Source organism: Deltaproteobacteria bacterium (assembly GCA_020845895.1).
Classification (GTDB): Bacteria; Lernaellota; Lernaellaia; order JACKCT01; family JACKCT01; genus JADLEX01.
Genome location: JADLEX010000110.1, coordinates 1 through 57,671 on the forward strand (window position 1 = coordinate 1; position 57,671 = coordinate 57,671).

Here is a 57,671-nt window from a genome sequence, read left to right on the forward strand (position 1 = left end):
GACGTCGTGGTCGTGGTGCCGGCGTCGTCGTCGAGATCGTCGTTCAGGGAATCGTCGTCGGGCGTTGCGTCGTCATCCGACTTCGCATCGCCCGCCGAATCGGACGACGAGCAGTCGCAGGCGGGGAACGCCGCGAGGGCGATCAGGACGAGGACGGCAAGGTTGGTTTTTCCACGCATGTCATTTCCCTGCTAGCCCAACGGTCATTAAATGTAATAATTAGCTGTTACGCTTGTTTGAAATTGCGGGCTGTAAGATTTATCACTGATATCTGAAAATCCCATAATTTTCACGATCCAGCCACGCGTCCGTCGTGGCGAGAGCGGAACGTCCCTGACGAATAACGGGGCGGCGTCCGGAGGCGAGTGCGATCGTTGCGCGCGTCACTCCCCCTGCGGCGTCGCGGCGGGCGCGGGCGCGATTTCTTCCTTCTTGTCGTAGACCATCGTCTTGGCGATGAGGTCGTGCAGGGCCTGCTTGTTCTGCGTGAAGAAGGCGACGACGAAGCCGATACCGAAGATGACGGTGGAAAACGCCTTGCCGCCCGCGCGGATGAACGCCGCGCCGACGGAGAGCGGCTTGCCGTCCGTGTCGCCGACGTAGAGGCCCATGACCATCTTGCCGAGCGTCGCGCGGTATTTCGACGATTCCATCAACCCCCAGTAGAGGATGTTGACGCCGAGGACGATGAGGAAGATGCGCTTGCCGAAGATCGGCACCAGGACGATCCGGCGCACCAGACCGATGATGATCCCGTCGATGAGCAGTGCCACGAATCGTTTGCCGATTCCCGCCGTCGCCGCCATGCCGCTCTCCCTCTTCGAAATGCAGTGGCGCGATGTTAGTCGGGGACGCGGGCGAATTCAAGAACGGGAAGCGCACAGGACGAAGAGCACGAAGGTCTCGCGGTTGCCGCTCGGGCCCTCGATGGGGCTGTCCGCCTCGCCCGCGAGTTCGAAGCCGAGCGTGTCGCGGCCGAACGCTCTCACCGCGTCGATCGCCTCGCGGCGCGCCGATTCGTCGCGCACCACGCCGCCCGCGCCCACGCGCTCGCGGCCGACCTCGAACTGCGGCTTGACCATCGCGAGGATGCGTCCGCCGGTTTTCACGCACGCCGCGACTGCGGGCAGGATCAGCCGCAGCGAGATGAAACTCACGTCGATCACCGCGAGATCGACCGGATCGCCGACGACTTCGGGCGTGATGGCGCGCGCGTTGGTGCGTTCGATGACCGTGACGCGCGGATCGGCGCGCAGCTTCCAATCGAGCTGCCCGTAACCGACATCGACGCCGACCACGTGCGCCGCGCCGCGCTGGAGCAGGCAGTCGGTGAACCCGCCGGTCGATTGGCCGACATCCAAACAACGCAGTCCCGCCGGATCGACGCCGAGCGCTTCGAGCGCGCCCGCGAGCTTGACGCCGCCGCGCGACACGTAGGGATGGTCCGCGCCGCGCACCTCGACGCGCGCGTCGGGCGTGATGAGCTTCCCGGGTTTGTCCTCGCGCACGCCGTTGACGTCGACGAGCCCGGCCATAACGAGCGCCTGCGCGCGTTCGCGACTGGGCGCGAGGCCGCGCTCGGCGAGGATTCTGTCGAGGCGGATTTTCGGATCAGACGGCATGGCGGCGCGGCGGTTGCGCCCTCAGCCCATCAGGCGTCGCGCGGCGTCGGCGATGCCGTGGTCGTCGATGCCGTAGCGATGATAGAGGGCTTCCTGCGTGCCGTGTTCGATGAACACGTCGGGCAGGCCGACGACGGCGGTGCGCACGTTCGTCAGACCGCGATCTGAGAGGGCTTCGAGCACGGCGGAACCGAATCCGCCGAGGCGCGTGCCCTCTTCCGCGGTGACCACGCGGCCGGTGGCGCTCGCCCATTCGGCGATGAGATCGACGTCGAGCGGTTTCGCGAACCGCGCGTTGATGACGGCCGCGTCGATCCCCGATTCGGCGAGCATCTTCGCCGCGGACATGGCCGGGTACACGCGCGAACCGTAGGCGACGATGACGAGGTCGCTCCCCGGGCGCAGCAACTCGCCCTTGCCCATCGGCAACACCTCGTAGGGCGCATCCATCGGCACGCCGAATCCGTTGCCGCGCGGATAGCGAATGGCGACGGTGACGCGGTATTGCAGGGCCGAATAGAGCATCTGTCGCAGTTCGCCCTCGTCCTTGGGCGCCATCAGGTGCATGCCGGGCAGGTGGCGCAGATAGGCGATGTCGAAGACGCCGTGGTGCGTCGGGCCGTCGGCTCCGACGAGCCCCGCGCGGTCGAGGCAAAACACCACGGGGAGCTTTTGCAGCACGACATCGTGAACGACCTGATCGTATCCGCGCTGCAAAAACGTCGAATAGATCGCCGCCACGGGTTTGAGGTTCATCTTGCACAGGCCCGCCGAGAACGTGACCGCGTGCTGCTCGGCGATGCCCACGTCGTAACAGCGATCGGGGAACGCCTTGTAAAACGGGATCAGCCCGGAGCCCGACATCATCGCCGGCGACACCGCCACGACGGAGGTGTCCATCTTCGCCATGTCGATCAGCGTCTGGCCGAAGACGTCAGAGTACGACGGCGGCGTCGGTTTCGCGTTCGGGTCCTTCACGATGCCCACGGCGGGGTCGAACTTGCCGACACCGTGATACTTGAGCGGGTCTTTCTCCGCCGGCGCGTAGCCTTTGCCCTTGACCGTCAGGCAATGAATGATGAGCGGGCCCTTGGCGTCGCGGATGTCGCGGAACGCGTCGACGAGCGCGAGCACGTCGTGCCCGTCCAGCGGGCCGACGTAGGTGAAGCCGAGCGCTTCGAACAAATACCCCGGCGTGACGACGCCCAGCGCGCTTTCCTCGACGCGCTTGAGCACGTGCAGCACGTCTTCGCCCATCGGTCCCATCGCCGTGAAGAACGTGCGCACCGCGCCGCGGATGGCCTGCGTGCGTTTGCCGACCAGCGCGCGCGACATGAAGCGCGAGAGCGCGCCGACGTTGGGGTCGATGCTCATCTCGTTGTCGTTGAGCACGATGATCGGGCTCGACTCCGACTGCCCCGCGTGGTTGAGCCCCTCGAAGGCGAGGCCCGCCGTCATGGACCCGTCGCCGATGATCGCCACCACGCGGCGCTTTTCGCCGGAAAGAGCGATCGCCTCGCTCATGCCCGTCGCGCTCGAAATGCTCGTGCCCGCGTGGCCCGTCAAGAACGGGTCGTGGATCGATTCCTCGTAATGGGGAAAACCGGACAGGCCGTCGGTCTGGCGGATCGTGTGGAGGCGATCGAGACGCCCGGTGAGGATCTTGTGCGGATACGCCTGATGGCCGACGTCCCAGAGCAGGATGTCGTTCGGCGTCTCGAAGACGTAGTGCAGCGCGACGGCGAGCTCGACCGATCCGAGGTTGCTGGCGAAGTGCCCGCCCACCCGCGGGATGGTCTGCACGATCGCGTCGCGGACCTCCTTGCAGACCTGCGTCAGATCCGCGAGGTCCAGCCGGCGCAGATCGGCCGGGGAGTGGATGTCCGGGAGGAATGGCGGTTTGGGCATTTGGGGCTCGTCAACCGATCGTCACGCGCATGTCACGCATCATGAGCATGTCATCACAATTCATCGGACTCGACGTCCGCATCGTCCGCCTCTTTGTCCTTCTCATCTCCGACCTCATCGAGACCGGGATCGAAGGGTGCAAGCGCAAACTCGCCGTTTTCCTGGCGAAGCAGCAGTTCGACCCGGCGCGACGCGGAGGTGAGCGACACGGTCAGCTCGCGCGAGAGCTTCACGCCTTCCTCGAAAGCTGTCAGCGCGTCCTCGAGATCGATTTCTTCGCTCTCCAGCCGCTCGACGATCTGCTCCAGCCGCGCGAGGCGCGCACCGAAGCTGTCCTTCGATTTGGATTTTCCGGCCAAATTCCACGCACCGCTTTCCTACAAGGCGAGTATTATCGACGCCGGACGGGCGGACGGTCAACACGCGGGCGCGCGCCCGCAAACTCGCTCACCGACTAGAGCGGCAGCGTCCAGGTGAACACCGCGCCGCCCTCGGGGCCGTTGCCGGCCCAGATCGACCCGCCGTGCGCCTCGACGATCCGTTTGCTGATGTAGAGCCCGAGGCCCAATCCATCCTTTCTGTAGCCCTCGCGCGTCACCCGACGGTACTTCTCGAAAATCGTCAGATGGTGCTTCGGATCGATCCCCGGTCCACGGTCACTGATCGTCACCCGGGCAACCGGCCGCGCCACGCGCTCGACGCTCATGTTGAAGGTGTCGGCGCGCACCGTGACGGTCGAGCCCGCCGGCGCGTATTTGAGCGCGTTGCCGATCAGGTTTTCCATCACCTGTTTCACGCGGTCGGGATCGCCCGTGCACCGGCGCAGGCGCGGATCGCGGCCCAAGAGCACGCACTCGATCTTGACGTCCAGCTCGTTCGTCAACGGCTCGAACACCATCACGCTGTCGCGCACGACGGCCTCGAGATCGAACACCCGGCGCTCGATGGCCAGCGGATCGCCGCCCGCGTCTCGCGACGCGAAACCCAGATCCCGCACCATGCGCGTAAGCCGTCGTGCTTCTTCGTGAATGATCTCGAGAAACCGGTGTTTTTGCTCCGGAGACAGCGCAAGGTCGGACAGCAACCCCTCGCTGCTCGCGCAGATCGACGCGAGCGGCGTTTTCATCTCGTGCGTGAGCATCGAGACGAGCTCGCTGAACCGGGCCGCGTCGTCGGGCGGCGCGTCGAGCGCGTGCAAATGTCGTTTGGTCGTCACGGGATAAATTCCACCTCAGAAACGGAGCGTTTCATACGTGTGGATGACGCGAATTTCAAGACCCTGCGCCTCGGCGCGCAATTTCGCGATGAACGCGTCGATGCCCTGAAACGGCAGGGACGGCGCGCGCCCGTCGGCGTCGAAAGGCTTGGTGAAGTCGTCGAAATGGAACGGAATGACAACCTTGGGCCGCAGGTTTCGGATCACGCGAGCGGCGTAATCCGGGCAGTATTTCCAGCCCGGAACGCACAGAAACACGACATCGGCCGGATGCGGAGCGAGTTCTTCGTCGATCACGTCGGCGCTGCCGATCTGCACGAAACGCACGCCGCCCACCTCCAGATGCGGCGAAAAGACCTGCCCATGCCGGTAATCCTTGGCGCGAAACGGACGCGGCGTATGGGGGTCGATCTCTCCCGGATACGGCACTCGGCCCAGGATCACCTTGCCGTGGCGCGACGGGATCATCGTCAGCACCGCACCGCCCGGCAGGTCCACGCGCTCGCGCCCGGTGCACGCGCGCACCCGTCCCGGTCGCTCGTGGATCTTCATCGCGGTTTCGAGACTCGAATTGCCGAGGATCGGGCCGTCGAAGTCACCCGCGATCGTCGGAATGTCGGCGATGTGATCGAAATGGGAGTGCCCCGCGATCACGGCCGAGAGCTCGCCCGGCAATTCGCGCAAGCGGCGCTTGATCGTGGCGACGTCCGGCGTGAGACGACCGAACAGCACATCGCCCTTGCCCGACCGCGTATAGTACGGGTCGATCAGCCAGGTGCGCCCGTCGTGCGTGAATTCAAGCCCCGCCGCGCCCGTCCAACGTACGCTGACCATCCCGTTTCCCCACCTTGGCGACGTGATTGAGATACCACTCCATATCCGCGCACATTCCGCGAAGAATCTTGATCTCGCGATGATCCGGATCGGCCTTGTGCAGCATTTTCCGAATCGCGATCACCACGTGCTGCGGATCCTTCTTCGCCAGAAACCCGCACTCGGTCATGAGCGGCAGGAATTGGTCGAAGAAGCCCTCGATCTGCCCGGAATCCGCGATCCGGCGCGGTTCCGGATTCGGGTCTCCCACCTGCGCGATACGCAGCTCGTATGCGACGACCATCACGGCCTGCGCGACATTGAGCGACTCGTACTCCGAATCCGACGGAATCGTCAGGATCATCGGCGCGAGTTCCAGCTCGTCGGTGTTCAGCCCCTTGTCTTCGCGACCGAAGACCACGACGGCGGATTGGTCCTCGCCGAGATTTCGCGCCAGATGCTCTCCGAACGTGCGGGGCGTGAAATCCATCGTTCTTCGCGCGCCGAGCCGCCGCGTCGTCGAGACGCGCACGTGAAAAGGCTCGATGGCTTCTCGCAAACTCTTGAAAACCCGCGCGTTTTCAACCAGATCCCACGCGCCGACCGACATCTTACGGCAGTCCAGATCGTTCAGATCCGGCGGATTCACGAGACGCAGCGACGATAACCCCATGTTTTTCATCGCGCGCGCGACGGAGCCGATGTTTCCGGGCTGCAACGGTTCCACCAAACAGATCGCGACGCGCTCAAGAAATTTGTGGGGGTCGGACATCACCGCTCGGAAGTCGGGAGAAAACGGACTCGGTGCGCGGATATTATCGGCTTGGGGGCGAATTGCAATTGCGGAACAGTTCGCGCAAAACCCTTGCATGTCTCCCGAGACACCGTCCGAAATCGCCACACAGCCGCGCCGAAGCCCGCCATGGAGGCGCGCCCTGGGCATCGCGCTCGCGCTGGCCTGCTTCGTCTTCGTCGGGGATCAGATTCTGAGCGGATGGCGGCAGGTGGCCCATCTCGAATGGCGGATTCGCCCCGCGTGGCTGGCCGCATCGTTCGTGCTGGTCTTCGCGAATTTCGCGGTGGCCGCGCGGAGCTGGCGTCCGGTCTTTGTGGCGCTCGATCATCGGCCGATTCGCCTCGCGCAGGCGTTCGCGATCATCTACTCGGCGCAACTTGCCAGGTACCTGCCCGGACGAGTCTGGCAGTTCGTCGGGCAGGCCGAGGCCGCGCGCCGCATGGGCTTCGCCGCGTCGACGGCTCTGACGGCGAGCGTCACGCAGATCATCGCGGGCACGGCGGCCGGGCTCGTCGTCGCGGCCGGGTGCGCGTACGCTTCGGACGAGGTCGCAATAGCCCTGGCCGCACTGGCAGGCGGATTTTCCGTCCTCGCCGGGCTGCTGCTCTCCGGACGCTTCGCCGACCGGATCGCGAAGAGGCTTCCCGCGCATTGGCGGCTCTCGCAGGTCCGTTTCGACGTGGGAATACGCGGGTTTTGCGAGGTGTTTGCCTGGGGGATTCTCGGCTGGGTGTTTCACGTCGGCGCGGTCGTCGCGCTTTGGGCCGCCGTCGCGCCCACCGACGTGGACATCGCCTGGCGGGTGGCGTCATCGTACGTCTTCTCGTACCTCTTCGCGTTCTACACGCTCGTCACCCCGGCGGGGCTCGGCGTGCGCGAGGGCGCGGTGACCGCCCTGCTCGGCCCCGCGATCGGCGCGGGTCCCGCGGGCATGCTCGCCATCGTTCAGCGCATTTGGTTCACGGTTTGCGAGTCGGTCGCGTTTGTCATCGCCGCCTGGCTCTGGCGCTCCGAAGTGCGCTCGGACAAAAAGCCGGGGTAATCGCGCTCGAGCGTTTCGAACAGCCACTCGGTTCGTTCCCGCTCGCCGAGCCGCGCGTACGCGAGACCCAAGTAATAGGGAATGTACGGATCGTCGCGGATCTGCATCGCCTGTTCGTACGCGCTCACGGCGCGGCGATCATCGCCCGCGAGCGACCAATAGTTGCCCCAGCTTTGCGCGAGGACGCCGGATTCGGTCGGAGGTAACGACGGCGCAAGCCCCAGGTAGAACGCGATGAACAAGGACGTCGCGTACGCCGTCGCGTTTCGGATCGGAACGGACGGCGAGCAACCCACGATGGTCCAGACCGCCACGCCGGAGAGAATGAGGATGGCGGACGCCCACGGGTCCGGCAGCCCAAGCGTGTTCCCGGCTCCCACGCCGTTGAACAGCAGCGGCAGAGAGAACTCCCAAAGTGGATTTCGAATCTGCTCGAAAACCTGCGTCCACGTCGCGATGCCGACGGCCAGCAGCAGCGTGGAGACCATGCCCGCCGCCAGCGCGACACCCCGAAAGCGTGCGCCAAGGCTCGGAAGCCCGAGTGCCAGACCGAGAGCGAGCGGCGCGACGAGCGGCGTCAAATGACGCGGACCGAGGCAGGCGCTACCCGACGCCTCGAAGTAGCCGGACAGCACGACGACATACGCGAGCGTCATCCCCGCGAGAAACAGCGCGGGGCCACGATGAGTTTTCACGGCACGCAGCGCGCCCGCGAATCCCAACGCGGCGACCGGGCTCCAGAACAGCAGCCCCTTGGCGGGCGAGAACACGAGCAGAAACGCCGTCGAAAAGCTCGGCATTCCGATCCCGAAGAGCCCCTGCGACATCTTTTCGCGATAGAAATCGGAGTGCTCGAGGTGATAGCCGAATGTCAGCGGATCGCCGAACAGGGCCGCGTTGAAGTTCAGGATGATTGCGGCGGGGACCAATGCTCCGAACACGGCGAAGAGGGCGATGCGCGGCAAGCGTCGCTCAAACGTCATGAGATACACGCCCGCGCACGCGCCCATTACCGCCGTGGGATACTCCACGCAGATCGCAAGGCCGTAGCAAATCCCGGACGCCACGAGCGATGCGAGGCGGTCGTCCCGGCGATAATCGAGAAAGAAGACCGTGGCCCAGAAAACGAACAGAGCGCTCGGACCGTGGCCGTAGAGCATGGTGAAGTATGGCCACGCGGTGGTGCCGATGGTGAAGACGGTCACGCACAAGCGGCGATCGAAGTCGCTCATGCCCGCGCGGGCGAGGCGGCGATTCCAAAACCACGCGGACAGCCACGTTGCGAGCGAGAGCGAAATCGTACGCGCGAGGTGAAGCCCCCACCAGAAATCGTGCGTGACAAGACGCGCAAGCGCGACGAAGGGCACGAGCATCAGGCTCAGGCCCGGCGCTTTGTCCGTGTACGCCTTGCCGTCCGCGACCGCGAGATCGGTCGTCTTCGCGGCGTAGGGGCCGAGGTCGAGCGTGCCCGCCTCGACGACGCGCAGCGCCGCGGCGTAACGCGACATGACGTTGACGCCCACGGAGCGATTCGCCGGCAAAACCAGCAGAATCGCAATGAACGCGAAGAGGAGGATGTCGGCCCGTTTCACGCCGCCCGCCGTATGAGGAGCAGGTCGGAACTTAGCACAGCCGCGCCGCTTGTTTAACGCCGCGCCCAGATGTCAATATCGCGCCGTGCCGTCACTCCTGGCTTTGGCAAAATCGCTCGCGCTCATCGCGCCGCTCGCGTGGGCCGCACACGAATTCGCGCGACGCGCGACTCGCCGGGCATCGCCCGTCGAACGCGCCACCGCCGCGATGGTCGTGTTCCACGCGCTCGCGGTGGCCGGGGCGGGAGTGCTCGGCTTCGCGGGCCTGCTCACCTACGCCGCCCTGCAAGCCACTTCGATCTCGTCGGCGTGCATCGCGCTGGCGTTGCGTCGGTTCGCCCCCACGCAGCCGACTCCGGATTCAAACGACAGTCCGACCGCAAGAGGGATCCCGATCGGCGACGCCATGCTCCTCGCGACGGGCGTGACAGCGATTGCCGGCGCGTTTTTCGCCTCGATGCCGCACCCGGCTTTCGATTACGACGCGCTGACCTATCATTTGCACTTTCCGGTGCAGTGGCTGAACGCGGGACGAATATTTCTCATCGAAACGCCGTTCGGCGACGCCGCGCCCGAATACGCACCCGCGAACGGCAGCCTATGGTTCGCGTGGCTGATGGCTCCCTGGCGCGAAGGGTCCTGGCCCGCGGCGCGGTTTGCGTTTGCGGGCTTCGACGCACTCGCGAGGTTCGGACAACTCCCCTTCGCCGCGCTTCTTGCCGCGTCGGTCGCCCTGCTGGCCGAGACGCTGACCGGAACTCGCGATCACACCGCGCGCCCCGCCGCGCTCGCGATCCTCATGCCGTGGGTCGTGTGGCAAAGCGCGACGCCGGGCGTCGACCTGATTTTCAGCGCCTGCCTCGTCGCCGCGATCGCCTTCGGTGCGCGGTACGCGCTTTTGCGATCATCCGGCTCGGCGCTGCTGTGCGGCATGTCGATCGGCCTCGTGGTCGGAACGAAGTTCGTCGGTCTCGCGTGCCTGCCGATTGTGCTGGGCGCCATCGTTGCATGGAATGGTCCCAGGAAACCGTGCGCGGCGGACATCGCGAACTTCGCCGTCGCCGCGCTGGCGCTCGGCGCTCCTTGGTACATTCGTAATTGGATCGTCGCCGGAAACCCGCTCTTTCCCGCGCACGTCGACATCGTGGGTATCGAATTTTTCGGGGGGGCTTACACCCGTGACGCGATGGCGCGCAGCATCTTTCACGTTCCCAACGTCGGCGCGGCGCTCGTCGTCGCGGCGCACACGTTCGGATATCCATTGTTCTTCCTCGCCATTGCGTGCTGGGTACGCACAATTTCGGCCGCGCGAAGTTCTCAAACGTGGCTCGTCGTTGTTCTTGCGATTCCCGCCGCGTTCATCTGGCATTTCATCGCCGTCCCTTACAGCTCGCAGAACCGTTTTCTGATCTGGGTCGCGGCGCTCGCCTTCGTGCCGACGGCGTTCTCGGCGAACACCCGCCGAGCGGTGCCATTCGGACTCCTGGTGATCGCCGCCGTGATGGCACAGTCGTTCTGGCCTGAAACCGCGACGACGATGTGGAACACGCCGGTTGTCTTCGCCGGCCATTTTCGCGTCGATTCCATCCTCGCGCTGACCGCCGCGTGGGCGTGTTTTGTCGCGGCGATTTTCGCGGCGCCGTATTCACGCATGCCGCAGGTGTCCATGATCGGCGCGCGCCTGGTCGCCCTCGCGGCCGGAATCGTTTTTATCGCGGTTGCGGGAGGCGCCGTGCGAGTCCCGATGTCCTCGCTGCGCGAGTTGCCGCTCGACGCCTACGCGCGCATTTGGGCGGAGAATCCGGAGTGCGTGGCGTATGCAGGACGCAATCGACCATTGCATCTCGCGGGACGCAACGGACGCACCCGCGTGACGTGGATTCCGGTGGATGGTCGCGACGACCTCGCGTTCCACGACGTGGTGCGCGCGATCGGGCCGAACCACGATCGAGACAAAGCCGCATGGCGCTATTCGTCGCCGGATCGCGTCGGTTGGCTTGCCGCCCTGCGGCGTTCCGGAGCGAGGTGGCTGTTCATCGAACCGCTCGGCCTTGAGGAACGCGCGTATCTCGGATACGACGAGCAGGGATTCCCCGTCGAACGAAGCTGGGCCCGCGAGCGGCCGGATGTCTTCGAACCGGTGCTCGTGAGCGAACGATACGAACTCTATCGGGTGCGTGGATCGTCTTGATGCATACGCGGCGGAAAGCGCATCCTTTCGCGAACGCGCGAACGCGCCGGGCTCTCGCGGCGGCGGCGTTTCTGGTCCCGTTCGCGCTCTACCTCGCGGGGCTTTGCCCCACCATCCACCTCGGCGACTCGGGCGAGCTCGCCACCGCCACGGCCACGCTCTCGGTTCCCCACGTTCCTGGCTATCCCGTCATGACGCAGGCGGGATTCGCGCTGTCGCGCGCGCCGATCGGATCGCTCGCGTTCCGCGCGAATCTGTATTCCGCGCTGTGCGGCGCGCTGGCGTGCTGGCTCGTGTTTCTGCTTCTGTCCGATCTCGGCGCGCGACCCGCAGGGTCGTTCGCGCTCGCGGTCGCCTTCGGCGCGGCGCACACGGTGATGGAGGAAAGCCTCAAAATTCGCGCCTATCCGCTGAACGCCGCCTTCGCCGCGTTCATGCTGTGGCGGGCGCTGCGCTGGCGGGTGACCGGCGATCGCCGCGAGCTGTTCCTCATCGCGTTCGCCGGGGCGCTGGGACTTGGAAATCATCAGATCGTGCTCGCGGCCGGAGTCGCGCCCGCGGCGATCCTTGTCGCCAATTGGCGAAGGCTACGCCCGCGGGATGCGGCAACCATGCTCGCCCTCGGCGTCGTCGGGTTGTCCGTTTACGCTTACCTGCCGCTGCGAGCGATGGCCGGGCCCGTGCTGAATTGGGGCGACCCGTATAACGCCGAGCGCTTTTTCGCCGCGCTGACGCAACAGCAGTACGCGCATAAGATGATGTCACCCGATTGGACGCCGAAGCTGCGCATGGCGGGGATGATTCTTCGCAGTCTGGTCACGGAGGTGGGCGCACCGGTCTTTGCGCTCGGCATCATCGGCGCGACCCGCCTCGCGAAATCCGACCGCGCCCTGCTCGCCGGGCTCGTCGGCGTCGTGCTCGCGACGATCGCGCTGCGCGTGAACTACATCGGCCAAGACGAATTCCATCAGGTGCTGCGCTACACAACCTGCTGTACGCTCATGGTCGTAGTCGCCGCGGCCTTCGGTTTGCGGGAGATCTTCGCCCGATCGCGACCGGTTTTCGCGCTCACTCTCGCGGCGCTCGCGGCAGTCTACCCCATCGCGGTGAATTTTCCCGCGGTGAATGCCTCCCGCCATCGTGTCGGCGAAGACTTCGCCAAAGCTTCGCTCGCCTGGCCCGAACACGGCTACGCGCTCGCCGTGGGCGGCGACAACAACGTTTTTCCCCTCTGGTTCTACCAGCGCGTCGAGCGATACCGACAGGATGTCGTCCTCCTCCCTCGCTCGGGCTTCGATACCGACTGGATTCAGGCCGAGGTCGCGCTCGCCCTGCCCTTCGGAACCGACCTTCTGCGTGCGGCCTACCGTACCGTGCCATTCCCCGTGTTCTACTCGACCGTCGAGAACCTTCGGGAAGCCGGTGTCCCCGTCTACTCGCAGTTTTCCACGACCTCCGATCCGGTCGAGGCGGACATTTGGACTGACTGGAACGCACGCGGCCTGATCGAGCCGTGCGGACTCGGTTTCCGCATCGACGGCGGTCCATGCGACGACACGATCTGGCGTCGATTGCCGATGTCGGCCTATGTCGATCCCGCGATTCCCCGCGATCACCACACGCGGTCGTTGCTGGACAATGTGGTCCATCATCAGTTGCTCCGCACGCAGTCCGCCCGCCGCGCGGGTGATCCCGACACCGCCCTGGCCGCCGCGCGAATCGCGGTCGCCGCGCTGCCCGATGACGCGCGTGCGGCACTCACCGTGTACGTGACGCTGCTCGACATGGGGCGGATCGACGAATCCAACTCACTGGCTGACGACTTGATGGAACAATTCGGCGAGGACGCGAAGGTTCAGGCCGTGCTGCGCGCCGGCGCGCACGGAGCTCAGCCGTGACCACGGACACGCGCCCGAAGAGGTCGAACCCGGCGATCGTCGGCGCGTTCGTCATCCTCTGCGTGTGCTTCGCGACGTATGCGACGACGCTGCAACGTCCGTTTTTCTTTGACGACATTCCCTTCATTGTCGGCGAAACCACCCAACGCGATCTCGCCAACATCGGGTCGTTTTTCATCGCCGACCAGCATTTGCTCTATCGCCCCGTGCGCTCCGTGGCCTACACGCTGATGCACGCGGGGTTCGGCCTCGATCCGGTCCCTTACCGCGTTGTCGCGATCGCGTTGCATGCGCTGTGCTGCATCCTGATCGCGGCGATCGCGATCGAGTCGGGCCTGGGCGCGGGCGCGGCGCTGCTCGCGGGACTCGTCTTCGCGCTGCACCCCGTCCACGCCGACCGCGTCGCGAATACGACCGCCGCTTTCGATCTCGTCGGGCTCGCGCTCGGCTACGCCGGTCTTTTCGGTCTCATCCGATACGCCCGGTACGGCTCACGCCGGGCATGGGGGTTTGGTGCTTTGGCGCTGGCGGCGGGCCTGCTCGGCAGCGAGGAATGCGTGACGATTTTCGCGCTGTTCCTGGCGTGGTGGTGGACCGTGGGACGCGATGCACCCGGAAGGCATGTGTCCCTGGCCGCTATCGTCGCGTTCGTCGTGACCGTCGGCTACCTCGTCGCGCGTACGCTCGTTCTCGGTCAGATCGCGCGCACCGGCATCGCGCCTGTTCCCGGCATTTTCGAGCGACTTTCGGCAGGCGCCATCGCTTGGTGGTACGGCGCGCTCAAGATCGCGTTTCCTTTCTCACTCCGGCCCGCATACGGATTCACGGTCGAATCCGCGCCGCACGCGCTGCTGTTTGCCGCCATTCCCGCGTGGGCGATTCTCATGCGGGCCATCTGGCGCGGTCGCGAGCGGCGTGGGTTACCGGCCTTCGCCATTCTCTGGGCCGTCGTGGCCTTCGCCCCTTTCGCGCAGATCATCCCGACCGACACGGTCATGGCCGAGCGCTATTTCTATTCGCCGCTGGCGGGCGCGGCGCTCTTGGCCGGATGGGCTTACGATCGCGGGCGGCACGATGTCGCATCGCCGGCGCGCACGCTCGCGAATATCCTCGTCGTCACCGGACTCGTCGCGATGGCACTGGCTTCGGCGCATCGCGGATACGTGTGGGCCGACGAGTCTCGCCTGTGGGCCGACGCGTACTCGAAGGACGACCGCGCGGCGATTACCGTGCTGAACCATGCCAACGCCCTGAAGGATGCCGGTCGGCCGGACGACGCCTGCGAACTGTATCCCCGCGCGATCGCCCTCGATCCCTTCCGCCACGAGCCGCTCGTCGGCTTCGGTGATTGCCTCGTTCGTCGGGGAGACGTGGAGGGCGCTATCGAGGTGTATCAAAAGGCCAATGAGATGGCCCCCGGAGCGCGAGGGCCGCTGGAGGGATTGTGTCAGGCGCTCGCGATGAGCGACCGGTTCGATCCCGCCGCCGAATGCGCCCGCCGCCTCGTCGAAATCGACCCCGATTCGCTTGTGGGGCCATATGTCCTTGGCTATAGTGCGTGGCGTCAAGGCCGCTTGGAAGACGCCCGGAACGCCCTCGAAGCTGCCGCACGTTCGCCGCGAGGGCCGAAGAAAACGGCGAACGCGGCGGTCGAACTGCTGGCACGAATCAATCTGGACCGGACCCCATGAAGCTCTCCGTCATCATGCCCGTGTTCAACGAACGCACCACGATCGAGGAGATCGTCGGGCAGGTGCTCGCCATTCCGCGCGACAAGGAACTCATCATCGTGGACGACGGCAGCACCGACGGTACGCGCGACATTCTTCGCGAACGTATCGAAGGGCTCCCCGGCGTCAAGGTCGTCTATCACGCGCGCAATCAAGGCAAGGGCGCGGCGATTCGCACGGGCCAGGCGCACATCGCGGGAGACATCACGGTCATTCAGGACGCCGACCTCGAGTATGACCCACGCGACTTCGAGACGCTGCTGGAGCCAATCATCGAGAAGCGCGCGGACGTGGTGTACGGGTCCCGGTTTCTCGGGCGTCACCGCGCGTTCCTGTTCTGGCACTACCTCGGCAATCGCTTCCTCACGTTCGTGACGAACGTCCTCTACAACACGATGCTCACGGACATGGAGACCTGCTACAAGGCGTTCCGTTCCGAGGTTTTCAAGTCGATTCACATCCGCTCGAACCGTTTCGAGTTCGAGCCCGAGATCACCGCCAAGGTCTTCAAGAGCGGCTGCCGCGTGTTCGAGGTCCCGGTCAGCTATGCCGGGCGCGACTACGTCGAGGGGAAGAAGATCACGTGGAAGGACGGCTTCGGCGCGGTGTGGACGCTCATCAAGTACCGGTTCATCGACTGATCGCCCCGCCGTATTCGGCACGCAACCGCGCGATAAAGCGGCTATTCTTACATCGGCGGCGACTCGCTTCGTGCGATAAATCCTGATATGTTTATCAACCTGGTCGCTTCGGCCCGGAGGTTTCGCACGTGCGTGTGTTGATCTTGTTCCCCTCCATGGACATCGAATGGGAACGCGTGAAGGCATACGAAGCCAACGTGCGCCGTCCCTCGCTCGGACTCGGCTACCTGATGGCTATCCTGCGCAAAGCAGGGATCGAGTTCACTTACATGGACATGGTCGCTAAGAGGCTGGCTCTGCGGGACGTGGTCGAGGAACTCAAGGCCGGCGCGTACACCACCGTCGCACTCCACGCGAACAGCTCCACGAAGGACGACGTCTGCCGCATCATCGCCGCCGTGCGCGAACACACGGGCGCAAAGACGTTGATTGGCGGTCCCGGCGGCGTTCGCGGGCGCGAATTCATGGAGGCGGGCGCGGACTGCGTGTGCGTGGGCGAGGCGGAAGCGCGATTCGTGCCGATCCTGCGGGCACTTCACGGTGACGGCGAGCTCGGCGAGATCCTCGGGATTCTCTATCACAACGCCGCAGGGGAGATCGTCGAAACGGCCGATGCGGGTTTCATCGAGGACCTCGACGCCGTCCCGTTTCCGTGGCGGCCCCGGGAATTCGTTCCGCTCTTCGGCGAGCCCGTGAACCCGGCGGTGACGGGCACCTACATCAGCCTGATCGCCTCGCGCGGCTGTCCGTACAAGTGCACGTTTTGCTACGCCCACCAAGTGTGGGAGCACAAGGTCCGCTTCCGCTCGCCCGACAACGTGCTCGACGAGATGGCGCACGAGCAGGCCAACTGGCCCGACGCCTACTTCACGTTCGTCGATGACGTTTGGGGCCTCGAAAACGAGTGGGCGATCGAGTTCTGTCGCAAGAAGATCGAACGCGGGCTCACCTTCAAATGGATGTGCATCATCCATCCGCTCAGCTTCGGCCGGCGGCGCGCCGAGATCATGGAACTCATGGCGCGCGCGGGCTGCAACTGTATCAGCTACGGTGCACAGTCGTCGGACCCCGGCATCCTCAAGGCGATCCAGAGGTCGCCCAAGGAACCCGGGGAGCTCGCCGAAGCCATCGCGCTTTGCCGCCGGCACGACATCCTGTCGATCGTGACGTGGATTTTCGGTCTCCCCGGCGAAACGCACGACACCGTGAAGACAAGCATCGCCTGGTGCCTGAAGCACCGGCCGCATCTTGCCGACTTTCATCCGCTCTACGTGATCCCGGGGACGGCGCTGGAAAAGCAATACGGCGCCGGGCCGTGCACGGTCCTGACGCCGCAGGAAGTCGAAATGGCCTGCGCCACGGGCTTCCGCAAGTTCTACACGCGGCCCTACACCGCGTGGCAACTCGCGAGCTTCATCCTGCGCAAAAATCCGCGTTACATTCTGCGCATGGGCACGCCGATCAAGCGCCTCGTCATCCACGCCATCAATCAGGAAAAGACCCTGCCGGGTCACGAGCCCGCCCAGCAGCCCGCGACGACCTGAACCGGACGCGCGCGCCTTCCACCGCGGGCGCGTGTTGTTCGGTCCATGGCGCTGTGACATAATCCGCGCGCTCCGTTCCGTCGATTCTCCTTGGAGTTTCCCATGCGTCGCATCGCCTTGGCCATCGTCGTTTGCCTTCTCGCCGCTCCAGCCGCATTCGCCCAGGACAAATCCGGAAGCCAGATCGTGGACGAGATGGTGAGCGGCATCTCGCAGGGCAACATGCAGATGCAGCTCACCATGAAAATCCTGTCCAAATCGGGCCAGACGCGCGAGCGCGTGCTGCGAAGCCGCATGAAGGAAGAAAGCGGCCTCGGCAAGTCGATCATCACCTTCGAGGCGCCCGAGGACGTGAAAGGCACGAAGTTCCTGCTGATCGAGAACAAAGGCCGGGACGATGACCAGCTTCTCTACCTGCCCGCTCTCAAAAAGGTTCGCCGCATCGCGGGATCGCAGCGCACGCAAAGCTTCATGGGAACCGACTTCACGTATTCCGATCTGGAGACGCACGACGTGAGCGAGGGCGAGCATGTCCGCCTGGCCGACGAGAAGGTGAACGGCGCGGACTGTTACGTCGTCGAGACGACGCCCAAAGCTTCGGTCAACTCCGAATACGCGAAGGTCAAATACTGGGTCCGCAAGGACAACATGGTCGTCGTCAAGGCCGAGTTCGCCGACAAAGCGGGAGCGCCGGTCAAATCGCTCGTGACGGATCAGCTCGACGAATACAAGCCCGGCAAGTGGATGCCCAAGTACCTGAAGATGAGCAACGTGCAGAAAGGCACATCCACGGAGATTCTCATCAGCAAGTATCAGTTCGACGCCAAAATCGCCGACGACTTCTTCACCGAGCGTTTCCTCCAGGACGAATCCCAGTTCTAAAGCGGGAATGAGAGATGCCGATTCGCGCTCGCCGATTCTGCCTCGCGTTGGCGACGCTCGCGTTCGCGTTCGCAATGGCGACGGCCTCCCATGCGCAGGACGAGGACGACTCCGCCGACTTCTTCGGCGACGCCCCGGCGAAGGTCGACGCATCGAAGTCCGGCGAGGACTTTTTCGGCGACGGCGTGACGCCTTCCGTCTTCACGAAAAAAGGGGAAATCGGCGGCGAAATCTGGCAGAAACTCGCGACCGACACCGTGAAGGATCGCGAAAGCGAGTACCTGCATTCGTCGCTTTCGCTGCTGGTCGCTGAAGGCAACTTCAACGTCACGCCGAAACTCTCCGCCCGCCTGTCGGGACTCGCGACTTACGAATTCGACTGGAACAGGACGCACCACTACGCGGAATACGACGCCGAGTTGTGGGAACTTTACGGGGATTATCGCGCGGGCGATCTCGTTCTGTGCGTCGGGCAGCGTGTGTGGGCGTGGGGGCAGACGGACATCATCTCGCCCGTCAACCTCATCAATCCCGTGGACTTTCGGCGTTTTCTCGACGCGGAGATGAATCTCGCGCGCATGCCCGTGCCGTCGCTCGCCGCGACGTGGTACTTCGGCGACCTGCGTTTGACGGGCATCGCCCTGCCCTTCGCGCGGGGAGCGCAATTCGACGTCGTGCGCAGCGGTCACAGCCTGTTCGGCCATGAGTTTCCCCTCGGCGAACTGCTGCGCTTTGCGAAGGACGATCGCGGCTACCGGAGCGTGAAGCGCTTTCTCGACCTGTGGAGTCCCGACTGGCAGGACGACCTGCAAGGCGCGTTCGACGATCCCGATTTTTACGCGGACCGCATCGAGCATCCCCAGGACGACTTCACGCACGCGTCGGGCGCGGCGCGATTCGGCGGGCGCGTGCGCGGTTGGGATTTCGACGTGATGGGGTACTACCTCTACGATCAAATCCCGACCATCTACCTGAACCCGCAATTTCGCGATCTGTTGCGCGCGGGTTCCGATGCCGAAAGCGATGACGGACCCATTCCCGATCCGCGAGATCTTTCCACCTCGGTCGTCACCGATCCGTTCCGCGCGACGTGGTCGCGCATCGGCGGCACGGGCGCGGACGTCGGCACGACGTTCGGCCCCGTCGCCCTGCGCGCGGAAGGAACGGCGATCTGGGGACGGCGAACCTATCGGGAAGATTTCACGTCGGTCGAAAAGCCCGTTTACAACTACGCGGCGAACATCGAGTACACGCTGCCCGGCGACATCATGGTGAGCGCCGTCTGGTATCAGTCGCACCTCGGCGATTACGAGCGCGATCTGATCGCCGAGCCGGTGAACTCCCTGCTCTTCCTCGCGTGGCGTGCGACGTTTTTGCAGGATCGCCTGAAAACCGAGGGCGTGGCCGCGTACGACTTTTCGGAGTTGTCGGACGACGAATGGCGGGATGCCGACATTTTCGGAGAGGGTGCGCAACTGTCGCCCTTCGTCGAGTGGGCGTGGACGGACACGGTGCGCACCGCCGTCGGCGCGAACCTGCTGACCGGCAACCGCTACACGCTCTTCGGTTTCTTCCGCGAGCGCTCGCGCGTCTTCACGACGCTGAAACTGGACTTCTGACGAATGACTCCGCCCCGAAATACCCTCCCGATCACGCTGGTGGGCGAGTCGCTCCGCGTGCTCGTCGTCGGCGGCGGCGCGGTGGGTACGCGCAAGACCGAAACGCTGCTCGAGGCGGGGTGCACCGTGAGCGTCATCGCGCGCGAAGCCCCGGCGCGCGTGATCGAACTGGCGAGCGCGCATCGAATCGCGCTCCACGTGCGTGAATATCGGCACGGCGACGCCGGCGGTTTCGATCTGGTCGTCTCGGCGACGGGCGATCGCGATCTCGCCACGTCGATCGCCGATGAGGTTCGCGCGCGGGGCGGTCTCTTCAACTGCGCCGACGCGCCGGAACTCGGCAACGTTCACCTGCCCGCCGTGTTCCGCGAGGGATCGGTATCGGTGGCTGTTTCCACCGGCGGCGATTCGCCCGGACTGGCCACCCGCGTGCGAGATTTTCTCCGCGCGTCAATTTCTCCCCGGCTCGTCGAGGCGGTTTGGCGAGGGGCCGACGTTTCGAGCGAAGGTCCCGGAACCGTATTTCTCGTCGGCGCGGGACCCGGCGACCCGGATCTCATCACGCTGGCCGCGATTTCCGCGCTCGCACGGGCCGACGTGATTCTCTACGACATGCTCGTCAATCCCGAACTGCTGCGTTTCGCGCGCCGCGAAGCGATCCGAGAATTCGTCGGCAAGTCCGCGGGAGGCGAATACACGCCGCAAGCCGAAATCAACGAGCGCCTTTACGCCCACGCCGTCGCGGGGCGAACGGTGGTGCGTCTCAAGGGCGGCGATCCGTTTCTTTTTGGTCGCGGCTCAGAGGAATGGCGCTATCTGGCGGAGCGCGGTGTTCCCGTGGAATGCGTCAACGGGGTGAGTTCGGCGTTCGCGGCGATCACCGCCGCCGGCTATCCCCTGACGGAACGAGAGCGCTGCGACAGCGTCTTCGTGACGACGGGTCATCGCTCCGTTTCGCCGGGTACTCGCCTCGTGCCCGACTACGACCCCGGCGTTGTGGCGATCGTTCTCATGGCGTCGAAATCGCTCGCCGAGGTGCTTGCCGCTTTTCGCGAGCATGGCTGGTCCGACGCGACGCCCGCCGTGATGATCTCGCGTGCGACGTTGCCCGACCAGCGACACGTGGCTTCGACGCTCGGCGAGGTTGCCGAGGCGAGCCGGACGGCGCAACTCGCCACACCCGCGCTGCTGGCCGTCGGCGACGCGCTCGACGCGCCGATCGTCAGCCCCCGACCGTGAGGTAGATTCCGGCGAGGCCCGTCAGAATGAGCGCGACCCGCGGCGCGAGCCGCTCACGTGTGCCCTGGTCGGGCACGGTATGGGGTCGCAGGCCGTTCAGCCCCAGAATGAGCGCGGTGGAAAAGAGCGGCGCGCTGGAGAAGATGACCATGACGAGTGTGACCGGGCCGCGGCTCACCGCGTGGACCATCGCCCACACGCCGAGCATGGCGAACCCCTCGCTGAAGTAGAGGAGAAACGTCCGCCGTCCGATGGACCGGATCGACGCGACGCACTCGTCGCGAACGCGGCGCGGTGCAAGCGCAATCATCATCGCGGGAATCGTTCCAAGGCGGTCGAAAACGAACCAGGTGGCCGCGTCGACGTGCGTCGTCCCGTACTTCGTGGCGACGTTGGCGATCGCGGCGATGAGGCTTGCGGCGACGGTCATGGCAATCGCCGAAAATCCGACATGACGATGTTCACCGCTCGGCGCGCCGACGAAACCGAGCAGTGCGGTGACGACCAGGACGAGCGCCATGCCCGCGTATCGCTCCGCGCCGAAGACCTCACCGAGCACGAGCGCACCGAGTACGGCGACGAAGACGGTGCGGATGTAGAACAGCGCGGCGGCGACGGGCGCGTCGAGGCGGCGCATCACCCAGTAGAACAGCGCGATGACGCCGTACATCGAACCGCCGCAGGCCATGGCGAGCAGCGCAAAGGGCCACGGACACGCGGACAGGCCGACGGTGGCGACGACGATCGCGGCTGCCGTCACTGACGCGGCGGTCAACGGAACGAGATACGCGGCGGTCGTCATGCGCCATTTCGACAGCACGATCTTGTCGACGATCTGAACGCTGCCCATGATGGCCGCGGCCAGCAATGCGAGAACAACCCAGCTCATCTTCTCTCCGAAAAGCCGATCAACATACGCACGAACACACGCGCGGCAATACCCCGCGCGGAGGGCTCACCACGGATTTGTGATGAATGCGCCCCTAGCGCACGAGCCACGCCAGACCGAGGCCGAGATAATTGCCGAGCGCGTACCCCATCAGTCCGGTCGTGAGGCCCGAAACGACGATGTCGCGGTTTTTCAGCGAGGCTGCGACGGGACCCACGAAGGCGGGACCGAAGATGGCGGCGGTGGAGGTGATGATGGCCGTGTCGGCATCGATGCGGGCGATGGCGGCAAGCGCGAAGTGCAGCGCGGCCGACGCGAACAGGACAACCGCGACATAGAGCAGGTACACGCCGCCGACGTCCACGATCCGGCGCAGGTCCGCAATGAGGCCGATGGACGCGCAGAACGCCAGCAGCACGAACTCCCCCGTCTGATACGATCCCGCGATGGCGCGAACGCCGGGCAGCATCGAAAGGCCGATTCCGCCGCTCGTCACGGCGAGCATGACGAGGACGGTTTCGATCTTGCCCAACACGAGGAGCGAGAGTCCGATCGATCCCCCCGCCACGAGCGCCGCCAGCAGGATCGAAATCGCCCGGTCCTTCGCGCGCACGTCTTCCGTGCCCCGGAGCATGGGATCGGCCACCGGCTCGCCTTCCGGCGAGCGAAACGCGGGCATGACGCGGAGCAACAGGCGCTGCGCGACGCTGACCAGAAACAGCAGATACACGGAACTGGCGATGACGTCCGCGCCGTTGACGAGCACGAACGTTTCGTCGGAAACGCCGAGGGCGATGCCGATCGCGGACATGTTCGGCGTGCCGCCGACGTACACACCGACGAGCATTCCCGCGATCTTCCACGCATCGGGAATCGATCCGGCGAACATGCGCGCCGCGATGCCCGACACGATCAGCACGGCGACGCACGCGAGGGCGAACGACACGAGTGTGGAACGCGCCAGTCCGAACCAGCGGCGCACATCGCACGAAAACAGCAGCATCGGAATCGCGAGACCGACCGCCGCTTCGCTGATCGATGTCGCGAGCGCCGCGTCGATCGCGCCCATCGCGAAATTTGCCGTGACGATCCCCGCCCCGTAACAGAGCACGACCGGGCCGAGCACGCCGAGCAGACGCACCCGCCGCGCGCCGAAGACGGCCAGCGCAGGCACGACGAAGGCAAACAGAAGCGTGAAAATCGCGCGTGCGTCCATCGGAGGTCCTTGCGGAATCGACGGATGCTAGCATAACTGGAGCGCGTTTGGGCCAAGGTGGTTTGGGAGCCGCTCTTGATCTGGGTCACGCTGGGCTGCATCGTTGCATTCGCGTTTACCGTCGAAACCATCGCGGGTTTCGGCGCGACGGTCATCAGTGTGAGTCTCGCGGCGAACCTGATGCCGCTCGACGAGCTGCTGCCCATCGTCGTTCCGCTGAACGTGGCGCTCTCGGCGTACCTCGTTGGTCGTCACGCACGACATGTCGATCGAGGCGTTCTCGTGCGCCGCTTCCTGCCGTCGTTCGGGCTCGGAATGCCGATCGGACTCGCGCTCTTCAATCTCCTGCCCGCGGTCGCGCTAAAACTCCTGCTTGGCGCGTTCCTGTGCATCTTCGCGCCGCTCGAACTTCGCCGGCTGACGCGCCCGGGCGGCGAAGACGCGAAGCCGGTTGACGGCGTGGCGCAGGCGGCGCTTCTCGGCGCGGCGGGGGTGATTCACGGCGCGCTCTCGACCGGCGGGCCGCTCGTCGTCTACTGGGCCGGGCGCGCCATCCTCGACAAGTCGGTCTTTCGTGCGACGCTCTCCGCCCTGTGGCTCGCTACCGGTCTCGTTCTCGTCGCGAACTACGCGGCGACGGGCCTGGTCACCGGCGCGACGCTTGCGCGCTCCGCCATGCTTTTCGTGTCGGTTTTCGTGGGCATCGGCGCGGGCGAGTGGCTGCACGCGCGGGTGAGTGAACGACGATTTCGCGTTCTCGCTTACGCGTTGCTGCTTCTGACGGGAATCACGCTCGTGGTCACCAACATCTAAACGCGATCGGGCGGCAAAAAGCCGCCCGACGTGATGACGCGTTCATCGCCGATCAGAAATTGAGCACGCCCTGCATGGAAAACGTGTTGTTGTCGAGCTCGGGCAACTGCATGGAAAACGTGTTGTTGTCGAGCTCGGGCATGCCTTCGAGTTCGGCGCGGTCGGTGTAGTCGAGCTGCAGCTTCAGCTTGTGGTGCGTCGCCGCGTGGAAGTTGATGCCGTAGGTCGACGCCGCGAGCCGCCGCGTGTCCATCACATCCGTCAGCAGATCGAGTTCGTACGTCTCATACCGGGCCGCGAGTTCAACGTGGCGCGGAATGACGAACAGTCCGCCCTGCACGTACCAACCCTTTGTCTCCCAATCCTCGGCGAAACGGTCCGCCACGACATCTTCCTCGAATTCTGGCTCGAATCGCGTGACGATGTACTCGCCCTGCACCGACAGGCCCGACCACTTGAACTCGGCGTCCGCGCCGACCGCCTTGACGACGCGGTCGATGTCGTTGTTCTGCATCATCGATGCGCCGAGCGACAACGAAGGACGCACCGCCTCCGGCGATTTCGCGACACCCTTCGCCGGCCACCAGCGGGGCATCGTGTCACCTTCGCCGCCGCGCAGCGGCGAAAAGAGATCGACCTGCGCGCGGGCCGCGTAGAGCATGTTGTCGTTGTTGTCGCTCGTGTAAACGTGGTCGCCCTGCCCGTTGTACGCACCGCCGTCGATCGACAACCGGCACCACTGTCGGTTGTCCGCACCCGCGAGCACTTTGTAGTCCTGATGCACGGTCGCGCCGAGGTCGTAGCGGATCGGCAATTCGGAAACGACCATCGAGCGGTTGATGAACTGCAACTCGGTGGTGGACTTCAGGCTCTGGCGCGAGAACGGAACCTTCTGCGCGCCCAGCGTCATGCCCCACGAACCGACGAAGGGACCTTTCTCCAGCGCCTCGGGCGTGTAGAGCCCGCGCATGTAAGCCTGATCGACGCGAAGGCCCATCTTGCCGTCGGCACGCGAATCGCCCTCGACGCTCATCTTCGCCGTGAGCCACGGGAAGATCACGCGGCCGTGCAGGCCGAGCTCGGCTTTGTTCACCCAGAAGTTGCGTTCCTCGTCGGGCGAGCCGGGGTACTCGATCACCTCGTCGTACTTCATCTGATTGTACGGCGTGAATCCGACCGCGAGGGCGCCTTCCGGCCCGAGCGAGTAGAAGCGCGACTTCGCCATGCGGGCCGCGGCCCGATTGTACGCCTCGTCGTCGAGGACGCCCCGCGATCGGAGAAGATCCAGCAGCTCCAGATCCGCGTCCACGGAATCCTTCTCGACCTTCGACTCATCGACCGGCCACAGGTCCGGAATCACCTGTTGCGCGTTCGCCGACACGACCAGACCGAGCACCATCACGATCGCCGAAAATGCGGCCACGGCTCGCGGCATGAATTTCCCCCTCACTTGCCCGCCGGCACGAAACGAATGCGTTTCACGGTCACGGGAATGATTTCGTCCAAGGTGTAAAGCAGCGGGACGTACTCGCCCGCCATGTATTCATCGTGCAGATTGTCCATGTAGACCGACGCGGGACGTTCGACCTGCCCGCCCGGCAGCGCCGCCAGCGCGGGATAACGATCGCCATCCATCTCCATCACCATGCGCGCGGCGGGCGCGTGACCGTTGTGGAAGTCGTCCACGAGGCCGTACGGATTCGCGACGTTGATCGTGAACCAGCCGCCGTCGGACGGCGACTCGGGCAACGCCGGGGCGATGAGCGACGGAATGCTGATGCCCTCGAACGCCAGCGCGAACTCGGCGGTGTGGAGCCGCCCCCACTGCCACTCGGCCATTTCCGGCCCGATGCCGTCCTCCGACGCGAGCCACGCAATCGCATCGCCGAGCGCGTCGAGCAGGATGTCTTCCTTCGACTCGATCACCGGAGTCGTGATGTCGTCCCACCACAGCTCGCCGTGATTCGTCTTCTCCGGGCTTTCGAGAAGGTTCAGCAACGCGCGGGCTTCCCATTGCGGACCCGACTCCGACTCATCGCCCGGCAGTTCCACGTCGGCCTCGGCGAACTCGTCGCCGAATGCGTTGACGATGACGCGGCCAAGCCAGACGTGGAAGAGCGTCGCGGAGACCGACTGAAACGCCTTCTCCGAGTCGGTGTACTCCGGCCGGTACCGGTCGGCGACCGCGGCGGGCGTCGAGAAATCCCACGTCGCAAGTTGGTCGATGGCGCGCTTCATGTCGGGCGCCACCAGATCGGGGCGGACGTTGTACGCCTTGAACAGGAACGGCAGCATCCGCCGGCCGAAGTCGCTCGTCGTGTCGGACTGGATGCGCGCCATGTCGTCCAGCGTCGCACCTTTATCGGTCGCGGAACGAAGCAGACGCGTGATGCGCCCCGCGCGGTAGCCGATGTCCATGTCGTAGTAATAGTAGTAGTCGTCGTTCGTCGGATTGTTGTCTTTCAGCGTGCCGTAGATGTCGTTGTTCGCCGTCGCGAGATATCCCGACACTGGATTTTTCACGCGCGCCTGCGCGTCATCGGGAATGTAGCCGTCCCACTCCGAACCGCCCGTGCCCGGAAGCGGGAGGTAAGGCGGCTGCGTGCGCCAGTTTTCCCGAATCGGCAGGTTGCCCGTGGCGACATAGCCGATATCGCCGTTCACGTCTCCGAGAATCCAGCTATACATGCCGCGGCGATACTCGGAGAACGCATCGAGCCCTTCGTCGAGGTTCTCGGCGAACAGCACGTCGACGAACGCGTCGAGTTCGTTGCCCGGCGACATGCCCGTCCACGCAAGGCTCACACACGAGGTGCCCTGACACGAACCCGGAACGATCGGCCCGTGATGCGGAACGAACTGCGTGGCGAGGCTGATCGTGCGCGCCTCGGCGGGATCCGACGAGGTCCAATAGTTCCGGCCGAACTTGCGGATGGGCACGAGTTGGTTCTCGAAGACCACGTGCTCGTCGTCCTTCTTCGGCCGAGTTTCGATATAGACGTCGTACGCGTCGATCGCCGCGTTGGTGCCGCTCCACGCCACGTAGTCGTTGTGACCGATCTGCGCGCCGGGTGCGCCCGGAAACGCGAGGCCCGCGAAGGAGACGTCGCCGTCGCCGAAGTGCGTGCTGTTGACGTGCACGAGGTAGAAGAACGACGGAAAAAGCAGTGACAGGTGTGGGTCGTTCGCCACGAGAGCGTTGCCCGTGGCGCTGTGCGCACCGTCCACGGCCCAGTTGTTGGAATGCTGCCCCTGCGCGAAGAACGTCTGGCGCGCCGCTTCGATCGTCTCACGCGCGGCCTGCATGGCGGGCAACGCGTCGCGGAGCCGGTCGGCGATCTCGTCCCATGCGGCGAGGTCGAGTCCGGCCATCGAGTGTTCGGGCTCGCCGCTCTTTGCCGCGGAATCGAGGATTGCCGTGGGGTCGGACGGTTTGGCGCGATAGATGTCGAAGAATTTCTCCGGTCCGAGCTTCGCCAGCGCCTCGCCGAGCGCGATTTCCTCGGAAGCCGAATTCGATCCGGCCCACAGGTTCACGACCATGATGCCGAGGATGTCGCGGATCGTCATCGGTTCGATCGACGCGAGGTCGTACGACAGAATGCCCTGGTACATCGAGGGCGGTTCGGCTTCGGCGCGTCCGGCGACCATGTCGGCCAAATAGGCGTTAACTCCGTCCACGAACGCCTGCAGCGCGAAAATCGTCTTTTCGTCGAGGCGCCCCTCGATCCAGTCGGCGATGTGCCGACCGTCGGGAGCGGTGAAGAGCGTTCGGAAGTAGTGGTCGACCTCCCAGATCACGACGTCGGCCAACAGCGGCCCGACGAGCGACACGTGAGCGATGACCTCGCCGAGCCGGCCGTCGGCGATCTTGCGCGCGAGGTCGATTTCGCCGAAACGATCGCGCGCCTGCATATACCCTTGCAGATAGAACGCATCTCGATCCGTCCGCGCGTAGATGTGCGGAATGCCCCATTCGTCCACGAGCACATCCGCCTCGTCCTCGAGGTCTGCGTGCTCGATGAGAAGATCGACCGGCAGGCCGAGCTCGTCCGCCGTGCCCGACTCGTCCTCGGCCTTGTCGCCGTGCTCGCAGCCGACCGCGAAGGCGATCAGGACCATCGCCGCGAAGGCAAACGCACGAAACTCAGTCCACCGCGATGTCATATTCCATGTCCGTGTAGTCCGGGTGCGTGACCGTGAGGGTCAGATCGTCGCCCGGCGTGATCGTGATATGCGCCTTGCCGCTCGCATCGGTCGTCGCATCGAAACCGGTGACGCCGCTCGTCGCCGTCACCGTCGCCCCCTCGATCGCCGTGCCCAGGTCGTCGTCCTGCACGGTGATCTCGAAGGTCGTCGCCTCGCCGGACTCGGCCGCGAGCGGCGCCCAGAACACGCGCGGGTTCTTGAAATACACACCGAGGTACGTGTCGGCGGAGCGCTTGATGCCCGCGGCATCGAGCGAGTCGATCGGCCAGCCGCCGCGCGTCGGATCACCGAGCTGCATGCCGTGATCGGAGGTGATGAACACCGCGGTGTCGTCCGCCATGCCGGCGATTTCGAGCCAGTCGAAGATCAGACCGAGGTTTTTTTCCAGGTGATCGAGCACCATCGACATTTGATCGCCATGCGGGCCGTTCTTGTGGCCGGAGTCGTCGGTCGTCATGAAGTTCATGATGACGTAGGTCGGCCGGGGGATCGCGCCGTTGAAGAACAGATGCCAGAGCTCGATCATCGCGATTTCCTCGACGAACTGCGCGAGGAACGTCGAGGTGTGCGGCAGGTTGGGATTCGGGTTGGGAATCCCCGGCGGCCAGTAGAGGCCCAGCGGCGGGAACGGGATCTCGCCGGTGCGGTCGCGAAACTCCAGGTCGGCCTTGTCGGCGTCGTATGTGGACGGTTCGGTGAGCGACGCGGTCAGAGCGCCTTTGCCCTTTTCCGGTTTGTATTTACCGAAGTTCCGGTGGACAGCGGCATGCAGCGTCTCGCCCGGTTCCAGCGGGTTCCAGTACTTCTCCGACAGGATGAGTTGGTTGATCGGCTCCGCGTACTCGCGCTCGGCGCGGATGTAGAATTCGTTGTCGAGGATGCCGTGGTGGCCGCTGTAGAGGCCCGACCCCACTACGTTGTGCCCCGGGTAGGTCACGCTCGGCCAGTTCGTGATGCTGCCGTAACCCGCCCACCCGCCTTCGTCGAAGAAGCGCGCGAAATTCGGCAGTTCGTCCGGGCGCTTCGCGACCTCGTCCACGATGCGGGTGTGCGTGAGGCCGTCCATGATGATGACGATGGCGTGCGCCGCGCCCTCGCCCGAGAGCATTTCGTCGAGCGGATGACCGTCCTGCCAGTGAAGCAGCACGTCGTGGCTGAAGACGCCGCGCTCGTCGATGCCCTCGGTCGGCTCGAACCCGAGTAGCTTTCCCACGGTCGGGGCGATATCGACATGGCGCGCGAACACGTCGTGCCGGCCGGGTTTGATTCCCGCGCCCCACGCCAGCAACGGGCTGCGGCTCTGCGAGATGTTCAGGCTGCCGTGGTTGCCGACGTAACTGGCCGAATGGGCGTAGCCCTTCCAGTTGATGAGGACGTCCGCCGCGTTGGGAGAATCGAAATACGCCGCGATTCGTTCGTAGCCGAACGGGTACGAATCGTTGTCCGGCTCGATGAACGACAGTCGCGGATCGTCCGGAGCGTAACCCTCTTCCGGCCACGAGGCGTTGTTCGGATTCGCGCCGAGCGCCATCTCCTCGTCGAACGATGCGCCCCACGTCGGGTCCTGATTGCCGATCGGGTTCTCGCCGTCGAGATCGGCGATCTCGTACTCGTAACCCCGATGCGTCGGTACGCGCCGGAACCAAAGCGTGCCGCGCGCCGAGCGAATCTCGTACTCGTCTTCAATCCGCGTCGCCGCGAAATCGACACTCGGGTCGGCCATGAGCGCTTCGAGCGCCCGCTCGTAAACCTGCTCCTCGGTCGGATTCACACCCTGATCGAACTGGGGGAAGTCGGCGAAACCCGTGCGGCCCGGCGTGGTGTTGTCGATCGAAAACGACGGTGAGACCACGGCTTCGCCGCGGTTGGTCGTGAGACGAACCTCGACCTCACCCGCGCAGCCCGCCTCACTGTCCCAGCTATGCCACGTGATCTCGTGCCGCCCGGGTCGAAGATAGTCGGTGTCGGCGGAGACTACGGCGCTCGCCCATTCGTCCCCCGCGCACGCGCCTTTGTAGTCGACTGACACGATTGAGCGGACGGCGTCATCGACCGGACGAAGCATGAACGCGAGGATGATGTCCCCGTAATCCCCGGCCGCGCCCTCGAATCGGATCGCCGATTCGGTCGGCTCGCCGCCGTCGCTCCAGGTGTCGTTACCCCAACTTTTGTGGCTTTCGTCGCGTTCGGCGCACGCAAGAGCCGTGACGCACGCCAGGACGGCGATGAGCGTAAGGCGAATCGAATTTCTCCGCATCGTCCCGATTCCATCCCGTCGATCTGGCCCAAATCGCTCGCGCGCGGCGCGAATTGCGATTGCGGCCATGAAAAAGTTGCGCGACTCTATGCGCGCTGCCGCACAATCGTGCGTCCGTCATGTTACAAGAGTGTCACAAAGACGATTTGTTCACCCGCTGTGTGAAGAAATGATGGCGGAAATTCGACGAGTCGGCAAGAGACGCGGGCGCGTTCGCGGGTCCGTTTGCGCACCGTCTCGGATTTTGGACGTGGTCGTCGCTTGACAGTGCCGGGTCGCGGTGACATAAGCCCGCCGATTCGAACCCGAGCGAAATGTCCGCCGATCCGTCAGAATCGAAGCCCGATTTTCCGACGACTCCGCAGCCGGCGTCCGAGCGGGATGACCTCGCCCGAAAAGCGGAACACGCGATCGAGCACGCCGGGCACCTCCTGCCTGCGCAGGGTCCGATCTCGGTGTTCATCCACCACAACACGCTGCACGCATTCGAGGACCGCCCTTTCGAGCAGGCCGTCGTCGAAGCCGGCGAGCTGTTCGGCTGCGAACCGTTCCTCTCTGAGGCGCGTTATCGCGAAGAGCACCTTCGCGGACGCATCCACGAGGTGGATATCCGCGCGGTTCTCGAGCGCGATGTGGACAAGGACGGCGCCGTTCGCCTCGGAAATCTCCTGACGAGATCCGAACTGCGCCTCACCGCTCTGCATCAGGGCATCGAGACGATTCCCGAAGTCGAACTCCTCTGGTTGATCGAGGAGACCGGGCTCATTCGCGAATTCCGCGCGGACGCCCCAAAGGCGGCCCGGCACCGGGTGGTCGAGGGTTTCCGGCGCGGGCTCGCACGCTGGGAACTCTCCCTGCGCGAGGAGCGCGACGCCGTGCGGGCGTTATGGAACGCGTGTCGACGTGCCGCGAGCAGACGAACGCGTGTTCCCGTTGCGAACGGCCCGCGCGGGAGTGAGATCCGGCACCGGGACATCCTGCTGTCGATAACGGGCCGCGACTGCGACGAACTCGTTCACCCCTTCCTGATTCGCGTTTGCGCCGCCTTTTGCGATCAGGGCATCGCCTACTGGCCGATGCCGGGACGCGAGCGCGGTCTTTTCGCGTCGGTCCTCGAACTCCACGGCACCGGTCCCACGCAGCGCGGTGACTGGATGGACGATTTGACCGCGGAGTTGGGCCGAGAACGGGACCTCGACCCATCCCCATTGGAATCAATCGTTCGCTCGCTCCACGCGCTCGGTGTCGATCCCGCCGACTGGGATTCCTACATCTCACGAACACTACTGGCCCTGCGTGGGTGGGCGGGAATCATCCGGACGCTCGAACACCGGCCGGACCTTTGGCCGGTCCAGGCATTGCCCGCCCGGCTGGCGGATTTCCTGGCCGTTCGTCTGATCGCGGACCGCGCCGCGCTGCGTTTCCTGATGCGGCGGGAAGGTCTCGGCGATGATCCCGCGCGCCTTCGTGCACAAAACGCATCGAGCGCGGATCCCGACGCGAACCGCGCGTCGCCGCACCAGGACGCGTATTCGCTGTTTCAGATCGCGCAGCTCGTCGGGCGGTCCGCCCGGGAGATCGACCGGCTCACCGGAGCGGACGTCGCCGAGATCCTCGGCGATCTCGAAACCTTCTCCGGCGTGGAACGGCGGCGATTGCTGCATCAAGCATATGAGCGGCGATATCGCATCGAGATCCTCGACGCCCTCGCGAAACATTCCGCGCCCGGCGCGAGCGAATCAGGGCCGCGTTTTCAATTGATCGCGTGTATCGACGAGCGCGAGGAGTCGTTACGACGGCATCTCGAAGAGATCGAGCCCGATTGCGAAACCTTCGGCGCGGCAGGATTCTTCGGCGTCGCGATGTACTACCGGGGTGCGTCGGAAGTGCACCCGCGTCCGCTGTGTCCGGTCGTCGTCAAACCGATTCACGAGATCCATGAACACGTCGCCCTGACGCACGCGAATACCGCCCGCCTGCGCCGGACGCGGGCGCGCGCACTGGCGCGTCTCCAGCGCGGCTTTCATGTCGGAAGCCGCACCTTGACGCGCGGCGCAATCCTGACCGCCCTGCTCGGTGCGTTCACCGCGATTCCCCTGACGGTGCGTGTGTTGTTCCCCCGCGCAGCGTCGGCGATTCGACACGCGTTCGGACGCGTGGTGCGCATTCCTGCGCGGACCGAACTGACGCTGGAGCCGGACGAAACCGTTTCCCCGATGTTCGGGGAGCGCGTCGGATACGATCCCCACGAAATGGCGGATATCGTCGAAGCCTTGCTCAGACAGACGGGACTCGCCGCGCGGTTCTCGCGGCTCGTCGTCATCGCCGGGCACGGGTCGTCCAGCCTGAACAACCCCCATGAGTCAGCCCACGACTGCGGTGCGTGCGGCGGCGGACGCGGCGGCCCCAACGCGCGCGCCTTCGCCCTCATGGCGAATCGCTCGGACGTTCGTTTCCTGCTGATCGAGCGCGGCCTGACGATTCCCGAAGACACCCTCTTCGTCGGCGCGGAGCACAATAGCTGCAACGACGACATCCGGTTCTTCGACGAGGACTTGATCCCGACGAGCCGCCGCGAGGAGTACGAGGCAGCGACCTCTGCCATCCGGCAGGCCTGCGCCCGCAACGCGCACGAGCGCTGTCGCCGCTTCGAGCACGCCGATTTCAATCTCCCTGCCGCCGCCGCGGTTCAGCACGTCGAGGCGCGAACGGAAGATCTGGCACAGCCACGACCGGAATACGGCCATGCGACCAACGCCGTTTGCATCGTGGGGCGACGTGCGAGGACACGCGGGCTCTTCCTCGATCGCCGTGCGTTTCTCGTGTCCTACGATCCGCTTCGCGACGACGCCGAGGGCCACACGCTCGAACGCGTGCTCGCGGCGGTCGCGCCGGTCTGCGCCGGTATCAATCTCGAGTACTACTTCTCCTACGTCGATCCCACCGGGTACGGATGCGGGACGAAACTGCCGCACAACATCACCGGCATGCTGGGCGTGATGGACGGTCACGCGAGCGATCTGCGGACCGGCCTGCCCTGGCAAATGGTCGAGATTCACGAACCCGTCCGCCTGCTCATGGTCGTCGAAAACGATCCCGCGCTGGTGCGCCGTGTCCTCGACCGGCTTCCGGCGGTCCGACAACTCGTGACCAACCGCTGGATGATTCTTGCCACGCTCGCCCCGCAATCGAGTGCGATTTATTTGTTCGACGCCGAACGCGGCGAATTCAATCACCACGTTTCGGAAGGCGGAGAATTGCCGGTCGTGGAGTCCTCGCTAGGGTGGTACGCGGGGCGATCCGATCACCTCGGCTGTGCTTCGGTACGCTCGTCCGCGGGTGCGACATGATGTGGGGTCTCATCGAACGCCTCGCGCTGATCGCCGCAGCCGCCCCGGCCGCGCTCTTTCTCGCGCTCGGCGTGTGCGCCCTCGCAAGGTACGCGCTGTCGGAAAAAACCGTGGGCCTGATGACGAGAGGGACATTCTTCGTCACATTCCTCTGCAACCTCACCGTGGCCGTTCTCATGGCCGCGCAGGATCGCAATCTCGTCGTGATCTCCCTCGGCGACTGGTTTCATTTGCCGGGCTACCGATTCACGGTCGAACTCCTCCTCGATCGCCTCTCGGTTCCCTTCGTCCTCTTCTCGCAGGCCCTGATCGGGGTGGTCGGCGCGTTCGCCAATCGATACGTGCACAGGGAGCAGGGATTCAACCGCTTCTTCACGCTGCTCGCGCTGTTCGCGACCGGCATGAACCTCATCATCCTCGCGGGGGGAATCGAGATCGCATTCGCCGGGTGGGAACTCGTGGGCCTCAGCTCCGCGCTCTTGATCGCGTTTTTCCACGACCGACGGCTCGCGGTCGAAAACGGATTTCGGGCGCTCGTCGTTTATCGCGTGTGCGACGCGGGATTTCTCGTCGCCGCCGTCCTGATCCGTCACTGGGCCGGTTCGGGCGACTTCATCCACCTGTTCGGCGATGTCGCATGGCCCGGCGGTGCCTCGCCGCTCGCCGGTGGGCGCGCCACCCTCATCATGGTGCTCCTCGTCGTGGCGGTCATGGGCAAGTGCGCCCAGGTGCCGTTCTCCGGCTGGCTGCCCCGCGCGATGGAGGGCCCGACGCCGTCGAGCGCCATCTTCTACGGCGCGCTGTCGGTGCACGCGGGGGTGTATCTGCTCCTGCGATTCGCGCCGCTGCTCTCCGAGACGCACGTGGCGGCCGCCCTGCTGGCTGCGGTTGCGCTCGTCACGGCGATCGTTGCGACGACCGTGGGCCGAGTGCAGACCGACATCAAGTCTTCCCTGGCCTTCGCATCGCTCACGCAGGTCAGCATCATCCTCATCGAGGTCGCAGCCGGTTTTTACTGGCTCGCCATTGCGCACACCCTCGGCCACATGTGCGTACGTTCGCTCCAGTTCCTGCGCGCGCCGTCGTTGCTGCACGACGTCCATAACGTCGAAAATGCCATCGGCGGCCATTTCGCGGCTACCGGCGAACACTACCGCCGTATGCTCGCGAAACCCGTACAGCGGGGACTGTATCGGTTCGCTCTCGAACGCGCGCACCTGGACACCGCCCTCGATACGTTCGTCGTTGGTCCCTTCGTCCGGCTGTTCGGCACGTTCGATCGCATCGAGCAACGTATCGCGAGCCGGCTCGACGGAACGCCGCGCGAGTCGTCGCCGCGCGACCGTTCGGCAGGGAGCGGGCGATGACGTTTTTCGCACCGTGGATCGTGATTCTCGTCATCGCGTCACTGGTCGGCGCGGTCGTCGCTCACCTGCGCCGGTCGCGGTCGCGATTCGTTGTGATGGTCGTCAACTCCGTCGCGCTCGCGGTGTCAACACTCGCGGCCGTCGATCTCTGGCAACGCAGCGCCCACCATGATCCGTTTGAATCGATTCGGATCTTCGTCGTGGACGACATGAACGCACCTCTGCTGGTGTTCGCGGCACTCGTGTCGTTTTTCGTCGCCCTGGTCGCGCCGGTGCGAAAGTGGAAGCCCGGCAGCGCCACGCGCATGTTGGTCGCCGAGGCCATCCTTTTCGCCGGATTCGCCGTGTCCAACGAGGTCGCGTTCGTCGCTTTGTGGATCGCCTCTTATCTGCCGTTCGACCGGGAACTCGGTCAATCCGACTGTCGCTCGGGATGCCGCCGAGGTTTCCGAATCGGCGCCATCGCGTCGTCCGGGCTGCTCGTCGTCGGTCTGCTCGCAAACCGCTGGATGCCTTCAGCCGACTCGGTCCTGCCGGGCTCGATCGCCATTTTGCTCGCGGCGATGATTCGTCAGGGCGTCGTGCCGTTCCAATCGTGGCTTCCACACCTTTTCGCGCGGGCGCCGCTGCCATCCGTGTTGATGCTTTGCGTGCCGCAGTGGGGAACCTGGGCGGCATTGCGGCTCTTCGTCCCCGACGCACCGCCGATCCTCCTATCCATCCTCGGCGCGTTCGCGTCGTTCACCGCCGTCTACGGCGCGGGGCTCGCGCTCGTCCAAAAAGACGCTCGCCGCGCCTTCGGGTGGCTCTTCGTCAGCGAGACGGCCATCGTGTTCGCTTCGCTGTCGGGGACAAGCGAGACCGGACTCGCGGGCGGGTTGTTGCTGTGGTTGTCGAGCGGGCTTTCGCTCGCGGGGCTCGGGATGGCCTTGTGCGCCCTCGAAGCCCGACGCGGTCGCCTTTCGCTCGAAGGATTCAGCGGCGGGTTGGAGAGCACACCCCGGCTGGCCGGAAGTTTCTTGCTGCTCGGTCTTTGCTCCGTCGGTTTTCCCGGCACGCTGGGGTTTATCGGTACGGAACTGCTGATCGACGGGAGCTTGGGCACACACCCGCAACTCGCCATCGCCATGGTGATCGCGACGGTCCTGAACGGACTCGCCGTCGTGAACATGTACTTTCGATTGTTCTGCGGACGCAGAACCATCGCCAACCCCGCGATCGGGCTGCGTCCGCGCGAGTACGCGGGCTTCGTCGCTCTCGTGGTGATTCTTTCGATCCTCGGTCTCTGGCCGCGCGGGATCGTGGCAACGCGCGTGCGCGCGGCAAAGACGGCGCAGGCCATCCCGCCCGTCGTCACCGCCGTGGAGCCGCGAGAGCCGACCTCATAAGAAAACCCCGCCGGAATCCCGGCGGGGCATCCATCGGCATTCAGATCCATCCGCTCAGTTCGGCGGATCGACCGAAATCATCTCCCATTCATCCTCGGTGCCCGCGACCAGCCTCGCGAAATGCGCCTGAACACGCACACCGCGAAACGTCTGCATCAGACGCTCGCGCGCGGCGAGAAGGTCCTCCCGGTGCCGCTCGAGTTCTTCCTTTTCGCCCGGGAATGCGAAGTGCCCGTACGCCCCGCAGTCCTGATGATTGACCAGGTGAATCGTTTTCACGCCGTGCAGATGGACGGCGACCTCGACGCTGCGCAGGATCGCCTGTCCCCGTTCGTTTTGCGTGTGAACGAAATCGTGAATCGCCCCGGCCCGAGCGATGACGTCGCAATCGACGCCGAGCGTCGCGATGAACGCGCTAATGAAGTCGCGTCCGTCCGGGCGGCGGTGCAGTCGAAAATCTTCGCACGTCACGAGGCACGCGTCGCAGCGATGTCCCATGGCGCCCTCCGTCTCCGGCCTATACGTGTTCCGGACGGTGTTCGAGGTGGAGTTTCGCCGTCGCGATGACCGCGGCCGCGTCGAGACATAGGATGCCGCAGATCATGAACGCGATCGGGAAGTTGCCCATGTCGCCGAGTTTGCCGCCCATGATCGGGCCGAAGATGCCTCCGACGCCGTACGCGAGGAACACCCAGCCGTAGTTCTGGCCGATGTACTTGGTGCCGAAGGTGTCCGCGGTGATCGTCGGGAACAGGGCGAAATTGCCGCCGAAGTTGAAGCCGATGAGCGTCGCGCCGAGATACAGCAGCCACGGCGTGCCGGCCATGAACGGGAACGCGAGCACCACGAGGCCCTGCGTCGCCATCATCGTCACGACGGAAATCTTGCGACCGATGCGGTCGCTGATCGCGCCCCACGCGATGCGGCCGAGTCCGTTCGACAGCGCGAAAAACACGCCCATCGCCGTTCCCGACACCGCCTTGGCCCGCTCGGGGTCGACACCGTTGCCGATGAGCGCTTCCATCGGAAAGAGTTGCATCAGACCGATGCTCATCAGGCCCGCGCTCGCGCCGAGGGCGAAGGTCCGGTGGATGAGATAGAACTGCGTCGTCTTGAGCATCTCGGACGCCGTGAAATCCTCGGAACCCGTGGCCGCGGCGCCCGGCTTGGGAGCGGGCGGCGTCCACCCTTCCGGCTTCCACCCTTCGGGCGGGAACACCATGAAGGTTCCGCCGATCAGCACCGCGACGCCGAAGATCGCGCCGTAGAGCATCAGCGTTCCGTTGAGACCGATGATATCGAGAAGGTGCGCCCAGGAACCGCCCAACTTGACCCAGAGCAGCGCGCCGAAGCCGAAGCCGGCGACCGCGAGACCCGTGATGAGCCCCTTCTTGTCGGGGAACCAGCGCATGCCGACGGCGATCGGCACGACGTAGCCGAGGCCGATACCCGAACCGCCGACGATACCCACGAAGAACAGCGTCACCCAGAAGTTGTGCGCACCCAGCAGACCGGCCAGAAGATATCCCGCACCGAGCACCACGCCGCCCGCCATGGCGAGCTTGCGGGGCCCGTACTTGGGCATCAGGCGTCCCGCCATCACCATGATCATCGCGAAAAACGCGAGGCCGCAGGAAAACACGACCTGCGTTCGGACCTTCGTCCACCCGGCCTTGGACGCGGAAATCTGCGTCGGCGAGGGTTTCAGAGCCGGAATCGGGTCGCCCGCGTTCCACGTCTCGGGAACCGCGACTTGGAACGTCTGCGCGCCCACGGTCGCTTCGACGACCTTCTCACCCGGTTTCGCGGCCGGGGTTTTGGGCACGATCATGCCCACCTCGACCCCGTCCACCGGCACCTTGACGAGGATTTCTTTGCCCTCTTTCGGGGCCTTGGGGACGAGGTACGGCGTGAACACCGACCACGCATAGATGACGCCGAGGCACAGTTGCACGAGGATGGCGCCGAGAACGACCCAGTTACGGTTCATCACTTTCGCGGGAGCGGACATGGGAAACCTCGCCGATGGAAATTGCAAATCCACAAACCACGCCGGGCGGCGAACGCGGCGCCGGACGCCGATTCGCCGGAACGAAGGGTCAACCCGGGCAATCACCCGAATGAATGAACCTTCATTCAGTTATGGATCATAAGCGAGGCTCGGGGGAATGTCAAAGCGCAGTCAGGGATCTTGTGAGAAATTCCGCCGTTTTTTGCTTCGGCCCGGAGTTATCCGCACATCGGGCGGTCGGCCAGCGTCACGCCGCGCGCCTCGGCCAGATCCGCGCCGAGTTCGCACAGACGCAGCTCGTCGAGGGCGCGCTCCGCCATGGGAAACAAAATGTTTTCCTCCTTCGCGAAGTGGTCCACCGCATAGTCCATGAGTTCGACAACCCTGGTCTTGAAAATGGCGGCGTCCTTGACTGAATCGAGTTCCAGAAAACCGCCCTCGATGTCGTTGTGCTCGTGACGCATCACGGCCAGCGGTCCCATCCCACCGATTTTGGGCTCCAACGCCGCGAATAGGAGGTTGTTTTCGAGCATGGCGTGCGAAACCAGCGCGGTCGCCAGCACACGGGTCGCTCCCTGCAACTCGTCGAGCGATGCGTTGTCGTCGACAGCTTTGCGAATTCGCTCGAACTGCGCGTAAAAAACGCCGTGTTCTCCGCGGAGGGCGTCGGTGATCTTCATTCGTCGTCTCCATGCGTCGTGGTGTGCTGTGTGAGACTATCGCTCTCGGGCGGCTCGGGTCGTTGACGCACGTCAAAACCGCGAAATATCGCCCGTTTTGCGTGATCGCGGCCGACAGCGGGTTCTTTACCCCCCGGCATTTCCCTGATAAGAGGAGGCTCATCGTGGACGGATCGTGTCCCGTCCCGGATTGAACCTCGTCCATTTCGGCGTTTCCCAAAGCGTCGCCCTGTCAGGGACGGCACCGTGCCCCACCCCTTCAAGCTCTTGCTCTTCGACCTCGACGGAACGCTGATGCTCTCGGGCGGAGCCGGAAGCCGCGCCATCGACACGGTCTTCGTCCGGCATTTCGGTGTGGCCAATGCGTTCGATGGCATTCAACCGCACGGCATGACCGACCCGATGATCTTTCGCGAGCTGTTCGAGCGGCATGGTCTGGAGATTTCCGACGAAGCAGGAACGATCGCCCAGCTTGCCGAGGAGTATCGACGCGAGCTATCGATCGAGATGCCGGTTTCAAAGCAAGCACACCTGATGCCCGGCGTGGTGCCTTTGCTCGAACGCCTCGCGGCCGCGCCCGGCGTGGTCATGGGGCTTCTGACGGGCAACTTCGAACCGACCGCGCGCATCAAGCTCACACGGTTCGACCTCAATCGCTTTTTTCCGTTCGGGGCATTTTCGACCGACAGCGCGAATCGCTCCGACCTGCCGCCCGTGGCCATTCGCCGCGCCGAGGAGCACGTCGGCCGGCTGATCGGTCGAGGGCCGCACGTTTATGTCATCGGCGATACGCCGATGGACGTGCGCTGCGCGCTCGACAACGGCGTCACGTCGGTCGGCGTCGCAACCACGAAATTCACGGTGGACGATCTACGCCAAGCGGGAGCGCACATCGTGCTCGACAGTTTTGCCGATACCGAAATGGCATTGAACGCCCTGGGAGTGCCCTCATGAACGCCGCCGACGCCCTGCGCCTGCTCGACCTGCTTCGCGAAACGGGAGAGATCGACGAAACGACGCACGCCAACGCGCACCGCTGGCTGACGCACCCGGAATACAAGGCGTACCGCGAGGATGTCGCCGCGATGCTGCGTCCCACGGCGCTCATCGACGCGTTCTACACCACGATCCCGTTCGGCACGGGTGGTCGGCGCGGCACGGTGGGCGTCGGTACAAACCGCATGAACGAACGGACCATCGCCGAATCGGCACAGGGACTCGCGCAATACATTTTCGACGCCGACCCCAAGGGCGCTCTGGCCAAACGCGGCGTGGTGATCGCCTACGACGTGCGGACTCATTCGAAAATGTTCTGCGAGATCGCCGCTTCGGTGCTCGCGGGAAACGGCGTGCGCGTGTACCTGTTCGACGGTCCGCGCTCGACGCCGGAACTCTCGTTCGCGATTCGTCATCTGAAATGCGCGTCGGGCGTCGTCATCACGGCGAGCCACAACCCGCCGACCGACAACGGTTTCAAGGCGTACTGGTCCGACGGCGGACAAGTCGTCGCGCCGCACGACAAGGGAATTCTCGACCGCGTGATGACCGTGACCGCGATCCGCAAGATGCCCATCGCGAAGGCGAAGGCGGCGGGGTTGGTGCGTCTTGTCGGCAAGGAAGTCGACGACGCATATCTCGCCCGATTCCCCAAGGACTTGTGGCTCTCGGATGAGCGCGCCGTGAAGATCGTGTACACCCCGCTGCACGGCACCGGCGTGACGATCGTCCCCGCCGCGCTGCGCGCCATGGGGTTCTCCGACGTCATCATGCCGCGTGAGCAGACCCGCATGGACGGCGGATTTCCCACCGTGCCGAAGAACTATCCCAATCCCGAGGAACCCGCGGCGATGGGCGAGGCGGTGAAACTCGCGAAGCAAATCCGCGCCGACATCGTGCTGGCGACGGACCCCGACGCCGATCGGCTCGGTGTGTTCGCGCCGGATGCGAACGGCGAATTCCGCTACGTCACCGGCAATCAGATGGGCGCGGCGCTGTGCCTCTTCACGCTCGCATGCCTGCGCGAACGCAAGTCCATGCCGAAAAAGCCTTTCGTCCTCACGACGCTCGTCTCGACGCAGCTCGTGCGCGCGATCTGCGAAAAGTTCCGCGTGCGTGTCACCGACGATCTGCTCGTCGGATTCAAGTTCATGGCCGACATCCTGCGCGAGTCCGAAGCGAAGGGCGAACACGAAAACTTCGTGTACGGCTTCGAGGAATCGATCGGGTTCCTGCGCGGCACCTTCGTGCGCGACAAGGATTCCGCGGCGGCCGCCGTCACGTGCGCGCAGATGATGGCGCGCCTCGTCGCCGAGGGTCGCACGTTTTGGGACTACCTCGATCAGCTCGCCGTCGAATTCGGATTCTTCGCTGAAGATCAGTTCTCGGTGTTTTTGCACGGAGCGGACGGCATGAACCGCATGGGTCGCATCATGGCCACTCTTCGCACGAATCCGCCGAAAAACGTCGCTGGGCTTCGCGTTCACCGCGTGATCGACCGCAAGTCGAACACGTCGCGCGACACGGCGACGGGCGCCGTGAAAAAAATCAAGGGCTTCACCGGAGACGTGATGCAACTGTGGTTCGACGAGGCGGGAAGAACACGGCTCACCGTGCGGCCGTCGGGCACCGAACCGAAGATCAAGCACTACGCGGCCGCGCACGAGCCCGTGAACGGCGACGCGGATCTGGCGCGCGCGAAAAAGGCGGGCTCGGCTCGCGTGAAATCGATCATGGACGCCATGCGAAAGATCGACGACTCGATCGAATAGCGCGTGGCCATTTGGCATTTATCCGGGTTTTGCGGAGGTGGAGCGTGAAGAGGGATCTCGAACGACTTTCCCAGAAAACGTATGACCTGCTCGTCATCGGCGGCGGCATCACCGGCGCGGCGACCGCGCACGACGCGGCCCTGCGTGGGCTTTCGGTCGCGCTCGTCGAGCGCCGCGACTTCGGTTCGGCGACCAGCGCGGCGACGAGCAAGCTCGTCCACGGCGGTCTGCGTTATCTGCGTACGCTCGAAGTGAGTCTGGTGCGCGAATCGCTGCGCGAGCGGCGGATTCTCGAATACATCGCGCCGCACCTCGTCGCCCCGATTCCGTTCATGGTGCCGTGCTATCGCCATGGGGCGTCGAACCTGACGATGCTCACCGCGGGCATGATGCTCTACGACCGCCTGTCTTTCGACAAGGCGCGACTCGATGACATCGATCGCAAGGTGCCGCGCTGGAACCGTCTGTCACGCGGCGAAGCGCAGGTGCGCGAGCCCGACCTCAAGGGCGACAACCTCACGGGCGCGGTCGTGTATCACGACTGCCAGATGATGAGTCCAGATCGCCTGACTTGGGAGTTCGTCGAAGGCGCGATGGAAAACGGCGCCGAGGTGGCCAATTACGCCGAGGTCGTCTCGCTGCGCACCGCGAACAAGACGGTCGAAGGCGCGGTCGTGCGCGACGCGCTCACCGGACGCGAGTTCGAGATTTCCGCACGCATGACGATTAACGCTGCCGGGCCATGGGCCGACTTCGTCACGCAGATGCTCGGGAAGGGACACGAGAAGCGGCTTGTGCGCAGCCAAGGTATTCACATGATCACTCGCCCACTGGCGAAGCATCACGCGCTCGTGCTCACCACCAAAGCGGGCCGCGTGTTTTTCATCATCCCGTGGCGCGGACGCAGCCTGATCGGAACCACCGACACCCGCTATGAAGGACACCCCGACGAATACCGCGTGACACGCACGGGGCTCGAGACCTTCATCGGCGAGGTCAACGAAGCCCTGCCCTCCGCGAATTTGACCATCGACGACGTGGAGTGGAGCTACGGCGGACTGCGGCCGATCGTCGAGAACGACACGGCGCTGCGCGACGTGAATAAGGCGTCGCGCAAGTACGAAATCTACGATCATCAAAAAGAAAACCGGCTCGGCGGCATGCTCACGGTCGTCGGCGGCAAATACACCACCAGCCGCGCCCTCGCGGAGCGCCTGACCGAGATCGCCTGCACGCACCTGAACATGCCCCGACCGTCGCGCACGACCGCCGGCCATATCCTGCCGGGCGGACGGATCGGATCATGGGCCGGCGCGAAAACGCGCATCATGCGCGATTACGACGTCCACTCCGATCACGCCGCGATCCTGCTCGCGCATTACGGATCGCGAACGCTGAAGTTCCTCGCCGAGGCGAAAGCCAACCCCGAACTCGCCGCGACCATCGACGAGACCAAGCCCGAAACGCTGGCCGTGATCGAGATGGCGGTGAACGACGAGATGGCTTTGCATCTCGACGACGTCCTCTTTCGCCGGACGGGCCTCGCCACGATGGGCCGCGTTCCCGATGCGTCCGTGGACCTCGTGGCCGATCACATGGCGGGGCTCCTCGGTTGGAATGCGGAACAGCGTGCCGCCGAGGTCGCTGGTGTCCGCGCGAAACTCCAGTCACGGGGTTTCGACGAAGCCTGATCCGAAAGACATTGCGTATTCGTCACCATTCCGACGAATTCGGTGCGCCACCGCTTGACGACAAAACGCGGGGCGCATATACTCGCGCTATTCTTGACTAACCCAATAGAGATAGTCGGGATTAAGAGATGACCGCATCCCCGTTGAAGGCCGCGAAAAACCAGTTGGCGGAACGCATCGCGCCGGACCTGTGCGCCCTCGTCGGCCGCACGCCTCTGGTGCGCCTCGACCGCTTTGCGGCAGACGTGCCGGGCGAAATCGTGGCCAAGCTCGAATCGTTCAACCCTGGCGGCAGCGTCAAGGATCGCATCGGACTCGCGATGATCGAGGCCGCGGAACGCGACGGTCATCTGAAACCGGGCGGCGTGATCGTCGAGCCGACCTCCGGCAATACCGGGATCGCGTTGGCTTGGGTCGCCGCGGTCAAGGGATACCGCCTTATGCTGACCATGCCTGAGACGATGAGTATCGAACGGCGCAAGATCCTGCAGGCGCTCGGGGCAGAGATCGTGCTCACGCCCGGCACCGAAGGCATGAAGGGCGCGATCGCGCAGGCCGAGCGGCTTGTCGCGCGGCTGCCCGGAGCATACATGCCGCAGCAGTTCCAGAATCCCGCGAATCCCGAGGTCCACCGGCGCACCACCGCCGAGGAGATCTGGGAAGACGTGGGCGGGCGCATCGGCTGGTTCGTGGCGGGCGTCGGTACCGGGGGAACGGTTTCCGGCACGGGCCAGATTCTGAAACGCCGCAATCCCGCTCTGCGCGTCGTGGCTGTGGAGCCTTCGACGTCCCCCGTTCTGTCCGGCGGAGCGCCGGGCCCCCACATGATTCAGGGAATCGGCGCGGGATTTGTCCCCGACGTGTACGACGGCGGAATCGTGGACGAGATCATCCAGATCACGAACGATCAGGCGATGGAAACCGCGCGGCGACTCGCGAAGACCGAGGGGCTGCTCTGCGGCATTTCGTCTGGCGCGGCGGCGGCGGCGGCGTACCAAATCGCCTCTCGCCCCGAGACAGAGGGACGGCGAATCGTCGTCATCATCCCCGACACGGGTGAGCGTTACCTGTCCACTCCCATCTACTTTGAAGACTGATTCGACTCGGAATTTCCATGCCTCGAAAGCTCGAATTCATCCGGCGCAGTGAGATCGAGGAGATCAAGGACGCGGGTCTGACCCTCGACTGGGACGAGATCGCGAGAAAAGGAAAGATCTCGGCCGAGGAAGTGCAGATCGCCAAATGGTACGGCGTATATACGAGCCGTCAGGAAGGCAACCACATGGCGCGCGTGGTGATTCCCGGCGGGCAACACACGTCGCGACAGATCCGCTCCATCGCCGACATCGCCGAAAAGTACGCCCAGGGCTACGTCAACGTGACGACGCGCCAATCGATTCAGCTGCACTGGCTCAAGCTTTACGCCATCCCCGATTTTCTGCGCGAGCTTCGGGACGGCGGTCTCACGACGTTTCATGGATGCGGCGACGTCACGCGAAACGTCGCCGCCTGCCCCATGGCTTCTGTCTGCCCGCATCGGCGCATCGACGTCCTGCCGTTGGCACAGGAAACCGCGCGCGCCCTCTCGGCCTGTCGCGATCTCGACAATCTGCCGCGCAAATTCAAGGTCTCGTTTTCGGGTTGCGGCGCGGCGTGCGGCCAGCCGCACATCAACTGCGTCGGCAATATCGCGATTCAGCGCACACGTCCCGATGGGACCGAAGAAACCGGCTTCCGCGTTAAAATCGGCGGCGGCATGGGCTGGAAGGCGTTTGTGGCGCAGGAGGCGTTCAGCTTCGTTCCCGGCGATCAGATCGTCGCGGTCACTCGCGCGATCGGCATCCTGTTCCGCGACCACGGCGACCGCTTCAATCGCGCGACATCGCGCCTGAAATTCGTGGTCAAGCGTTACGGTATCGAAAAGTGCCGCGAACTGCTGCTCGGCATCCTGCGCGAAGAGGGCGTCGACACGAGCCGGCTCGAATTTGCCCCGGTCGAGGACTCGGGTCCCGCATGGCCGGCGCGTCCGCTCACCGAGCCCGATCCCGTCGGCACCGACGGCCTCGCCGTCGTGCGCGCCCAGTGCCGCAAAGGCGAAGTCACGCACCACCAGCTTCGCCGGCTCGCCGAACTCTCCGAAATTTACGCCGACAAGTTCGTTTACACGACGAACCGGCAGAATATCGAACTGCACGGCGTGCGTACGGACAGAGCGGATGAGGTCAAGTCCGAGATCGTGAAACTCGGACTCGCGACCGACGGGTTTTACGGCCTGCGCGACGTGGTGACGTGCGTCGGCACCACATACTGCCCCCTCGCCGTCACGCGCACGCACCAACTCTACGACCTGCTGCAAAGCGTCGTGCAGTTGCCGAAATACGCCGCGATCCGCGACGCCGTGCTCGTCAACATCACGGGTTGCCCCAATTCCTGCTCGCCGTTTCGCATCTCCGACATCGGCTTTCGCGGCATGCGCATCCGCGAACGCCGAGGCAGCGTCGAGGGGTACGAGATGCGCGTGGGCGGCGAGGAACACCGCTTCGGTCGCGTCATCGGCGAATTCAAGATGGCCGACTGCGTGCTCGCGACGGCCCGCGTGCTCGACCGGTTTCTCGAATTGCGCGAGGGCGACGAGACCCTCGCGCAGTGCGTCGAACGGGTCGGGGCGACGCCGTTTCGCGCGGTGGTCACCCAACTGGCCGAAGGTTACGAGCCCGCGCCCGCGCTGCTCGAAAATTCGATCTATTCGGGTGACGCCGAATCGGAAAAAGACTTCGACATCGTGGCCAAGGACGTGCCGTGCCAGGCGGCATGCCCCGCGAAGACGAACGTGCCTGAGTATATTAACAAGATCGCCGAGGGCGATCATGACGGCGCTTATCTCATCAATCAGGAAGACAACGTGTTTCCCGGCGTGCTCGGGCGCATCTGCACGCGGCCCTGCGAAAGCGCTTGCCGCTATCAGTGGACGAGCACCGAGAACGCGGTCACGATCTGCCACCTCAAGCGCTCCGCGGCCGACCGCAAAACGGGCGAGGCGAAACCCCTGCCCGCGTGGTACGGCGAAACCGGGCGTCGTGTGGCGGTGATTGGCGGCGGACCTGCGGGACTCACCGCCGCGCGCAACCTGAAGCGATACGGTCACGACGTCACGGTCTTCGAGCGCGAGGCGTCCCTCGGCGGCATGATGACCATGGGGATTCCCACCTTCCGACTGCCGCGCAACGTGGTTTCCGATGAGGTGAACGCGATCACGAATTCCGGTGTCCATGTCCGCACCGGCGAGCACGTCGATCGCGAACGGCTGCGAAAACTCACGGGTGAGTTCGACGCGGTGCTCGTCGCCGCCGGGGCCATCAAGCCGCAACGCACGCCCATCGAAGGCCTGCCCGACGACCTCGCCGTGCCCGGTCTCGATTTCATGCGCGCGTACAACCTCGACAATCCGATTGCGGTGGAGCCCGACGTGTTGGTCATCGGCGGCGGATTCACGGCGGTGGACTGCGTGCGCGCGGCCCGGCGTCTGCTCGGCGCGCGGGGACGCGTGTCGATGATGTACCGCCGCAACGAAGAGAACATGTCGGCGAATACCGACGAACTTGCGCAGATCCGCGCCGAGGACATCGACATCCACACGCTGGTCACGCCCGTCGCCGCGAGGCTCGTCAACGGCGCGCTCGCGGGGGTGGTGTTCCGCCGCAACGTGCTCGCGCGCGACCGGGACGGTTCGGGCAAGCCGCGCATGATCGAAGTGGCGGGCAGCGACTCCGAGGTTCCGTGCCGCACGCTGATCCTCGCGATCGGGCAAAGCCGAACAATGGAGATCTTGCCGGACGGCGTGACGATCACCGAAGCCGGGCGCACCACGCACCCGAAGATCTTCGTCGCGGGCGACTTTCACACGGGCAGCCTGGATGTGATCCACGCCGTCGCCGACGGCAAGGCGCTCGCCGACGCGATCGACGAGGATCTGACGGGAGAAAAGCGCCTTGCACGCAAGGTCGCCATCGAGCTCGTGGCCGACCAGATTCTCGGCACGGGCCGCGTGCGCGACATGGATCTGCTGCCCGCGCCGCACATGCCGGTCATCCCCGTCGCGGCGCGCGGCGGCAACGCCGAAGTGGAGACCGGTTTTGACGAAAGCCAGACGCAGCTCGCCGCGCACCGGTGCTATCTGTGCAACCACAAGTACGAGATCGATCAGGACCGGTGCATCCACTGCGACTGGTGCATCAAGGTCATGCCGCGCAACTGCATCCACCGCGTGAGCTACCTGTTCGAGAACCATCGCGGCATCGCAGAGGAATACGTGGACACCCCCATGCCTCGCGACGGCACCTACATCTGGATCGACAGCGACGAGTGCATCCGCTGCGGCGCGTGCCTGCGCGTGTGCCCGACCGAGGCCATCACGGTGCGCAAGACCGATGTCGTTCAGAAAACGGCGGCCCGCGTGCAGTTTCTGCCCGGTCGCGCCGTCGCCGCGCCCACGCGCGACTGAGCCCCGGACGAGCGCGCGGGGCTCTTGCCTCGGCGTGCCGCCCCCGCGAGAATCCTTCACGAATCTCGGATCCACGCCTCGCTGGAGGACCGCGTGAAACTTGTGCTCGCCTTGATTGTGTTTGCGTCAGTCCTCTGCCTTGGATTGGCTGTCGCTCCCGCGATCGAGCGTCGCGCGCGCGCACGCGAATTGGGCATCATGATCGGCCAGATGTCGCCCGGTCCGCTCAACGCGATCACCGATGTCTCCGGCGTGCTCGTCGGCCATCGCACGCTGATCGAGGGCGACGATCTCCGCACCGGCGTCACCGTGGTGCTGCCGCACGGCGGCAATCTGTTTCAGGAGAAGGTTCCCGCCGGAGTTTTCGCGGCCAACGGGTTCGGAAAGATGGCGGGGTTCACGCAGATCGACGAGATCGGCGCGATCGAAACGCCGATTGCGCTCACCAACACGCTCTCGATTCACGCGGCCATGGAAGGCATCATCCGCCACACGCTGGCGCAGCCCGGCAACGAATCCGCGCCGTCGATCAACGCGGTCGCAGGAGAGTGCAACGACGGACAGCTTTCGGACATTCAGGGTCTTCACGTCACGGCCGATCACGTCATCGACGCGATCCGCGCCGCGAAGAATGGGCCGGTCGAGGAAGGGTGTGTCGGCGGCGGGACCGGAACGCGGGCGCTCGGGTTCAAAGCCGGGATCGGCACGTCATCGCGGGTCGTCGCCAAGCGATTCGGCGCTTACACCGTGGGCGTGCTCGTTCAGGCGAACTTCGGCGGCAATCTGACCGTGGCGGGTGTGCCCGTCGGGGCGGAACTCAAGAAACGTCACTCCGCCGTGCTCGACGACACGGACGTCGAGGCCGGCTCGTGCATGATCGTCGTCGCGACCGATGCCCCGCTCGATGCGGTCTCGCTGCGCCGCCTCGCGGTGCGGGCAATGCTGGGATTCGGTCGCGCGGGCGGAATCTCCACGCACGGCTCCGGCGATTACGTGATCGCGTTTTCCACCGCGCCGGAGTTGCGCATTCGCCACGGCGCGACGCGAACGGGCGGAACCGTCGTGGCGAACGATCACCTCACGCCGCTCTTCGCCGCCGTCGCCGAGGCCACCGAGGAAGCGATCGTGAATTCGATCTTCATGGCCACCGAAATGACAGGCCGCGATGGCCGTACGGTGCGGGCACTTCCGGTGGAGCGCACGCTCGAGATCCTGCGCACGTGGAGAGCGTTGAAGTAGGACGTCCGCGATTTCAGGAAGCCGCGTGCGCGATCGCGCGGCGGCCGAGTTCGAACGCGGCGTCGTTCGTCTCGCGAAATCGCGCCGGCTGCTTTTCACCGAGCGTCGCGCGCATGCCCTCGGTGCCGATCGGCAAACGCCCCAGCGCCGCGAGCGCTCCCATCAGGACCATGTTGACCGCCATCGCCGAACCCGCCTTCGCCGCGAGGCCCGCCGCGTCGATGACATACAGCCCCTCGCACAATGTGCGCAGGGTTTCGAACGCGGATTCGAGATCGGGATACGCGGCCGCGCCGAGCGTGACGGTGAAGGGTATTGTTTTGCGCGAATTCACAAGCACCAACGTCTTTGCCGACATTTTCGAGACCGCGCGCAGCGCCTCGGCCGGCTCGAATGCGACGACGATGTCGGCGTCGCCCGAGCCGATGAGCGGCGACTCGTAGTCGCCGATGAGCACGCTGCTCTCGACCACGCCGCCGCGCTGCGACATGCCGTGCACCTCGGAGACAACGACGCCGAGCCCCGCGTCGAGCGCGGCTTCGCCCAGCAGACGCGAGAACGTCAGGCTGCCCTGCCCGCCGACGCCCGCGATGTAGATCTTCACGCCGCTCATGCGAACGCCTGCCGCGCGTGGATCGCGCCGTTGGGGCACACCTGCACGCACACGCCGCACCCGTCGCACAGCGCGGGATCGATCGCGGCGCGCCCGTCTTTTTCGTAGAACGCCGGGCATCCGAAGTTGTCGAGACAGTTCCGGCACGACGCGCACAGTCCGCACGCTAAGCACCGCCGCGCTTCGACGCGCGCCTCGGTCACCGTGTAAGTCTGCTCGCGCTCGTCGAAGGCCGTCTCACCGCGCAGCGGCGCGCGACGCACCTCGGCCGCACGCTCGGGACGCAGCCCGCGCGGCCGGTAGCGCGGCGCTTCCGCGCTCGGAAGCGGACGCACGGGCTCCGGCAGCACAGGCCGAGCACCATTCGTCAAATATCGATCGATACCCCACGCGGCGCGCTTACCCGCGGCGATGGCCTCGACCACGTTGCGGGGGCCGCTCACCGCGTCACCGCCCGCGAAAACTCCCGTCACCGACGTCGCCCCGTTTTCGGATTCGACCGCGATCCATCCCCGCCGATCGACGCCGACGAGGTCGCTCACCTGGCCGTCGAGACGCTGCCCCACCGCGACGATGACGTGATCGGTTTCCACATCGACGTTCTGACCGTGCATGACCACGGCTCTGCGTCTCCCCGACGAATCCGGTTCCCCAAGTTTCGTCTTTGCGCACGTCAAGCGCTCGACCCGGCCCGTTCCCCGCGCGGACATCGGCGCGAGTTGGAATCGAAACTCGACGCCCTCTTCCACCGCCTCGGCGACCTCGTGCGTATCGGCGGGCAATTCGTCACGACCGCGTCGGTAAATCACGCTCACCGATTGCGCGCCCAGGCGGACCGCCGTGCGTGCCGCGTCGATCGCCGAGTTGCCGCCGCCGATGACCGCGACGCGACGGCCGACCGCTAGGTTTTCGCCGAGTCGGGCGCGGCGAAGGAACGCGAGTCCGTCTTCGACCCCCGCCAGATCTTCGCCGTCGATGCCGAGCCGCGCACCGAACCGCGCGCCGACGCCGAGAAAGATTGCGTCGTAGCCGTCCGACTTCAGCTCGCCGAGCGTCACGTCGATCCCGATGCGCACACCTGTTCGGAACTCGACCCCGAGCAAATGAAACACTTCGAGATCCCGATCGATGACGACGCGCGGCAGACGAAATTCCGGTACGGCCCAACCGGGGATGCCGCCCAGCACGGATTCGGCCTCGAAGACCGTGACGTCGTAGCCGCGCACCCGCAGATCGAACGCGCACGAGAGCCCCGCTGGGCCCGACCCGACAACTGCCACCGCGTGACCCGTCGGAACGATTTTCGCGAGGAGTGAACTCGCGTACAAGGCGCGTTGCTCGCGCGTCTCCCGATCGGAGACGTAGCGCTTGAGACGATTGATCTCGATGCGGTCGCCGTGGTCGCCGTACACGCACGGCACCTCGCACGGGCGCTCGCAGATGCGCCCGAGCATGCCCGGCAACGCGACGCGCTGGCGGATGAGTTCCATCGCCTTGTCGTCCTCGCCCGCGGCGATGCGATTCACGTATCCCTGCACGCAAATCCCCGCCGGGCATGTCTCCTGGCACGGCGCCTGTTCCATCTTCGGTGACGGCTCGGCGAGAACCCCGACCAGCGTATCGGCCTCCGAGGTGATCCGCCGAGTCGCCCGCGCGCGCTCCGATTCCGGCGACGCGGGCATCCCGCAGGCGAGGCCGCAACCCTCGCGGCCGCACGCGCGGCACAGATCGGCATCGACCTCGTATTTCGTCGCCGGCCTCGCGATGCCGAGTTCCTTACGCGCATAGAGCGGGCACGGACTGCGCGCGATGACGACGCGAAGGCCCTCTTTCGACTTGATCTCCTCGATCGCACGGAGCGACGCGCCGAAATCGCCCGGATCGATCACGCACAGATGATCGACGCCGGCGGCGCGAATGAGGTCGTCCATCATCACGTCGCGCGAACCCACCGCGTCGGTTTGCGCACCCGGGTGCGGCTGGTGGCCGGTCATACCGGTCGTGCCGTTGTCCATCACGACCAGAAGGAACGAGCGGCGGTTGTGCACCGCATTCACCAAGCCCGCGACGCCGGAGTGAAAGAACGTGGAATCGCCGATGAACGCGACGACGGGTTGATCGGATACGGAGGAGAGTCCCGATGCCTTGGTGATCGACGAACCCATGCACAGGCAGAAATCGCCCATGGAGAGCGGCGGCGCGAACCCCAGCGTGTAGCAACCGATGTCGGTCATGTAGACCGCGCCTTCGCCCATCGCGGTGCGCACGAGCAGATAGGTGGAGCGATGTGGGCAGGCGGCGCACAGGATCGGCGGGCGCGGCGGCGCGGGCGGTATAGCGACGTCCGGGAGCGGTTTCGCATCGATCGGCATGTCGCCCAGCGCGGCGCGGATCGCGTCTCGAACACCGTCGGGATCGAATTCGCCGAGGCGCGAGAAATGCGCCGAACCTTTTCCGAGGACGCGGATCGAGAGACGCTCGTCACACGCGATAGCCTTGAGATCGTTTTCGAGAATCGGTTCGAGTTCCTCCGCGACGAGCACGGTCTCGAAACGCCTCAGAAATTCCGCGCATCGTGCGCGCGGCAGGGGGTGCGTCGTCGCGACCTTCAACACGCTGACGCGCGATTCGAGGTCGCAGCCCCGAACGATATCGTGCACGTAGCACGCGGCGACGCCGGTGGTGACAATCCCCAGTTCGCGCCCGTACCCGTACTCGAGGTGCAGCGGCGAATTCGCAAGTTCGGCGTCGGCCTTCGCGAGTTGGCGTAGCAGTACCGGATGCCGCCGGCGCGCGTTGGCCGGCACCATGACGAATCGCGCGGGGTCGCGGATGAACTCTCCGCGCGCGATGGCTTTCATCCGTTCGCCGATCGCGATCGGAGCCCGGGTGTGGCTGACGCGCGTGGTGGTCCGCAGGATGACGGGCAGCTCGACACGCTCCGACAACTCGAACGCCAGACGCGTCATGGCGTATGCCTCTGCGGGAGTCGCCGGTTCCAGCATGGGCAGGCTCGCCATGCGCGCGAAGTAACGATTGTCCTGCTCGTTCTGGCTGGAGTGGCAGCCGGGATCGTCGGCACTCACGAGTACGAGGCCGCCGCGCACGCCGATGTACGCGAGCGTGAGCAGCGGATCGGCGGCGACATTGACGCCGACATGTTTCATGGCCACCAGCGCGCGCACGCCCGCGGACGCCGCGGCCGCCGCGACTTCGAGCGCCACCTTTTCGTTTGCCGAATACTCGAAGACGACGCCCGCTTCAGCGGCCAGATCGCTGAAGGTGTCGCCGATTTCCGAGGACGGCGTACCCGGGTACGTCGAGACGAAACCGACACCGGCTTCGAGCGCGCCGCGAACGATGGCTTCGTTGCCGAGCAGGAGGAGTCGCCGACCGGGTTCGGTCGAAAGGAGTGCGTGAGCCACGAAAATCACCCAAGGAAAATCTACAAAGGCGGTCGATGCCGCCCGATCACTCTACGTAGCCACGCGCGGCCGTGTCAAACAATTTTCGCGGGTCTGGTGACGCGCTTATCGGGCTTGTGCAGGTCGAGGACCTTCGCGGAGGTCGGCGGCTGGTGGTAGGGCAGCATCGGAACGGACTGCATCAGCGCGACGAAGATGTCGACCATCGCCGGGTCGAACTGCGTACCGGACTTGAGGCGCAATTCGGTGAAGGCCTCGTCTTTGCCCACCGCCCGATGGTAGGGACGGTCGCTGGTCATGGCGTCATAGGCGTCCACCACCGCCAGAATGCGGCACTCCTGGGGAATCGACTCTCCGGCAAGGGCTTTGGGATACCCCTCGCCATTCCAGAATTCGTGATGATGCAGAACCAGATCGGCGATGTGGCGCAGTTCCTTGGAACGCAGGGCGATGTTGTAGCCGATGATGACGTGCTCGCGCATTTTCGGCAGCTCCTCACTGGTGAGCTTGCCGGGCTTGAACAGAATTTCGTCGGGCACGCCGACCTTGCCCAGATCGTGCATGCGGGCGAGCAGAATGAGATTGCGCTTCTTCTGATCGTCGAGATTCATCCGCTCGGCCATCATCGAGCACATGACCACGAGCCGCTCGATGTGCGAACTGGTATTGCGGTCGCGTTCAGCCAACGCCGACATGAGGATATCCACGAGACGGCTCTTGGTGCTCGTGGCCTGCGTGAGCTTGTAGCTGTACATCTTGTCGTCGGCTCGCTGAAAAATCTCGTAGATCGACTCGCGCCGATCGGGGAACGAACTGGCGACACCGAGCGACAGGCTGATGGTCAGATTCGGGCGCCCGCGATTGTACTCGGCCACCGCGCGTTTGATCTCCTCACCCTTCTCCACCGCGGTCAGCCAGTCCACGCCCGGCAGGATGACGGCGAATTCGTCGCCGCCCACGCGCGAGACGATGTCGCTGCCCGAGAATGCCGAGGTGAGGATTTTCGCCGTCGAAACGAGCACCTCGTCGCCGGATCGGTGACCGTAGGAGTCGTTGACGGTCTTCAGGCCGTCCACGTCGATCGCGATGACGCTGACCGGTTTGATCGTCTCCATGTCGCGATCGATGATCGCCATTTCCTTGTCGAAGAACGACCGGTTGCGAAGGCCCGTGAGTTCGTCGTGATAGCTCATGTGCCGGAACCGCCGTTCGCTCTCACGCAATTCGTTTTCGATGCGCTGGCGCTCGGTCATGTCATGAAAGATGCCGAGCACTACCTTTCGCCCGTCGAGCACGCTCACGCCCGCGCTGATGGCGACCGAGACGACCGATCCGTCTGAGCGCTGGATCGTGGAATCGACATCCTGCGTGATCTCCCCGCGCGAGATGGCCTTGAACAGGTAACGGTAACGTTCGCGGTCGGGTTCGGCGTGGAGCACGGTCTGATTGCGTCCGACGAGGTCCGTCGCGCTCTTGCCGAGCAGGCGCTCGGCCTTGCGGTTGATGTCGAGAATCGTTCCGGATTCGGCGTCGGCAACGACGATGGCGTCGCTCGCGCTCTCCATCAGGGTTCGGTATCGGTCTTCCGACGCGGTGAGTGCCTGACGGGCCTGCTGGCGTTCCGTCACGTCGATTCCCGTGCCGATGATGTATTCGATCCGTTCGTCCTCGCCGCGCAACACGGTGTTCGTCCATTCGATCAGTCGCAGCTCGCCGGACTTCGTACGCCAATGATTCGCCGCGACGCCCTGAGTGCGCCCGGAGAACAACTTGGCGACGCCGCGCCGAACGCGCTCGACCTCGGAATCGATTAGCAGGTGGTCCCAGAGGTACTTGCCATAGACATCCGCGGCCTTGTACCCGGTCACGCGCTCGGCAGCTCCGTTGAAACGCACGATGCGCGACTCGCGATCGAGGACCACGACGAGCGCGGCGGACGTGTCGAGAACTGTCGTGACGAAGTTGCGCTCGGCGGTGAGTTCGCGTTCCGATCGCTGCATGGCGCGGAACATCGGCCGGATCGACGACAATCCTGAAATCATGAGAACCGTGATGAACAGTCCGACGATCTCGCCGGTCCACATGACGGGTGTCGTGACGCCGTCGTAAAGGACGGAAGACAACACGAGCGATCGACGCACGGCCATCAGCGAAACGGAGCAGGCGATCAGCACCCACGCCGGCCAGACGCCCGTTTGTCGGATGAGGCGCAGGGCTATCACGGCAGCGAGAAACTGCAGGATGATCGAGATCGTCAGAAGCGCAACCAAGCCGTCAAATCCCCTCGATCAACGGTTCGGTGACTCCCTTGGCCCCGGGGGCGTTGGCTGGCCCGGTGCCGGCCTTTTCCCGCAAACGATTACTTTGAGATCAAATCATTTTGGACATTAGCACACCACAATTCGTCGTGTAAAGAAAAGATAGAAGCAACGCATCGAATTTTTTCGAGACAAAAAGGCCGGGCGCGAACCCGGCCTTTCAGTTTTTCTGGATGATCCCACACCTATTCGGGAGTGCCGGACTCGACCCACGCCACGAAACTCGCGATTTCATCGGCGGTCGGGAACGGCGAAGACGTCGGCATTCCGCCCGACTGGACCTCGGACGCGGAACCCGCAGCTTGGGCGACCATGTCGTCGTAGGTCACGAGTGCAAACGGTGCGCCGCCGGAGGGAGGATCGCCGTGGCAGCGCACGCAGTAAGTCTGCGTGAAGGCTTCCGCGAAGTTCGTCCAGGTTTCGTCGCCCGAGGCGGTTCCGCCGTCGCCGGAGGGGCCGCCGGCCGGGCCGCCCTGCGCGTCGACCGTGTCGCTGTCGATGTCGATGTCGCCGCACGCGGCGAAAAACCCGAATCCCGCGAACGCCAGCGCCGCGCAAAGCGCTATGTGAATTCGATTCGTCATGATGCCCCTCCTCAGTTTTCCGGCGCGCCGGCGTCGATCCAATCGAAGAACAGATCGATCTCTTCCGACGTGGGCATGGGCTGCTCGGGCGGCATGCCGCCCTCATCCATCTCCTCGGCGACATCCTCCGCCTCGTCCGCCGCGTCTTCGTAGTTGTCGAGCGCAAACGGCGCCGAAGCATTCGTCGGGTTGGAGTGGCAGTACACGCAGTACTTGTCGAGGATCGGGCCGACCGTGCTCCAGCCGGATTGCGGCGCGCCCGCGTTCGCCCACGCGACGACCTGACCGATTTGCTCGGCGGACGGATACTTGTAGTTCTCGGGCATTTCGCCCTCGGCAATCGTTTCCCTCACCTCGCCGAGTTCGTCCGTAATGCGGTCGTACGAGTCGAGGCGTGGGGCATCTCCGTCGATGGGCGCCGGACCGTGGCATGCGACGCAGTAGCGAGAGAAGAATTGTCCGGCGGTGCCGTTCCAGGCGAGCGCGCCCGAGGTGGAATCGCCGTCGTCGGCCGCCGCGTCGTCGTCGGCCGGCGCTTCGCCCGCGCGGATTTTCGCGCTGTCGTCGCTGCCGACGTTGATGTCGTCGCAACTCACCGCGGCGATCCACCAGGCCGTGGCCAGTGCCGCCCCGAACAAGATCGAGAACCTTCGCATGGCGTCTCTCCAACGGGCGCGAGGCCCGAACGGGGTTCTAGAAGAACACGTGACCCTGGATCATGATCTCGTCGTTGTTGATCCTCAGCGGATCGGCTTCGCGGTTCTGGCGGAACTGGAACATCGTGTGGACGTAGGGGATCGGGTAGAAAGTGATTCCGCCCATCGTTTGGTCCACGAAGTTCTCGTCCACCTCCAGATCGGGATCGAAGTGCGAGTACCGGGCCACCGCGTAGAGACCGTCGATGATCTTCGCCTCGACTTCGATGAACGACGCCGCGGACGCGATTTTGTCTTCCTTCGTCGGGTCGGCGACGTTGTCGACTTCCTGTGCGACGAAATCGAATTCTCCGAGGAACGCGAGTCGCCAGATGCCGAACGTGAACCAGGGCCCATAGATGTCGCGCGTGAATCCGTCGCGCACATTGTGGAATCCCGATGCCCCGAGCCCCATCTTCCAGAAACGCACGCCGGTCTGGCCCGTCACGGCGTAGTAGTCGCCGTCGCGGTCCATCGCTTGCTCGCCGAGATTGCCGTTGGTGAGCGCGGCCGTGAGAAAGAACGGACCCGGTGCGATGCCGATTTCGACGCCGCTGTCCTGCGACGCGACACCGAAGCCGATGACCGAGCGCGTGAAGAGCGTGTGGTCGTCCATGCGCAAACCGTAGGGCAGGATGAACCGGCCGGCTCGCAGGTACATGCCCGCGGGCAGGTTGTCGATCATGCCCCAGCCTTCCATCAGGTTTTGAGCGACGTCGTAGCCGCCCGTGAACTGAAGGATGGGCAGGAGCCGCGCGTTGACATAGCCCATCGCTTGCATGGTGTAGAAGGTGGAGGCCGCGTCCTCGCTGGGCTGGTTCTCGTCCTCCGCGATGTCGTGCCACATCACACGCAGATCCGCGCCGAGCCGAATCGTTTCGTTCAGCGCGGGGTCGAACTCCGTATAGTCCTTGTAGTCTTCCA

At 64.8% G+C, this 57,671-nt stretch carries 42 protein-coding genes (1 of these 42 running past the window's edge); 19 read left to right on the plus strand and 23 right to left on the minus strand.

Going from position 1 to position 57,671, the window contains the following annotated elements:
* The 8 genes from IT350_14940 to IT350_14975 form a co-directional block, all read right to left on the minus strand.
* A partial coding sequence (locus IT350_14940; protein ID MCC6159344.1) for a hypothetical protein occupies nt 1–179 on the minus strand: 179 nt, incomplete at its 3' end.
* A 204-nt stretch (nt 180–383) separates the two neighbouring features.
* On the minus strand, nt 384–806 hold the full coding sequence (locus IT350_14945) for an RDD family protein (protein ID MCC6159345.1): 423 nt from the start codon (nt 804–806) through the stop codon (nt 384–386).
* A gap of 57 nt (nt 807–863) precedes the next feature.
* Nucleotides 864–1,622, minus strand: coding sequence for a TlyA family RNA methyltransferase (locus tag IT350_14950; GenBank protein MCC6159346.1), 759 nt, complete (start codon nt 1,620–1,622; stop codon nt 864–866).
* Between the two features lie 21 nt (nt 1,623–1,643).
* Entirely contained in the window at nt 1,644–3,530 is a 1,887-nt protein-coding gene (locus IT350_14955; protein MCC6159347.1) for a 1-deoxy-D-xylulose-5-phosphate synthase, read from the minus strand.
* Nucleotides 3,531–3,583: 53 nt separating this feature from the next.
* On the minus strand, nt 3,584–3,889 hold the full coding sequence (xseB, locus tag IT350_14960; GenBank protein ID MCC6159348.1) for an exodeoxyribonuclease VII small subunit: 306 nt from the start codon (nt 3,887–3,889) through the stop codon (nt 3,584–3,586).
* A 95-nt stretch (nt 3,890–3,984) separates the two neighbouring features.
* The gene (locus IT350_14965; GenBank protein ID MCC6159349.1) at nt 3,985–4,746 is read right to left on the minus strand and encodes a HAMP domain-containing histidine kinase; all 762 of its coding nucleotides are present in this window, start codon (nt 4,744–4,746) and stop codon (nt 3,985–3,987) included.
* Nucleotides 4,747–4,761: 15 nt separating this feature from the next.
* Nucleotides 4,762–5,580 (minus strand): MBL fold metallo-hydrolase, encoded by an 819-nt coding sequence (locus IT350_14970; GenBank protein ID MCC6159350.1) that lies wholly within the window; start codon nt 5,578–5,580, stop codon nt 4,762–4,764.
* Nucleotides 5,543–6,331: an RNA methyltransferase gene (locus tag IT350_14975; protein ID MCC6159351.1), complete on the minus strand. Its 789-nt coding sequence runs from the start codon at nt 6,329–6,331 to the stop codon at nt 5,543–5,545. The genes IT350_14970 and IT350_14975 overlap by 38 nt, the downstream gene beginning before the upstream one ends.
* Nucleotides 6,332–6,428: 97 nt before the next feature.
* On the opposite strand from IT350_14975, the gene IT350_14980 reads away from it, so the two are divergent.
* Nucleotides 6,429–7,397, plus strand: a complete 969-nt coding sequence (locus IT350_14980) for a flippase-like domain-containing protein (protein ID MCC6159352.1) — start codon at nt 6,429–6,431, stop codon at nt 7,395–7,397.
* Here IT350_14980 and IT350_14985 read toward each other — a convergent pair.
* Nucleotides 7,301–8,989 carry a hypothetical protein gene (locus tag IT350_14985; protein MCC6159353.1) on the minus strand — a complete coding sequence of 563 codons (1,689 nt, stop codon included), beginning with the start codon at nt 8,987–8,989 and terminating at the stop codon, nt 7,301–7,303. The genes IT350_14980 and IT350_14985 overlap by 97 nt on opposite strands.
* A gap of 85 nt (nt 8,990–9,074) precedes the next feature.
* Here IT350_14985 and IT350_14990 point away from each other — a divergent pair, with 85 nt between their 5' ends.
* The 8 genes from IT350_14990 to cobA all read left to right on the plus strand — a co-directional run bounded on the left by IT350_14990 (nt 9,075) and on the right by cobA (nt 20,733).
* The gene (locus IT350_14990) at nt 9,075–11,180 is read left to right on the plus strand and encodes a hypothetical protein (protein ID MCC6159354.1); all 2,106 of its coding nucleotides are present in this window, start codon (nt 9,075–9,077) and stop codon (nt 11,178–11,180) included.
* Nucleotides 11,180–13,078, plus strand: coding sequence for a DUF2723 domain-containing protein (locus IT350_14995; protein MCC6159355.1), 1,899 nt, complete (start codon nt 11,180–11,182; stop codon nt 13,076–13,078). Before IT350_14990 ends, IT350_14995 begins: the two co-directional genes overlap by 1 nt.
* A complete protein-coding gene (locus tag IT350_15000) occupies nt 13,075–14,769 on the plus strand; it encodes a tetratricopeptide repeat protein (GenBank protein ID MCC6159356.1) in 1,695 nt (564 codons plus the stop codon). The genes IT350_14995 and IT350_15000 overlap by 4 nt, the downstream gene beginning before the upstream one ends.
* The gene (locus tag IT350_15005) at nt 14,766–15,449 is read left to right on the plus strand and encodes a glycosyltransferase family 2 protein (protein MCC6159357.1); all 684 of its coding nucleotides are present in this window, start codon (nt 14,766–14,768) and stop codon (nt 15,447–15,449) included. The genes IT350_15000 and IT350_15005 overlap by 4 nt, the downstream gene beginning before the upstream one ends.
* A gap of 128 nt (nt 15,450–15,577) precedes the next feature.
* Entirely contained in the window at nt 15,578–16,993 is a 1,416-nt protein-coding gene (locus IT350_15010; GenBank protein ID MCC6159358.1) for a radical SAM protein, read from the plus strand.
* Nucleotides 16,994–17,095: 102 nt separating this feature from the next.
* Nucleotides 17,096–17,875 (plus strand): outer membrane lipoprotein-sorting protein, encoded by a 780-nt coding sequence (locus tag IT350_15015; GenBank protein MCC6159359.1) that lies wholly within the window; start codon nt 17,096–17,098, stop codon nt 17,873–17,875.
* Between the two features lie 14 nt (nt 17,876–17,889).
* Nucleotides 17,890–19,494 carry a hypothetical protein gene (locus IT350_15020; GenBank protein ID MCC6159360.1) on the plus strand — a complete coding sequence of 535 codons (1,605 nt, stop codon included), beginning with the start codon at nt 17,890–17,892 and terminating at the stop codon, nt 19,492–19,494.
* A gap of 3 nt (nt 19,495–19,497) precedes the next feature.
* Nucleotides 19,498–20,733, plus strand: coding sequence for a uroporphyrinogen-III C-methyltransferase (gene cobA / locus IT350_15025; GenBank protein ID MCC6159361.1), 1,236 nt, complete (start codon nt 19,498–19,500; stop codon nt 20,731–20,733).
* Here cobA and IT350_15030 read toward each other — a convergent pair.
* Both IT350_15030 and IT350_15035 read right to left on the minus strand, forming a co-directional pair.
* A complete protein-coding gene (locus IT350_15030) occupies nt 20,717–21,622 on the minus strand; it encodes a DMT family transporter (GenBank protein ID MCC6159362.1) in 906 nt (301 codons plus the stop codon). The two genes, cobA and IT350_15030, sit on opposite strands and share 17 nt — an antisense overlap.
* 94 nt (nt 21,623–21,716) lie before the next feature.
* Nucleotides 21,717–22,838: a DUF819 family protein gene (locus IT350_15035; GenBank protein ID MCC6159363.1), complete on the minus strand. Its 1,122-nt coding sequence runs from the start codon at nt 22,836–22,838 to the stop codon at nt 21,717–21,719.
* 75 nt (nt 22,839–22,913) lie between these two features.
* On the opposite strand from IT350_15035, the gene IT350_15040 reads away from it, so the two are divergent.
* On the plus strand, nt 22,914–23,651 hold the full coding sequence (locus IT350_15040; protein ID MCC6159364.1) for a sulfite exporter TauE/SafE family protein: 738 nt from the start codon (nt 22,914–22,916) through the stop codon (nt 23,649–23,651).
* A 52-nt stretch (nt 23,652–23,703) separates the two neighbouring features.
* On the opposite strand, the gene IT350_15045 is transcribed toward IT350_15040, so the two are convergent.
* The 3 genes from IT350_15045 to IT350_15055 are packed head-to-tail and all read right to left on the minus strand — an operon-like array spanning nt 23,704 to nt 30,117.
* Nucleotides 23,704–25,086, minus strand: a complete 1,383-nt coding sequence (locus tag IT350_15045) for a hypothetical protein (GenBank protein MCC6159365.1) — start codon at nt 25,084–25,086, stop codon at nt 23,704–23,706.
* Nucleotides 25,087–25,097: 11 nt separating this feature from the next.
* The gene (locus IT350_15050; protein ID MCC6159366.1) at nt 25,098–27,818 is read right to left on the minus strand and encodes a penicillin acylase family protein; all 2,721 of its coding nucleotides are present in this window, start codon (nt 27,816–27,818) and stop codon (nt 25,098–25,100) included.
* Nucleotides 27,799–30,117 carry an alkaline phosphatase family protein gene (locus IT350_15055; GenBank protein ID MCC6159367.1) on the minus strand — a complete coding sequence of 773 codons (2,319 nt, stop codon included), beginning with the start codon at nt 30,115–30,117 and terminating at the stop codon, nt 27,799–27,801. The genes IT350_15050 and IT350_15055 overlap by 20 nt, the downstream gene beginning before the upstream one ends.
* 314 nt (nt 30,118–30,431) lie before the next feature.
* Here IT350_15055 and IT350_15060 point away from each other — a divergent pair, with 314 nt between their 5' ends.
* The 3 genes from IT350_15060 to IT350_15070 are packed head-to-tail and all read left to right on the plus strand — an operon-like array spanning nt 30,432 to nt 36,222.
* Entirely contained in the window at nt 30,432–33,467 is a 3,036-nt protein-coding gene (locus tag IT350_15060) for a DUF2309 domain-containing protein (GenBank protein MCC6159368.1), read from the plus strand.
* Complete coding sequence (locus tag IT350_15065; GenBank protein MCC6159369.1) at nt 33,464–34,834, plus strand: oxidoreductase; 1,371 nt, start codon at nt 33,464–33,466, stop codon at nt 34,832–34,834. The genes IT350_15060 and IT350_15065 overlap by 4 nt, the downstream gene beginning before the upstream one ends.
* The gene (locus IT350_15070; protein ID MCC6159370.1) at nt 34,831–36,222 is read left to right on the plus strand and encodes a hypothetical protein; all 1,392 of its coding nucleotides are present in this window, start codon (nt 34,831–34,833) and stop codon (nt 36,220–36,222) included. Before IT350_15065 ends, IT350_15070 begins: the two co-directional genes overlap by 4 nt.
* A 54-nt stretch (nt 36,223–36,276) precedes the next feature.
* Here the strand turns inward: IT350_15070 and IT350_15075 are convergent, their stop codons facing one another.
* The 3 genes from IT350_15075 to IT350_15085 all read right to left on the minus strand — a co-directional run bounded on the left by IT350_15075 (nt 36,277) and on the right by IT350_15085 (nt 38,913).
* Nucleotides 36,277–36,720, minus strand: a complete 444-nt coding sequence (locus IT350_15075) for a hypothetical protein (protein ID MCC6159371.1) — start codon at nt 36,718–36,720, stop codon at nt 36,277–36,279.
* Nucleotides 36,721–36,739: 19 nt separating this feature from the next.
* Nucleotides 36,740–38,053, minus strand: coding sequence for an OFA family MFS transporter (locus tag IT350_15080; protein MCC6159372.1), 1,314 nt, complete (start codon nt 38,051–38,053; stop codon nt 36,740–36,742).
* A gap of 398 nt (nt 38,054–38,451) precedes the next feature.
* The gene (locus IT350_15085) at nt 38,452–38,913 is read right to left on the minus strand and encodes a hemerythrin domain-containing protein (protein MCC6159373.1); all 462 of its coding nucleotides are present in this window, start codon (nt 38,911–38,913) and stop codon (nt 38,452–38,454) included.
* A 246-nt stretch (nt 38,914–39,159) separates the two neighbouring features.
* Here IT350_15085 and IT350_15090 point away from each other — a divergent pair, with 246 nt between their 5' ends.
* The 6 genes from IT350_15090 to IT350_15115 all read left to right on the plus strand — a co-directional run bounded on the left by IT350_15090 (nt 39,160) and on the right by IT350_15115 (nt 49,112).
* A complete protein-coding gene (locus tag IT350_15090) occupies nt 39,160–39,867 on the plus strand; it encodes a haloacid dehalogenase-like hydrolase (protein ID MCC6159374.1) in 708 nt (235 codons plus the stop codon).
* Complete coding sequence (locus tag IT350_15095; protein MCC6159375.1) at nt 39,864–41,681, plus strand: phospho-sugar mutase; 1,818 nt, start codon at nt 39,864–39,866, stop codon at nt 41,679–41,681. Before IT350_15090 ends, IT350_15095 begins: the two co-directional genes overlap by 4 nt.
* Nucleotides 41,682–41,725: 44 nt before the next feature.
* Nucleotides 41,726–43,372, plus strand: coding sequence for a glycerol-3-phosphate dehydrogenase/oxidase (locus tag IT350_15100; protein ID MCC6159376.1), 1,647 nt, complete (start codon nt 41,726–41,728; stop codon nt 43,370–43,372).
* 128 nt (nt 43,373–43,500) lie between these two features.
* On the plus strand, nt 43,501–44,469 hold the full coding sequence (gene cysK / locus IT350_15105; protein MCC6159377.1) for a cysteine synthase A: 969 nt from the start codon (nt 43,501–43,503) through the stop codon (nt 44,467–44,469).
* A gap of 17 nt (nt 44,470–44,486) precedes the next feature.
* Nucleotides 44,487–47,873 carry an FAD-dependent oxidoreductase gene (locus tag IT350_15110; GenBank protein MCC6159378.1) on the plus strand — a complete coding sequence of 1,129 codons (3,387 nt, stop codon included), beginning with the start codon at nt 44,487–44,489 and terminating at the stop codon, nt 47,871–47,873.
* 198 nt (nt 47,874–48,071) lie between these two features.
* Nucleotides 48,072–49,112 carry a P1 family peptidase gene (locus IT350_15115; protein ID MCC6159379.1) on the plus strand — a complete coding sequence of 347 codons (1,041 nt, stop codon included), beginning with the start codon at nt 48,072–48,074 and terminating at the stop codon, nt 49,110–49,112.
* A gap of 13 nt (nt 49,113–49,125) precedes the next feature.
* Here the strand turns inward: IT350_15115 and IT350_15120 are convergent, their stop codons facing one another.
* The 6 genes from IT350_15120 to IT350_15145 form a co-directional block, all read right to left on the minus strand.
* Nucleotides 49,126–49,725 (minus strand): indolepyruvate oxidoreductase subunit beta, encoded by a 600-nt coding sequence (locus IT350_15120; GenBank protein ID MCC6159380.1) that lies wholly within the window; start codon nt 49,723–49,725, stop codon nt 49,126–49,128.
* Nucleotides 49,722–53,150 carry an indolepyruvate ferredoxin oxidoreductase subunit alpha gene (gene iorA / locus IT350_15125; GenBank protein ID MCC6159381.1) on the minus strand — a complete coding sequence of 1,143 codons (3,429 nt, stop codon included), beginning with the start codon at nt 53,148–53,150 and terminating at the stop codon, nt 49,722–49,724. Before iorA ends, IT350_15120 begins: the two co-directional genes overlap by 4 nt.
* A gap of 74 nt (nt 53,151–53,224) precedes the next feature.
* Nucleotides 53,225–55,420, minus strand: coding sequence for a PAS domain S-box protein (locus IT350_15130; GenBank protein ID MCC6159382.1), 2,196 nt, complete (start codon nt 55,418–55,420; stop codon nt 53,225–53,227).
* A gap of 233 nt (nt 55,421–55,653) precedes the next feature.
* Nucleotides 55,654–56,052 carry a hypothetical protein gene (locus tag IT350_15135; GenBank protein ID MCC6159383.1) on the minus strand — a complete coding sequence of 133 codons (399 nt, stop codon included), beginning with the start codon at nt 56,050–56,052 and terminating at the stop codon, nt 55,654–55,656.
* 11 nt (nt 56,053–56,063) lie between these two features.
* On the minus strand, nt 56,064–56,708 hold the full coding sequence (locus IT350_15140; protein ID MCC6159384.1) for a hypothetical protein: 645 nt from the start codon (nt 56,706–56,708) through the stop codon (nt 56,064–56,066).
* A gap of 37 nt (nt 56,709–56,745) precedes the next feature.
* Nucleotides 56,746–57,671, minus strand: the 3' portion of a protein-coding gene (locus IT350_15145) for a hypothetical protein (protein ID MCC6159385.1). Its footprint extends 217 nt past the window's final position; the window shows 926 of its 1,143 coding nt (coding positions 218–1,143); the start codon falls outside the window, past its right edge; its stop codon occupies nt 56,746–56,748.

Excerpts from the sequence above, each read along its gene's own strand:
- IT350_14945 (MCC6159345.1), bottom strand. The coding sequence starts at position 806 with ATGGCGGCGACGGCGGGAATCGGCAAACGATTCGTGGCACTGCTCATC.
- IT350_14950 (MCC6159346.1), bottom strand. The coding sequence starts at position 1,622 with ATGCCGTCTGATCCGAAAATCCGCCTCGACAGAATCCTCGCCGAGCGC.
- IT350_14955 (MCC6159347.1), bottom strand. The coding sequence starts at position 3,530 with ATGCCCAAACCGCCATTCCTCCCGGACATCCACTCCCCGGCCGATCTG.
- IT350_14970 (MCC6159350.1), bottom strand. The coding sequence starts at position 5,580 with ATGGTCAGCGTACGTTGGACGGGCGCGGCGGGGCTTGAATTCACGCAC.
- IT350_14975 (MCC6159351.1), bottom strand. The coding sequence starts at position 6,331 with ATGTCCGACCCCCACAAATTTCTTGAGCGCGTCGCGATCTGTTTGGTG.
- IT350_14980 (MCC6159352.1), top strand. The coding sequence starts at position 6,429 with ATGTCTCCCGAGACACCGTCCGAAATCGCCACACAGCCGCGCCGAAGC.
- IT350_14995 (MCC6159355.1), top strand. The coding sequence starts at position 11,180 with ATGCATACGCGGCGGAAAGCGCATCCTTTCGCGAACGCGCGAACGCGC.
- IT350_15005 (MCC6159357.1), top strand. The coding sequence starts at position 14,766 with ATGAAGCTCTCCGTCATCATGCCCGTGTTCAACGAACGCACCACGATC.
- IT350_15015 (MCC6159359.1), top strand. The coding sequence starts at position 17,096 with ATGCGTCGCATCGCCTTGGCCATCGTCGTTTGCCTTCTCGCCGCTCCA.
- IT350_15020 (MCC6159360.1), top strand. The coding sequence starts at position 17,890 with ATGCCGATTCGCGCTCGCCGATTCTGCCTCGCGTTGGCGACGCTCGCG.
- cobA (MCC6159361.1), top strand. The coding sequence starts at position 19,498 with ATGACTCCGCCCCGAAATACCCTCCCGATCACGCTGGTGGGCGAGTCG.
- IT350_15030 (MCC6159362.1), bottom strand. The coding sequence starts at position 21,622 with ATGAGCTGGGTTGTTCTCGCATTGCTGGCCGCGGCCATCATGGGCAGC.
- IT350_15035 (MCC6159363.1), bottom strand. The coding sequence starts at position 22,838 with ATGGACGCACGCGCGATTTTCACGCTTCTGTTTGCCTTCGTCGTGCCT.
- IT350_15045 (MCC6159365.1), bottom strand. The coding sequence starts at position 25,086 with ATGCCGCGAGCCGTGGCCGCATTTTCGGCGATCGTGATGGTGCTCGGT.
- IT350_15050 (MCC6159366.1), bottom strand. The coding sequence starts at position 27,818 with ATGACATCGCGGTGGACTGAGTTTCGTGCGTTTGCCTTCGCGGCGATG.
- IT350_15055 (MCC6159367.1), bottom strand. The coding sequence starts at position 30,117 with ATGCGGAGAAATTCGATTCGCCTTACGCTCATCGCCGTCCTGGCGTGC.
- IT350_15060 (MCC6159368.1), top strand. The coding sequence starts at position 30,432 with ATGTCCGCCGATCCGTCAGAATCGAAGCCCGATTTTCCGACGACTCCG.
- IT350_15065 (MCC6159369.1), top strand. The coding sequence starts at position 33,464 with ATGATGTGGGGTCTCATCGAACGCCTCGCGCTGATCGCCGCAGCCGCC.
- IT350_15070 (MCC6159370.1), top strand. The coding sequence starts at position 34,831 with ATGACGTTTTTCGCACCGTGGATCGTGATTCTCGTCATCGCGTCACTG.
- IT350_15075 (MCC6159371.1), bottom strand. The coding sequence starts at position 36,720 with ATGGGACATCGCTGCGACGCGTGCCTCGTGACGTGCGAAGATTTTCGA.
- IT350_15080 (MCC6159372.1), bottom strand. The coding sequence starts at position 38,053 with ATGATCGTGCCCAAAACCCCGGCCGCGAAACCGGGTGAGAAGGTCGTC.
- IT350_15085 (MCC6159373.1), bottom strand. The coding sequence starts at position 38,913 with ATGAAGATCACCGACGCCCTCCGCGGAGAACACGGCGTTTTTTACGCG.
- IT350_15095 (MCC6159375.1), top strand. The coding sequence starts at position 39,864 with ATGAACGCCGCCGACGCCCTGCGCCTGCTCGACCTGCTTCGCGAAACG.
- cysK (MCC6159377.1), top strand. The coding sequence starts at position 43,501 with ATGACCGCATCCCCGTTGAAGGCCGCGAAAAACCAGTTGGCGGAACGC.
- IT350_15110 (MCC6159378.1), top strand. The coding sequence starts at position 44,487 with ATGCCTCGAAAGCTCGAATTCATCCGGCGCAGTGAGATCGAGGAGATC.
- IT350_15115 (MCC6159379.1), top strand. The coding sequence starts at position 48,072 with ATGATCGGCCAGATGTCGCCCGGTCCGCTCAACGCGATCACCGATGTC.
- IT350_15120 (MCC6159380.1), bottom strand. The coding sequence starts at position 49,725 with ATGAGCGGCGTGAAGATCTACATCGCGGGCGTCGGCGGGCAGGGCAGC.
- IT350_15135 (MCC6159383.1), bottom strand. The coding sequence starts at position 56,052 with ATGACGAATCGAATTCACATAGCGCTTTGCGCGGCGCTGGCGTTCGCG.
- IT350_15140 (MCC6159384.1), bottom strand. The coding sequence starts at position 56,708 with ATGCGAAGGTTCTCGATCTTGTTCGGGGCGGCACTGGCCACGGCCTGG.